The organism is Ardenticatena maritima (assembly GCF_001306175.1).
GTDB lineage: Bacteria > Chloroflexota > Anaerolineae > Ardenticatenales > Ardenticatenaceae > Ardenticatena > Ardenticatena maritima.
The window spans coordinates 115343-173013 of record NZ_LGKN01000006.1; the positions used below are offsets into that span (position 1 = coordinate 115343).

45 protein-coding genes and 1 tRNA gene (2 of these 46 running past the window's edge) are annotated in these 57671 nt (G+C 58.4%); 8 read left to right on the forward strand and 38 right to left on the reverse strand.

From position 1 onward, the window contains the following. The 9 genes from SE16_RS11395 to SE16_RS11435 all read right to left on the reverse strand — a co-directional run. A protein-coding gene (locus SE16_RS11395; protein WP_152918108.1) for a hypothetical protein crosses the window boundary here: on the reverse strand, nt 1-796 show its beginning. Its footprint begins 2624 nt before the window's first position; the window shows 796 of its 3420 coding nt (coding positions 1-796); it begins with the start codon at nt 794-796; its stop codon lies off the left edge, out of view. A gap of 910 nt (nt 797-1706) precedes the next feature. Continuing rightward, nucleotides 1707-5813 carry an adenylate/guanylate cyclase domain-containing protein gene (locus tag SE16_RS11400; protein ID WP_060687619.1) on the reverse strand — a complete coding sequence of 1369 codons (4107 nt, stop codon included), beginning with the start codon at nt 5811-5813 and terminating at the stop codon, nt 1707-1709. 282 nt (nt 5814-6095) lie between these two features. Then, complete coding sequence (locus SE16_RS11405; RefSeq protein WP_054492813.1) at nt 6096-7184, reverse strand: outer membrane protein assembly factor BamB family protein; 1089 nt, start codon at nt 7182-7184, stop codon at nt 6096-6098. Nucleotides 7185-7244: 60 nt separating this feature from the next. Next, on the reverse strand, nt 7245-8384 hold the full coding sequence (locus SE16_RS11410) for a TolB family protein (protein ID WP_152918082.1): 1140 nt from the start codon (nt 8382-8384) through the stop codon (nt 7245-7247). Beyond that, the gene (locus SE16_RS11415; protein WP_054492811.1) at nt 8381-9067 is read right to left on the reverse strand and encodes a M23 family metallopeptidase; all 687 of its coding nucleotides are present in this window, start codon (nt 9065-9067) and stop codon (nt 8381-8383) included. The genes SE16_RS11410 and SE16_RS11415 overlap by 4 nt, the downstream gene beginning before the upstream one ends. Continuing rightward, nucleotides 9064-9825, reverse strand: a complete 762-nt coding sequence (locus SE16_RS11420; RefSeq protein WP_054492810.1) for an alpha/beta fold hydrolase — start codon at nt 9823-9825, stop codon at nt 9064-9066. Before SE16_RS11420 ends, SE16_RS11415 begins: the two co-directional genes overlap by 4 nt. Nucleotides 9826-9964: 139 nt before the next feature. Beyond that, on the reverse strand, nt 9965-12358 hold the full coding sequence (locus SE16_RS11425) for a penicillin acylase family protein (RefSeq protein WP_054492809.1): 2394 nt from the start codon (nt 12356-12358) through the stop codon (nt 9965-9967). Nucleotides 12359-12589: 231 nt separating this feature from the next. After that, nucleotides 12590-15802, reverse strand: coding sequence for a two-component regulator propeller domain-containing protein (locus SE16_RS11430; protein WP_054492808.1), 3213 nt, complete (start codon nt 15800-15802; stop codon nt 12590-12592). Nucleotides 15803-15905: 103 nt separating this feature from the next. After that, nucleotides 15906-18788, reverse strand: a complete 2883-nt coding sequence (locus tag SE16_RS11435; RefSeq protein ID WP_060687622.1) for a VWA domain-containing protein — start codon at nt 18786-18788, stop codon at nt 15906-15908. A 262-nt stretch (nt 18789-19050) separates the two neighbouring features. Here SE16_RS11435 and SE16_RS11440 point away from each other — a divergent pair, with 262 nt between their 5' ends. Then, entirely contained in the window at nt 19051-20352 is a 1302-nt protein-coding gene (locus tag SE16_RS11440; protein ID WP_054492841.1) for a S8 family peptidase, read from the forward strand. A gap of 79 nt (nt 20353-20431) precedes the next feature. On the opposite strand, the gene SE16_RS11445 is transcribed toward SE16_RS11440, so the two are convergent. The 28 genes from SE16_RS11445 to recF all read right to left on the reverse strand — a co-directional run bounded on the left by SE16_RS11445 (nt 20432) and on the right by recF (nt 52920). Beyond that, nucleotides 20432-20908: an Lrp/AsnC family transcriptional regulator gene (locus SE16_RS11445; protein WP_054492840.1), complete on the reverse strand. Its 477-nt coding sequence runs from the start codon at nt 20906-20908 to the stop codon at nt 20432-20434. Between the two features lie 228 nt (nt 20909-21136). Next, a complete protein-coding gene (locus tag SE16_RS11450) occupies nt 21137-22228 on the reverse strand; it encodes a hypothetical protein (protein WP_054492317.1) in 1092 nt (363 codons plus the stop codon). Nucleotides 22229-22249: 21 nt separating this feature from the next. Beyond that, nucleotides 22250-23692, reverse strand: a complete 1443-nt coding sequence (locus tag SE16_RS11455) for an aspartate kinase (RefSeq protein WP_054492315.1) — start codon at nt 23690-23692, stop codon at nt 22250-22252. Between the two features lie 21 nt (nt 23693-23713). Further along, nucleotides 23714-24766, reverse strand: a complete 1053-nt coding sequence (thrC, locus tag SE16_RS11460; RefSeq protein ID WP_054492314.1) for a threonine synthase — start codon at nt 24764-24766, stop codon at nt 23714-23716. Nucleotides 24767-24862: 96 nt separating this feature from the next. Continuing rightward, nucleotides 24863-25357, reverse strand: a complete 495-nt coding sequence (locus SE16_RS11465) for a tetratricopeptide repeat protein (RefSeq protein ID WP_054492313.1) — start codon at nt 25355-25357, stop codon at nt 24863-24865. A gap of 20 nt (nt 25358-25377) precedes the next feature. After that, on the reverse strand, nt 25378-26292 hold the full coding sequence (locus SE16_RS11470) for an AEC family transporter (RefSeq protein ID WP_054492312.1): 915 nt from the start codon (nt 26290-26292) through the stop codon (nt 25378-25380). Between the two features lie 85 nt (nt 26293-26377). Further along, nucleotides 26378-27496, reverse strand: a complete 1119-nt coding sequence (locus tag SE16_RS11475) for a HEAT repeat domain-containing protein (RefSeq protein WP_054492311.1) — start codon at nt 27494-27496, stop codon at nt 26378-26380. 91 nt (nt 27497-27587) lie between these two features. Next, nucleotides 27588-29087: an ABC transporter substrate-binding protein gene (locus tag SE16_RS11480; protein WP_054492310.1), complete on the reverse strand. Its 1500-nt coding sequence runs from the start codon at nt 29085-29087 to the stop codon at nt 27588-27590. A gap of 1 nt (nt 29088) precedes the next feature. Next, a complete protein-coding gene (locus SE16_RS11485) occupies nt 29089-29646 on the reverse strand; it encodes a hypothetical protein (protein ID WP_054492309.1) in 558 nt (185 codons plus the stop codon). A 97-nt stretch (nt 29647-29743) separates the two neighbouring features. After that, nucleotides 29744-30751, reverse strand: a complete 1008-nt coding sequence (locus SE16_RS11490) for an ABC transporter ATP-binding protein (protein WP_054492308.1) — start codon at nt 30749-30751, stop codon at nt 29744-29746. Nucleotides 30752-30765: 14 nt separating this feature from the next. Then, a complete protein-coding gene (locus tag SE16_RS11495) occupies nt 30766-31827 on the reverse strand; it encodes an ABC transporter ATP-binding protein (protein WP_200907200.1) in 1062 nt (353 codons plus the stop codon). A gap of 25 nt (nt 31828-31852) precedes the next feature. Then, nucleotides 31853-32749: an oligopeptide ABC transporter permease gene (gene opp4C, locus SE16_RS11500; RefSeq protein WP_054492307.1), complete on the reverse strand. Its 897-nt coding sequence runs from the start codon at nt 32747-32749 to the stop codon at nt 31853-31855. 27 nt (nt 32750-32776) lie between these two features. Further along, entirely contained in the window at nt 32777-33826 is a 1050-nt protein-coding gene (locus SE16_RS11505; protein WP_054492306.1) for an ABC transporter permease, read from the reverse strand. A 212-nt stretch (nt 33827-34038) separates the two neighbouring features. Continuing rightward, nucleotides 34039-35985 (reverse strand): peptide ABC transporter substrate-binding protein, encoded by a 1947-nt coding sequence (locus SE16_RS11510; protein WP_054492305.1) that lies wholly within the window; start codon nt 35983-35985, stop codon nt 34039-34041. Nucleotides 35986-36180: 195 nt separating this feature from the next. Next, nucleotides 36181-37014, reverse strand: a complete 834-nt coding sequence (locus SE16_RS11515) for a TolB family protein (RefSeq protein WP_160316947.1) — start codon at nt 37012-37014, stop codon at nt 36181-36183. A gap of 129 nt (nt 37015-37143) precedes the next feature. Further along, the gene (locus SE16_RS11520) at nt 37144-38172 is read right to left on the reverse strand and encodes an ABC transporter permease (protein WP_054492303.1); all 1029 of its coding nucleotides are present in this window, start codon (nt 38170-38172) and stop codon (nt 37144-37146) included. A gap of 35 nt (nt 38173-38207) precedes the next feature. Beyond that, the gene (locus SE16_RS11525) at nt 38208-39182 is read right to left on the reverse strand and encodes an ABC transporter permease (protein ID WP_054492302.1); all 975 of its coding nucleotides are present in this window, start codon (nt 39180-39182) and stop codon (nt 38208-38210) included. 75 nt (nt 39183-39257) lie between these two features. After that, nucleotides 39258-41144, reverse strand: coding sequence for a peptide ABC transporter substrate-binding protein (locus tag SE16_RS11530; RefSeq protein ID WP_060687624.1), 1887 nt, complete (start codon nt 41142-41144; stop codon nt 39258-39260). Between the two features lie 198 nt (nt 41145-41342). Beyond that, nucleotides 41343-42320, reverse strand: coding sequence for an ABC transporter ATP-binding protein (locus SE16_RS11535; protein WP_054492300.1), 978 nt, complete (start codon nt 42318-42320; stop codon nt 41343-41345). Continuing rightward, the gene (locus SE16_RS11540; RefSeq protein WP_054492299.1) at nt 42317-43339 is read right to left on the reverse strand and encodes an ABC transporter ATP-binding protein; all 1023 of its coding nucleotides are present in this window, start codon (nt 43337-43339) and stop codon (nt 42317-42319) included. Before SE16_RS11540 ends, SE16_RS11535 begins: the two co-directional genes overlap by 4 nt. A 113-nt stretch (nt 43340-43452) precedes the next feature. Next, entirely contained in the window at nt 43453-44433 is a 981-nt protein-coding gene (locus tag SE16_RS11545) for an ABC transporter permease (protein ID WP_054492298.1), read from the reverse strand. 51 nt (nt 44434-44484) lie between these two features. Continuing rightward, nucleotides 44485-45417: an ABC transporter permease gene (locus tag SE16_RS11550; RefSeq protein ID WP_054492297.1), complete on the reverse strand. Its 933-nt coding sequence runs from the start codon at nt 45415-45417 to the stop codon at nt 44485-44487. Between the two features lie 15 nt (nt 45418-45432). Beyond that, a complete protein-coding gene (locus SE16_RS11555; RefSeq protein WP_054492296.1) occupies nt 45433-47136 on the reverse strand; it encodes a peptide ABC transporter substrate-binding protein in 1704 nt (567 codons plus the stop codon). Between the two features lie 93 nt (nt 47137-47229). Then, nucleotides 47230-48099, reverse strand: coding sequence for a transglutaminase family protein (locus SE16_RS11560; RefSeq protein WP_054492295.1), 870 nt, complete (start codon nt 48097-48099; stop codon nt 47230-47232). 114 nt (nt 48100-48213) lie between these two features. Continuing rightward, on the reverse strand, nt 48214-50022 hold the full coding sequence (locus tag SE16_RS11565) for an ABC transporter ATP-binding protein (protein ID WP_054492294.1): 1809 nt from the start codon (nt 50020-50022) through the stop codon (nt 48214-48216). A gap of 1 nt (nt 50023) precedes the next feature. Then, a complete protein-coding gene (locus SE16_RS11570; protein WP_054492293.1) occupies nt 50024-50863 on the reverse strand; it encodes a hypothetical protein in 840 nt (279 codons plus the stop codon). Nucleotides 50864-50903: 40 nt separating this feature from the next. Then, nucleotides 50904-51689, reverse strand: coding sequence for a glucose 1-dehydrogenase (locus SE16_RS11575; protein ID WP_060687626.1), 786 nt, complete (start codon nt 51687-51689; stop codon nt 50904-50906). 25 nt (nt 51690-51714) lie between these two features. Beyond that, the gene (recF, locus tag SE16_RS11580) at nt 51715-52920 is read right to left on the reverse strand and encodes a DNA replication/repair protein RecF (protein WP_054492292.1); all 1206 of its coding nucleotides are present in this window, start codon (nt 52918-52920) and stop codon (nt 51715-51717) included. Nucleotides 52921-53078: 158 nt separating this feature from the next. Between recF and SE16_RS11585 the strand changes: the two genes are divergently transcribed. The 7 genes from SE16_RS11585 (at nt 53079) to SE16_RS11615 (ending at nt 57493) form a co-directional block, all read left to right on the forward strand. Continuing rightward, nucleotides 53079-53486 carry a DUF3054 domain-containing protein gene (locus SE16_RS11585; protein WP_054492291.1) on the forward strand — a complete coding sequence of 136 codons (408 nt, stop codon included), beginning with the start codon at nt 53079-53081 and terminating at the stop codon, nt 53484-53486. Between the two features lie 25 nt (nt 53487-53511). Continuing rightward, nucleotides 53512-54168, forward strand: coding sequence for a translin family protein (locus SE16_RS11590; RefSeq protein ID WP_054492290.1), 657 nt, complete (start codon nt 53512-53514; stop codon nt 54166-54168). Between the two features lie 17 nt (nt 54169-54185). Continuing rightward, entirely contained in the window at nt 54186-55925 is a 1740-nt protein-coding gene (locus tag SE16_RS11595) for a DUF6909 family protein (protein ID WP_054492289.1), read from the forward strand. Continuing rightward, nucleotides 55922-56146, forward strand: a complete 225-nt coding sequence (locus SE16_RS11600; RefSeq protein ID WP_054492288.1) for a hypothetical protein — start codon at nt 55922-55924, stop codon at nt 56144-56146. The genes SE16_RS11595 and SE16_RS11600 overlap by 4 nt, the downstream gene beginning before the upstream one ends. A 2-nt stretch (nt 56147-56148) precedes the next feature. Beyond that, nucleotides 56149-56652, forward strand: coding sequence for a CRISPR-associated protein Cas4 (locus tag SE16_RS11605; protein ID WP_054492287.1), 504 nt, complete (start codon nt 56149-56151; stop codon nt 56650-56652). A gap of 64 nt (nt 56653-56716) precedes the next feature. Then, nucleotides 56717-56802, forward strand: a tRNA-Leu gene (locus SE16_RS11610). A gap of 220 nt (nt 56803-57022) precedes the next feature. After that, nucleotides 57023-57493 (forward strand): maleylpyruvate isomerase N-terminal domain-containing protein, encoded by a 471-nt coding sequence (locus SE16_RS11615; RefSeq protein ID WP_054492286.1) that lies wholly within the window; start codon nt 57023-57025, stop codon nt 57491-57493. Between the two features lie 2 nt (nt 57494-57495). On the opposite strand, the gene galK is transcribed toward SE16_RS11615, so the two are convergent. Continuing rightward, on the reverse strand, nt 57496-57671 hold the final stretch of the coding sequence (gene galK / locus SE16_RS11620; protein ID WP_201782271.1) for a galactokinase. It continues 976 nt past the right edge of the window; only the last 176 of its 1152 coding nucleotides appear in the window; the start codon falls outside the window, past its right edge — the gene reads right to left on this strand; its stop codon occupies nt 57496-57498.

The following is a 57671-nucleotide window of genomic DNA, read 5'->3' on the forward strand; positions in this document are numbered from 1 at the left end:
CGTTTGGCTCATACGGGTCAACAAATCCCCCTTGTTGGTTCACAAAAGTAGTGTTGACAATCGCATACAACCCGCCATTACTACCACTCCCTACAATATGCAGCGCCCCGCGAAACGGCGGCGGAACATCCTTTGCGTGGATAACCAATTGCTGATTGGGGAAAATGGTCCGCTGAAACGAGCCGTAAAACGAACCATCTTCATTGTATAACGAAAACGTGAGCGTATCTGTGAATATCGAGTAGAGGTAGAGGAACGATTCCTGCTCAGACGTTTGATCAAAGTAGGGTATTTCGAGCGCCGGCACACCAGCAATGCCCGCCGTCCCATTATAGGCGGCACGCGATTGCCCATCATCATTCACTACCGTACTCATGAGCGCCGGCACTGTCGTCGTTGTCGGCGAAAATAGATTGAACCAGGCCGTACCTTGCCATGCATCGGGCAAAAAGGCGACATTTGAGAGGTCTTCTTCAATCAGCCCAGTCCCACTGAAATCATAGAATTGTGAGCCGGCGGGGTTTCCATTCATTTCCGAATAATCTACGGTCAGCGTCAACGGAAACGTCAGGCCGCTGCGCTGATACGAATACGGGTAAAGAATATCTTGCGGAATGCGATATGTCGTCCAGATGGAGTCAAGCGGTTCACCCCCCGTACCTTTTGAAAGCCACCCCAAAAATGCGCCTTGATACACATCATATGCCCCTATGCTGGAAACAGCGAAGGCGTCACCTGTTTCGGGCACATTGAGCACAACCCCTACAGGCGCTACATAGGCTGTCAAATCATCCATCAGCGCCATCCACCCTTGAAAACCTGAGGGGATGCCTGGAATCATGCACAAATCGAAAATATCGTTTCCCAACGGGGGCATGGCATACGTATCAGTGTAGACAGGCGCACCTGTACCATCAAACAATACCAATTGACCACTTATAAAAAGTGTTGTCGGATTTTGTATGTGAACCTGTGAGCATACATCCGTGGTTTTGTACAAACCGGGAAAGAGTGAGGTTTGCCCAGTGGGGAAGGGTGGGGTATACGCCACGGCGCCATCAATATTGCTCCCTGACTTTGAGACAATATGCACGACAACGCTTGCAGGTCCCACATTTTCTTCAAACAAGAGCCGACCACTGCCAATAAAAGGCTGCACGCCCAATGCGGCTGGACTCCATTGAAGACGTGCATTTGCGGGAATCATCAAAGGAACCGTTACAGAGAGCGGGCCTTGATGTTCAACAATCTGCAATGTTGCCGTCAACGCAACCGAAAAAGGATTGTAAACGGAAACTTTCGACTCCAATGAGCCTGAGTAGATCAGCAAAGGCAATGGTGTGTCCAAAGAAAACCACGGCGGTGTTTCATATGCTGCGGCAGCGATTGGCGTAGATTGGGCGCTCTTCGTTTCCAGCGGCGTTTTGAGCGCCGAAGGTGTAAAAGATGTCGAAGAAGAAGCTTGCACAACGGAAACACGTTGGATGACCAACACACTCAGGGTGGCCAAAACGAGGATGAAACCCACATAGAACGCAAACGTGAGAGCCAGCAACCGGCGCGAGGGGAACATAAGAAGCCTCCTTTTGAGATACAGAAAAAATGAAAAGTGTCAAGAGCCTGTCTATCCTTTCGTATCCCGGCACCTCCGCGAAAATCACTTTTACCCTTTCTGCGCCATGCGGAAACCATTCACCACCTTCACCCTACTCCCAATCCTCATCTTGCAACTGCGCCAGCTCATGCATGGCGCCTATCTGCTCAAATAAGGCGCGTGCACGCTCACGGTATTGATACGCCTCATCAAATGCCTGGCGGGCGATTGCCAGCCGACTGAGTACGACATAGGTTTGCGCCAATTCGTAAGGCGATTCCACATCCTGTAAAGCGTCCAACGCACGCTCCAAACAGCGTGCAGCATCTTTCAACCGCGAAGCATGCAAGGCAATCTGCCCCAAAATGCGTAAAGCAATTCCCTCTTCGAGTTGCATTTTTTGCCGGCGTGCCATCTCCAGCGAGACCTCAGCGGCCGCCTGCGCCTCGGTCAAGTGCCCTATACCAAGCCAGCATTCCGCTTTGTGCCGCATAACCTCCACTAACCAATCTTCCACCCCCAATTCATGCAGCAACGCCTCACTGGCGTTCAAATGCTGCATAGCTGCGTGCCACTGCTGTTTCTTCATCGCAACGACCGCCAAATTGTTATGCAGGACAGCCTGACCAAATGCCGAGCCTAATTCTTCCCAAATCTGCATACTTTGCTCATACGCTTCTTGCGCACGCTCAAAATCCCCCTGGTAGAGATACACTTCACCTAAATTATTTGCCATTACGCCAACGCCATATACATCACCAATTCGTTTTTTGAGCTCCATCCCCTTGTTATAAAAAAGCGCCGCATCATCTAAACGCCCCCAATCAAAATACACGTTTCCTAAAGTAATATGGGCTTGAGATAACCCTTGAATATCTTCCAATTCCTCATACATTTTGGCGCTTTGATGCGCCAAGTCGGCGGCTTCTTCCAGTTTTCCAAAACGCCGTGCAATTTCCGCCATGAGGAAGAGCAAGTGTGCGCGGGTACGTTTGGAAGAGTCGGTATCCAGGTGTGCCAGTTCCGCTAATCCACGGCGGCACCATGCAAGCGCTTTATCGTTCGCGCCCAGACGATGATAAATGCCCGCCCCAAGACGATAGAGACGCGCCGCCTGCAAATGCGCTTCAGGCGCTTCCTGCAACTCGGCCAATCCCTGCTCGACAAGGGCAAGCGCTTTCTCAAACTCGCTCTGTTTCTCCATCACTTCGGCCATATGCAAGAAGAGGTCGGCACGGCGTGGGGCATGTTCCGACGGTGCAAAGGCGTGCGGCAATACGCTTTCGGCCTGCCGATAGGCGGCCATGGCCTCATCGTATTCGCCAATCAGGCTGAGCGACGCCCCCAAGTGCGCCAGGGCATCAAACTGCAACGCGAACATCTCGGAAGGCGAGGGGGACAACCTGGCAATGGCTTTCAACGCCCGGCGAAACATGGCCACTGCGGTCTCATTCGCGTATTCCCGTTGCGCCATTGCCCCGGCTTGAAAGGCATAAACCGCTGCTTTTTCCCACACTTCCCCTTCGTAGAAGTGGTACGCCAGCATCGCGGCCACGGCTGCTGTGAAGTCGTGGCTGCTGGTACGTTCGAGGTAGTCGGCAATTTGGCGGTGAAGCACACGACGCCGCGAGAAGGAGAGGCTCTGGTGCGCCACTTCCTGCGTCAATGTGTGGGCAAATGTGTATGTCGGTACGGTGCTAAACGATTCGCTCAACAATAAACCCCGTTCAACAAGGCGCGCCAAACTCTGGTGAACATGCTCGTGGGGATAAATAGCGGTCAACAAATCAAGCGAGAAGGTTTGCCCAATACAGGCCGCTGTCTGCAAGACACGCCGTTCTTGCTCTGGCAGGCGATCAATGCGACTTTGAAGCAAGTTGTGAATGGTGTCCGGAACTTGCTCATCAAAAGGTGACTCAAAGATGAGATGCTCCGCCTCGTGGCGTACCATGGCGTTTTCTTGCAAAGTGCGCGCCAACTCCTGAGCAAAGAGCGGATTGCCTTGTGATTTCTGGAAGACAAATGTGCGCAACTCTTCGGGAATATCCAGCGTGTGCAAAAGATTGGCAATCAACTGCGCGATATCCTCAACGGTCAGCGGTTCAAGGCGAATGTGGGTTCCCCACGGTTGCCATTGCTGCCCGAATGCGTCTCTTGGGCGATGGACAGCGCACAGCAAAATGGGTTGGCTGGAGATACGTGGCAAGATGGTGTTGAGCAAATCAAGCGAGGCGTCATCCGCCCATTGCGCATCTTCAATAAAAATTGCCAGCCCAGGAAGCGGGATATTCGCTTCGAGGAGCCGCCACACGACTTCAAAAAGGCGCTGGCGTCGCAATTGCGGGGGCAATGCAGCGGTAAACGAGGTATCCGGGATGGGAATGCCCAGCATTTCGCCGACCAACGGCGCCCACTCCTCGGCGTCAATTTCGGCCAGCGCCGCACGCACATGGGCTTCGGTATTTTCGTTGGGGAGATCGAGCAAGGTGCGCAAAATATCCACCCAGGGCATATACGGCACTTCGCGGCTGTATGAGAGACAAATGGTGAGGATGGTCACCAGGCCGCGCTGTCCCATCCGCCGCACAACTTCCCCCACCAAGCGCGATTTGCCCACCCCCGCCTCGCCTTCAACATGAATGAAGCGGCCATGCCCGCTGAGCACCGCATCTATGGCTTCATCGAACAGGCGCAATTCTTTCTTGCGGTTGACGAGAGGGTATTCCCACCGCCATTCCATCCCGCCACTTTTGGGCTCCACCGCGCGATAGAGCATCAATGGCGCACGTTTTCCTTTGACGCGGCGGGCTTCCAGCGGCCAAATCACGATATTCTGGCGCACTTGCTGCATGGTTGCCTCTGTCAGCACGACCGTGCCCGGCTCGGCAACACTCATCACCCGATATGCTGTGTTGACTTCGTCGCCCATGACGGTGTACTCACGGCGTTGCATGCCACCCACATTGCCGGCAAACACAAAACCGGTATTCAAACCGATGCCATGCGCCATCTCATCAGGCCACCCTTGCCGCAATGCCTGCTCTCGCACGGCGCTGAGCATGTTCAGCGCCGCCAGGGTTGCCCGCTGTGCATCGTCTTCATGAGCGCGTGGCGCGCCAAATGTTGCCATGATCTGCAAGCCGGTGGGGCTGACACTGAGTTTGTTGACAATTCCCTCATAGCGACGAATACAATCGCTCATGCATGTGAAATAGCCGTTCAGAATCTCCGACACGTGTTCAGGTGTATAGTGGTCCAGTGCCTTGCTGATGGCGGCGATGGCCGGCATTTCAGCAAACACGATCGTCGCCCAGCGTACTTCATCCAACACATCGGGCGTTTCCGGCGAAAGACGCAAACGCTCCAACAGGCCAAACGGCAAAAATGGTGTGAGCAGGTGCAGACGATGCGCCAGCCAGGCGATATCATCTTCCAGGGAGGCGTTTGGAGGGGTATAGGTCAATTGCGGCCACACGACACCAGCATACTCCGGCAGCGGCGATTCAGGAATATGGAGATACGCGAATGATGGCGCTTCGGGATGGGGTGTCAGACGTAAACGCGAAGATACGCTTTCCGCTGTATAAGCGTCAACGACAATTTCACCCGCGTTTGCGAATGATTCAGCCCGCCCCATACGCTGTAACGCGGGTCCCAGAATGGCGAGTTCGCGTTTCCTTTCATCCCCCAGAATATCGAGAAAGAGGGTTCCACTGCCAATACCAATGGACATGAAAAGCGGAAACGTCTCGCCTTCAACATCAACGGCCATTGGGGAATGGCGTAACTGTTGCTGCACACGCAAAGCGGTCAAACAAGCACGCCAGGCATGGTCAACGCCCTCAAAAAAGATGAGCGACGCATCACCGCCAAATTTCAGCACAGAGCCACCGTAGCGTGCTGAGATGAGCGCAATGCGATCGAAGTAGGCGTTGACGGCTTGGGTAATCACTTCCGCCCCTTCGCGCGCCAATTCCGACTGACGCAAGCGCTCCGAAAGGCGCGTGAAGCCGGACACATCAGCAAAAAGAACGCTCCCCTCGCACAGTGTGGCGCGCGGCAAACGCCCTTCTTGCACAACCGGCATACGCACCCATTGCGGCACATACGTGCTCACGGTGCGGAGAAGAGTTTGCAAACGCGCACGCACGGCAGGAAGTGCAATGCTCGCGGGCTCGTCTCCCAAAAACGGCGATACGTCCACATAATGCGTATGCATCCTACCCCCTTATAGGCGAAAAAGAGCCCCCCCACGTCAAAAATACAACACAAAAAGAGAGTGCTCAATTGGACTTTTGTACCTTATAAAACGCTAGGTATTGGGGACTTTTGAGGAAAAAGGGGTTTGTAATCTTAAAAAGAGGGGATAACAGAAGATTAATATCAAAAGGCATATCAGCTGGCAAGAAAAAAATGATCTGACATGACAATAAAGGTATTTAAAAAATCAGCTTCTCACTTCGGCAAAGTGAGAGGCTGATGCTTTGCTACACGCCGCTTTTCAGGGACGTACCGCATAGACACGCCGGTCGAAACTCCCGAAGTAGAGCACATCCCGCGCAACAATCGGCGATGACCAGATCTCGCCATAGGTGCGAAAGCGCCAGCGTTCCTCCCCTGTATGCGCATCCACTCCGTACATGACCCCATCCCAATCGCCGAAATAGACCACGCCGTCAGCAATGGCGGGCGAAGTGAAAATAGTATCCGACGCCTGAAAGCGCCACCGCTCATCTCCGGTAGCGGTATCCAGGGCGTAGAGTAGGCCGCTTTCATCACCGATGTACAGCAGGCCGTCTTGAATCGCGGGAGAGGAAGCGACTTCGCCAGCGGTTTGCACACGCCAACGCTCCACACCGCTTTGCGCATCAAGCGCATAGACATACGTATCGGCGCTTCCAAAGAAGACCATGCCATCCGCTACGGCTGGCGAACCTATCACTTCACCTTGCACATTGAATTCCCACACCAATTCGCCGTTTTCAATGTCCAGTGCATAGAGCCGCCGCCAGGAATCGCCAATGTAGAGCACGCCATCGGCAACGACGGGTGATGACCAGATTTCACCGCCGGCGGCAAACGACCAGCGCAATGTGCCGGTTTCCAGATCAAGCGCGTGGACTTTGCGATCCTGACCGCCGTAATAGAGCGTTGTCCCGACAAGCGCCGGTGAAGAGACAATGCCGCCGCCCGAACGAAACTCGAAGCGCTTTTCGCCTGTGCGGGTATCCAGCCCATAGATGCGGTTGTCCAACCCGCCAACATAAACGGTATGCCCTTTCACCACCGGCGAAGAGACCACACTCCCCTGCGTTTCAAAGCGCCAGCGTTCGCGCCCATCGGCCAACTCGATGGCGTACAGATGATTGTCTGTACTGCCCACAAAAAGCGCACCATCCGCGATGACCGGGGATGACAAAATGCGCCCATCGGTTTTGAACTCCCACGTCCCTTGGGGTTGGTCGGCGGGCACGGAAAAAACGCCCGTATGCGCAGCATTCCCCCGAAACATAGCCATCTCGGGCGCACGCGCGGCACACGCCGTCAACAGAAGCACCCCCACCACGCCCACCCAGCGCAAACTGTTCATGCGCGCTCCTCTCTCTGTTTTCATGTGGCAGTCCTTAGACAGCCCCCAAATGCGGGTTTCTTACCTGCCCGGTAGCGGCAACCAGTACAGGCTCAAATCAGTTGCGGAGACATACACCATCCCGGAACGGTCGGGCGCAAAGGCAAAGTTGTTTTGCGCCACCTTGAAGGGCGTTTGCGCCGGGTCAGTGAGGGCTTCATCAGCCCCCGTGGAAATGGTATAGCGACGTATCTGGTGCGATTCAGCCGCCGCCTGGAATGGCAAATACAGAATATGGTCGCCGTCTTCCCACGCATACGCGCCAAACCAGGGCAATTTTTGCGGTTCGCCGCCATCCAGCGGCAACAACCACATGCCATTTCGTTCGCGCACCTGGTCTTGTGCGACAAAAAAGAGCAGAAAACCCCCATCAGGCGCAAGACGCTCGGAACGCATCCGCGCCGCGCGGAACAGTTCCACGCGCGTCTCTGTGGCGGCATTGTAGCGCTCCAAGACGCGCACAGTCTCATCATCCTCAGCGGTGCGTTCCAGCAGCCACGTGCCATCCGGCAGAAGCGCCACCACACCGCCCCCTTGCAGGCGCAACACCTCGCGCGCTTCGCTGCCATCAAGCCGCGCCTGCCAGACACGAGTGATACGCTGGTCGAAGGGGATACTGCTGTCGGAATCGCGCACACTCCACAAGATATGTTCGCCGTCGGGCAGCAGGCTCACCGAGCGCCCTTCTGTGGGGGGGCGATACTGCATACCATCGCGGCGGTCTTCAATCACCACCTGCTCGCCTTCCCAAAACACAAAATAGCGCCCATCGCCCATGTAATAGCCGATGCGTGTTTCGATGCGTTCCGGTGCCCCTCCGGTGAGCGGTACGGCATAATAGCCTGTGGGGGCTTCCGGCGACGGCTTGTCAAGGAACGCCACACGCCCATCATCGAGAAAGAAGGGCGCCCAGCAACAACCGGGGGCGTTGGTGAGTTGGCGCGGCTGTGGCACCGGGGTGGGCGTGGGAGACGGCGACGCCGTGGGCGTGGGCGCGGGCGTTGGGGTGAACGTGGCGCGCGCCACAATTTCGGCAGGCGTCATCGTCGCGCTGGGCAGGTCGGCATCAGCAGACGTGGGCGCTGTGGGTGTCGGGCGTGCAGTACACGCCAGCATGAACGCCAGCGCAAGCAAAGGGACGAGCAAAGCAAATCGTTTCATCGGCGGAACCCCCGCGGCCATGATTCGGCATAATCGTTGAGGAGTGGACCGCCAAAGCGCACATCGGGTTGGTCGTCAATGCGTTGCCAACGCCGCGGGTCGGTCAAATCACGCGCAAATTGATGGCCGCCCGTGCCGTAGAGCAGCAGGCTATCCCAATCGGCGTCAATGAGCGGCACAGGGTTGTAGGCTTCTGTGTGGGCGTTGTTGCGAATTTCAAGGTGCAAGTGTGGAGCGGAATGGCACGTGCCAAACGAATCACCGCTGAGCGCCACCACTTCGCCGGCGCGTACCCGTTGCCCCACGGCGAGCGCAGGCTTTTCGAGCAAGTGCCCATAAAATGAGGAGTACCCGTTGGCATGGTCAATCATCAGGTTGTGGGGTGCAGCGCCATGCGGACCATCCACCTCGCTGACCACACCGTCGCCAATCGCCACAACGAGCGTACCACACGGCGCGAGAAAGTCTATGCCAAAGTGTACCCCTTGACCGGCGCGGTAGGTGCTGGTGCGCTGGAAAAAGGCGCCGATGGTGTTGCCGTACATTTGCCCAACAAGCCACGTTTCGGGACCGGGGGGCAGGTTGAACGGCAGGCGGAAGGGCGGCGTCGCGGATTGGGCGTGTGCGGGACGCCACACGAGCGCCAGGCTGAACCAGACCGCCACCAAGAGCCACTTTTTCATGCAGAAACCTCCGCCGGATAATGATGTTTCAAGAAGCGCACAACCTCCAGGTCGAAGCAGTCGCGCCGCCAGGTGTTGGCGGCTGTGACGTGAGTGGCGTTTGGCAGCACCCAGAGCGCCGCGGTCGGGATGGTGCGGTACATGGCGAGGGCGGCGTCAAGCGGCACCAACGGGTCGCGATCGCCCACGATGATGAGCGTCGGCGCGGTAATGCGGCGCAGGTCGTCCAGTGTGTGGCGGTGGTCAGTGGTCTCGGGGTTGAAAAGGTCGGCGACACGTTGAATAACCTGTCGCCAGGCGTCCGGGCCGCCTTGGGGCGTGTGAATCTGGCTGAGCCATTTGTCCAATCCCACCTGTCGCCACCGTTCGGGGTTGGCGATGTCGAGCGTGTGCCGATAGAGCGCGGGGTCTTTGGTGTAGTGAACGCGGTACAAAATGAGCCGCGAGACACGCTCCGGGGCGTCAAGGATGAGCCGCAAGGCAACAGCGCCGCCCATCGAAGAGCCGAGGACATGCGCTTCAGCAATGTCCAGGTCGTCCAGCAGGGTGCGTACAGCACGCGCCATTGCCCCGATGGAGAGCGGTTCATTTTCCGGCAAGGGGCTACGCCCATGCCCGGGCAAATCCGGCGCGATGACGCGAAAATGCTTGGCAAATGCGGGAATGTGGCGCCGCCATTCTTCACTGCTCATGCCGCCACTGTGCAATAGCAGCAGCGCAGGACCTTCTCCCTCTTCAATGAAGTAAAGCGTTGTCATTGCCTTCCTCCTGTGTGAGATGGGGCATAGTGTAGTCAAGCCGCGTCAGGCAACAATCGGCACGCCGCCAAAATGGACGAAAACGCCCACCAGCATGCGCCGGTGGGCGTGGTTCCGCTCTCGCTGATGGGCTGGCTGGTTATTGCTGCGGACGCAACTCCAAACGCTGGGTAGCCGCCGCTTCAACCGCTTCGCGGGTCCACGGGAGCGGTGCGTACTCCATTGTCAGCCACATTGGCGCAAAATCACCATAATGCGGATGGAAGACATGCCCGCTTTGCCCCACGGTAATCACCACACGCGACGCGTCCCAATTGCCCACGTCAAAGAGTTCGCGATAGCCCGGACCACCACGCACAGCAAACGAGTTGCCAAACACAAAGGAGTTGGCATTGGGCGTCTGATTGTCGCCGGGGGTGGGACCGGCTTCAACATTGAAGAAGCGATTGAGGGGTGAAATGTCGCCAAACACGTTGTGCTTGAAGGTGGTGGTGTGCAAACGCCCCCATGTCCACTCGTGGACCAGGTCGCCTTGTTGACGCCCCCACCATTCCACAGTGGCGGCAAGCGCGCGCGCCATGATGTCGTCGCGCGTTTCTTGTTCGGGGGTCGTCTGGTCGTCCCACCATGCATTGTCGGCGGGCTGTTGCAAGAGCCATTCCATGAATTGGTAATGGCGATGTGTTTGAGCGAGATAGTCGTCGCGCAACGCTTCGGGCAAGTCATCGGCGACGGTGGCTTCAATCAGTTTCCAGTACGCCACTTCAAAAATGCCCGCCGCCGCCGAATCGGCGTCCAGGCGGTAATCCCACTCGCGCAAGGCGTCTTGGGCGCGCTGGGCGATGATGTCATCCGTCTGGACAGCCAGCAAGTGCGGCACAATCTGCTGTGCGGGAATGCTGACGATATCAGCCTGGATCGCCGCCATATCGTCCAACGAGAGGCGCTCTTTGGCGGTCAACCCCTCTTCGATACGGCGGGCACGGTTCGGTGTAGACCAAAACGTGCTGATGTAGTAGGGGTATGAATCGGGTACGGGTTTGTGGTTGGCGGTTGCCACGTACCCGCGCGCCGGGTTGAAAGTGTGGGGCAGTTCATCAAAGGGGATAAAGTCCACCCATTCGTACTCATCCGTCCAGCCCGGCACAGGCGTATCCCCCACCCCGTTCGCACGAATGGGGACTTTGCCTGCGCCGTAGTAGCCAATGTTGCCGTCCACGTCGGCATAGACGAAGTTTTGCATGGGCGCATCCCAGTTTTGCAACGCGGCGCGGAATTCGTCCCAGTTTTGGGCTGTGTTGACGGGGTACATGGCATCAATCAGCGTGTTGGGCTGGGCGGTGGCCAGCCACTGCATGGCAACCGGTTGCTCCAGGTCAAGCACATCGTTGACCAGTGGTCCATGGCGCGACAGTTTGACGTCTACCACAACCGGTTCGGCGCGCCCTTTCACACGGATTTCTTCATGCACGATCTCAAAGGGCACGTATTCACCGTTGACTTCGTATTCGTTGGGATTGTCGGGGTTGAGCCGCTCGATGTAAAGGTCCATCACGTCGGCGGCAAGGTTGGTCATGCCCCAGGCGATACGCTCGTTATGCCCGATGACCACACCGGGAATGCCCGGCAACGTCGCGCCGGTGGAGTTGTAAGTCGGCGCATGCAGCGCCATCAAGTACCAGATGGCGGGCGTACCAAACGCCAGGTGCGGGTCGTTCGCCAGCAAGGGGCGTCCCGTTTCGCTGCGTGAGGGCGCGACCACCCAGTTGTTGCTCCCCCACCCTTGGGCGACGCCATCCAGCAGAAGCCCGGCTTTGGCAAGCGCACGCTCCACCGCCTCGAAATCGGGCGTGCCAAGGGACAGGTCTTCTTCACGCAGAATGGTGAGCGCGCCGGGCGTGTAGCCGGGGAAGAGTTCGGCGGCACGCTCAGATCCCAAGGCGTCGAGCAGTTGGGCATACAACAGTTCCGAGCGGAAGGAATTGGTGAGGTCCCACTGCATCATCTTCGCCCACGCCAGCGTATCCACAGGCGACCAGGGTTCAGGCTCAACGCCGAGAATGCGGTATTCCAGCGGGTAGCGGCCGCGGTGCGTCGCAATGTAGGCGTTGACGCCGTCGGCGTAGGCCTGCAAGATGGCTTTCGTGGCGTCGCTGGCGTTTTCATAATCTTGCTGCGCCGCGCGATTGGTGCCCACAGTACGCAAAAACATATCAGTTTCCAGCGTGGCTTCTCCCAAAATCTCGCTCAGCCGCCCCAGTCCCACACGGCGCTGGAAATCCATCTGCCACAAGCGATCTTGGGCATGAACATAGCCTTGCGCAAAGAAGAGGTCATGCTCGTTTTCGGCGTAGATGTAGGGGATGCCGTGCGCGTCGCGCAAAACCGTCACGGGGGCTTGCAACCCTTCCAGCGTGAGTGTGCCCTCTGTTTGGGGCCAGGGGCGGCGGATGAACCAGACCCCGCCAACGACGACCACCATCAGCAGAACGAGGAGCGCCCCTACAAACCAACGCAGTGCCCGGCGTGCCATAGCCTCTCTCCTGTGGGTTGATGAGTTGCGGGTTGCGCGCATTGTACGCTGAACGAGTGAATTTGAAAAAAGAATGCACAACAGGCGGCTCTCTCGCAGGCGGCTGGTTGTGTACATGGGGAGAGCGCTTGCAACAGAGAACAAAACGGCGCATCCATGCATGGCGATGCACCGCATAGCGGTTATTTCAACATTCAAAAGCGTGAGACACCACAAGGTATCCCCACGCGCTCAGGCTGAAAGCGACGCCATCAGCACCCGATTGCGGCCACTTTCTTTTGCTTCATAGAGCACGTCGTCAGCTTGCTTGAGCAATGTATCGTGGTCTTGGCCATGGACGGGGTAAATTGAAACACCAATAGAAGCTGTGAGCTGAATGCGCTGGTCATTGTATCGAAAATCCAGCGCTTCGAGGGCTTGTCGAAGAGCCTCAGCACGCTGCATGGCTTCTTCCTCACACACACCAAACAGAACGAGCAAGAACTCTTCACCGCCATAGCGGCATGCCAGATCACCGGAGCGAATACTCTCGCGGAAGAGCGTAGCCGCATGAACAAGGGCGGCATCGCCGGCGGCATGCCCGTATGTATCGTTGATACGCTTGAAGTGGTCAAGGTCTATCAATACAAAAGCGATACACGCATTTTCACGCTGGGCACGACTGAACGCACCTGGTAAAAACTCATCCAAATACCGCCGATTGTGAAGCCCTGTGAGCGGATCCCGAATTGCCTGCTCGCGCACTTTCTGCTGCAAAGCTGTAATCTCGTCCAATTGAATTTGCAAATGGGCGTTGGCGTCCTCTAACTCCTTTTGCGCCTCGCGAAGTTCAGCAGTACGTGCACGCACCCGCTGTTCCAATTCGATATTCCTTTTGCGCATCGTGTGATATCGCCACTGAATGCCGCCAACCAGCATCCCGCTTGCCAGCAAAATGGAAAGCGTACGGAACCACCATGTCGCCCACCAGGGCGGTAAAATCTCAATTTCCAAGCGTGCAGGTTCGGGATTCCATACACCATCATGATTGGCGGCACGCACAAGGAACGTGTATGTGCCCGGAGGAATATTGGTATATGTCGCTTGATGATGAGACGTGGGCGGAGACCAATCTTTGTCAAAGCCTTCCAGTTTATATTGATATTGGTTATGCGTGGATATTTGATAACTTAATGCCGCAAAATGAATTGTAAACACTGATTGGTCGTGCGAAAGCGTTATCTTCTCAGTGTATTCAATGGGCTGCGACAAAATCGCACTGCCAACCTCTACAGGTTTGTTGAACAACTCAAAACCGGTAAAGACAACAGGTGGTTTATATGGGTTGGGCGTCAGACTGTCGGGATAAAAATACACAAGACCATTTGGGCCGCCAAAAAACAGTTCACCGCTCGGAGCGCGATACGTGCTGGCAATATTGAATTGGTCGCCGGGTAATCCGTAGTCCGAATCAAAATTCATAAACGTCTCGGTCTCCACAAGAAAACGGCTCAAACCTCGACCAGTACTCACCCACAATTCCCCAGATTCACCACGCTCAATGCCCATGATCATGCTGGTTGGTAAACCGTCTTCCACGGTATAGTTTCGCCATGTCCCCGTGCGTATATCAAGCCTGCTAAGCCCAGCAGCAGTCGCCGCCCATACGATTTGCTGCTCTTCATCTATGTACACATCATGCACGGTATTGCTCAAGATGCTATTGGGGTCATCGGGATTGTGCCGATAGTGCGTAAATGTTTCCGTTTGCGGGTCGAACACATCCAAGCCGCCTCGCGCTGTGGCAATCCACAGTTGTCCACGCGAATCTCGCTCAATTTCGTAGATTGTGTCCTCACTCAATGAAGTAGGGTCTTGAGGGTCATGCTGATACATCGTGACGACTTGCTCGCGTTGGGGGTCAAAGAGCAGCAAGCCAAACCCCAGCGTACCAACCCACAGACGGCCATTTTCGGCGTCTTCCAGTGCCGTCAGGTATTTTGTCGGAATGCCCGTCTGGTCATTCGGGTCATCCGTGGGGTAATGGCGAAAACCATTCAACAGAGGGTCCCAAAGATTCAGCCCACCACCCGAGGTTGTTACCCACAGTCGGCCATGGGAATCACGATGAATAGAAAAGACATTATTATGCGCCAAACTCAACGGGTCGTTAGAGTCCTTCTGAAAAACTTGTATATCTCTCGCTTTACGATCAATCCGATGCAACCCACCCCCAAACGTGCCAACCCATACAATACCATCTGGTTCTGCCAATATGCCAAATACGTTACTTGCTGAGAGTGAAAGCGGTTCATTCGGGATAACACGATACACCCCAAAGCGCTGAAGCATCGGCGCGAGGATATTCACACCCCCATACCGGCTGGTAATCCAGAGCGCTCCAGAACGGTCTTCGGTCATCCAGAAGACATCATTATGGCTCAGACTAAATGGGTCGGTGGGGTTGTGCTGATACCGTGTAAATGTCCCTGTTTCCGGTGAAAAGAGGTGCAGACCGCCGGTCTCCGTCAACACCCACAATCGCCCGGCGCTATCTTCAAATACATTCCATATGTTATCACTGCTGAGCCCATGTGGGTCCGACGGGTTGGCGCGATAGGCGATAAACGTCCCCTTTTCGCGATCCATCAGATTCAAGCCGCCGCCGCGGGTGCCAACCCAAAAATTACCGCGGCTATCTTCCAACATAGCCCAGACGTTACTCTCGCTGATACTCGTAGGATCTGCGGGGTCGTGCGCAAACGTCGTGAAGTCATCAGAAGCGGGATTATACCGCTGTAATCCATTGCGAGTTGCCACCCAAATTGTACCGGCACGATCTTGATATATGCGCCACACGACGGCGGCCGCCGGCCCACGGGGGTTATCAGGATCGTAGGGGTAATTGTGGAAAAGCCCCGAATCAGGATCGAAGCGGCTTATACCGGCGCGTGTGCCGACCCAAATATTGCCTTCCTGGTCTTCCATGAGCGCCCATACATTGTTATCAATCAGGCTATAGGGGTCGTTCGGGTCATGCTGATAGACTGAAAACACGCCGGTACGCGGATCATATACATTCAAGCCGCCTGTATCAGTTCCAATCCAAATCAAGCCATCGCGGCTTTGGATAATGGCAAAGGAGTTATTCGCGCTTATGCTGTTCTTGCCGGGAATATGCTGGAAGATTTTGAAAGAGATTCCATCGTAGCGTGCGACACCGCCTTCCGTAGCGAACCACATGAAGCCGTCTCGGTCTTGCATAACACTGAGAACAGTGGCACTTGGCAAACCATCCTCGACCGTCAAATGATCAAAACGAAGCTGCGCCCCCGGCACAATGCCTTGCGAGACGCCACGTGCAAAAACCAAATTTTTGCCATACAAAAACAGACCAAGTCCCAACAAAAAGAGGACAACAAGGCTCGCCGCACGGAAGAGACTTGACTTTCGCCGTATTCGCATTGGAGCACACCTACCACATGAGTTTTGGGAGTAGTTTTATATTTATAAGAAAAATATTACAAATTACATTAAATGTTACGATTATTTGAAAGCCAAGCACTCTTTACCGCGCGCCACGCCGTCGCTTTTTCGCCTGCTTGAGGCGCGCAATGGCATCCATATCCTCTTCCGCCGACGGTGCAGGCGGTGCAGTTTTCGTGGTATGAGAAGATGGCGCAGAGGGCGGAGACGTCGGTGGGGAAGGCGGCGGAGCATAGGGGCGCCGTGCCCGCGTCTTCGCCTCAAAAAGGTGCTGTCGCTCAGTTGAACGCTCAGCCGCAAGCGCCGGCTCCACACGCCACTGCTGGATACGTTCTTGCCACCATGCACGCCACGCCGTCAGTCCTTCACGGCGCACGTCCAGGCGGCGCACAGCAATATCCGGCACCAACAAGAGCGCCGACAGAACCAGCAAGAACGGCCAAAGGTCGCGCACACGCACCGCACGCTGACCGGGAGCCGCCCACACCTGCTCAGCCTCAACCGGCAGACGCCCCCCTGTTTCGAGCGCCAGCGTGCGCAAGGTGGTTTCATCTTGCACGGTCAGCTGGTACTCCGGCGAATAGGGGATGACAAACCCCGCCTGGCTTTGTTCAAGCGGCGTCCCGTCTTCATCCGTGCGGATGATGGTCGCCAGATAGGCGCCCGGCTGGTCAAGTTCGAGGAATGTTTCAAACGTATCCGGCGCCACGGGGGGAATCACCATGTCGCGCACAGCGCCGTCAGGCGCAACCAGCCGCAAGCGCGTTTCTCCCGGCTGCGCCGCCAGTTCACGCTCAGCCACCACGCTGATACGCACACCACTCCCCTCAGGCAGAATGCTTGCCTGCAACGCGGTTGATTGCGGCGGCGGGAACGTCCACGCCACAATCTGGCGCATCAACGCCGCGCCTTCTTCATCCTGAATGAGCGCCTGCGCCCAGCGCCCGGTAAAGTCGCTTGTCCAGGCGGCGGCGCGCCCCAAACCATAGCGCCAATGCGCCAGCAGGGGGTCGCCTTGCGGCGTCAACAAGGGCGCAACAGCCGCCGGCTTGCGAGTTGTGCCATTGTAGCCCAGCAACACCGGCCATTGCAGGCGCAAGCCACGCAACACAGGCGAAGGCGACGCCACAACAGGGCGGAACGGTTCCTCAACGATATACCGCCCATAGACACGAATGGTCTCTTTGAGGAAAATTTGCGGAATATCGCCAACATTGGGCGCAGGATAGAAACGCCCCCCACCTTGGGCGGCCAGTTGCGACAATTCTTCAACCGCCGAACCATTGCCGGCGGCGACCACGCTCAACGTAATGCCTTCTTCACGCAAGGCGGCAGCCAGCGCCTGATAGTCCCCCGCACGGCTCCAACCATCCGTCACCAGGATGATATGGCGCACCTTGGCGGGAACGCCCGCCAGTTCTGTTTCGGCGGCTTTCAAACCGGCAAAAATGTTCGTACTCCCTTCGGCGATGAGCGTGCCAATTTGCTCTTCCAATGCCGCACGTCCAGGGAACCGTTGCGGCTCCAACACCCAGCGGGCTTCGCTGTCAAACGCCACAACGCCAATGTAATCGAAATCGCCCAGGGCGGCGGCCGCCTGCAACACAGCGGCTTTGGCGATATCCACCTTGGGAATCCCCGCCAACGCCCGCTGACGCATCGCGTTGGTATCGTTGGGGTCTTCACAATGGCATTGCCCCATGGAACCGCTCTTGTCCACCGCCAGCACCAGCGCAATGTTCGGTTCTTGCTCGCGGGCGCGCACACGCATCTCAACCGGCAACGCCGCTTCCACGGGTGTATCGCTCCACAAGCCCGCGCCAAAACTTTGCGGCCCGCCAATCATGACCAACCCGCCCCCGGTATCACGCACGAACGTCGCCAACGCTTCTTGCGCCGCCGTGGAAACGTCGGGAGCGGGCACATTCACCAGCACCACGCTCTGGTAGCCCGCCAACGTCGTCGCCGAGGTTGGCAACGCCGACGGGGGAATCTGGTCAACCAGCATGTTGGCGGCTTGAAGCGCGGCGACCAACGGCGCGGCCTCTTCCGTCGAACGTGCAACCACCAACACACGCGGCGGACCTTCGACAATCGTAAAGGCTTCGGCGCGGTTGTTCTGCGGGAAGGTATCGCTGTTTTGGGGTTCCAGCACGGCTTGCAAGCGCAAAAAGCCTGTTTGCGAAGCCGGCACCTCAAAGGTCAGCGTCGTTTCCCCCGGCGTCAGTGTCACCTCGCGCGTGGCCCACACCTGGTTCTCGCGCAGCAAGTGGACGCGCACAGCGCCGTTGGTATTGCTCGCCAGAACAACGCGCACATCAAGCCGCTCGCCTTCGCGCGCTGTGGCGGGAACATCCAGGCGCTTCAACGCCACTTCGGGCCCCTGAATGCCCCCTTGAAGCGCTACCACATCAATGGGAATGGCGTAAGCCTGCACGATGGGCAGCAAGGCGCGCCAATCACCCTCGTTGGCTTGCCCATCGCTGAGGAGCACAAAGCGCTTCTGATACTCCGCGGGGAAGAGCGTCAATCCCACTTGCAGCGCCTCGGCAATATCGGTGCGCGTGCGCACGGGAATACTCTCAATGCCCGGTACATCCTGCAACGCGCCAACGGTACGCTCAACCAGCGCATTTTTCCCAAAGACCACGATACCGGCGACATCATGCTCACCCCGCGCCTGCAAAGCCCGCCGCACAAATGTCACCGCCGCTTCCTGCTGAGCGGGGGGCACGCTATCCGAAAGGTCAATGAGAAAGACCACCGCGGTATCGTCCACCGGCAAGCGCACGTGCAAGCCGGCGAGCGCCAGCACCAAAGCGCTCATCAACAGACCACGCAACGCCATGGCGGCCAGTTTGCGCCCCCGTTGTGCAGGGCGGGGCGCACGCCACGCCAGCCAGAGCAACGGCGGCACCAGCACCAAAAGCCAAAGCATGTTGGGGTGGGTTACGGCCAAGCGCATAGGCGATACCTTGTGTGTGGTTGGTTCTTGCGGCTATGATGGCACGAACGCGCGGGGGTGACAAGCAGGTTCATCTATGAAGCCCCTTTCAAGCGAGTAATTCAACACCCCTTATTTGCAAACCTTGCTCAAATCTCATATACTGCCCCCACTTCTGCGAGCCCAAATCTCAACAAAAGGGGGGTGGTGAATCTTCGTATTTCTATGCATTCCTGCTCACATTTTTGCATGCAAATGAAGACCTCTCAAAGGAGCGAGCCTTATGCACGTGCGCCATTCATTCGTGTTCACCTTCGTTGCGCTCTTCATCGCCGCCACTTTTGCACTTTTCAACATCCCCGCTTCGCATTCCGTCGTCGCAGAAAAAAGTGATATCGTCCCTGGGCAGTACATCGTCGTGCTGAATGATTCTGTTTCGGCTTCCGCCCTGCCCGCTGTGGCCAACGAAATGGCCTTGCGCCATGGGCTGGCTGTTGGGCGTTCCTATACCCACGCCATGCGCGGCTTTGTTGCCACAGTCCCGGCCGGGCGCCTGGCCGCCCTGCAAGCCGACCCCCGCGTGCGGGTTGTTGCCCCCGACCGCTACGTCAGTTTCAACCCGAAACCCTGCCGCAACAACTGCGGTGGCGATGGCGGCGGCAGTGGCCCGCAAGAAATCCCGACCGGCATTGACCGCATTGACGCCGAACTGAGCGCCACCGCCAACATTGACGGCGTGGACGACCGCGTGGACGTTGACGTCGCCGTCATTGACACCGGTATCTCGTCGCACCCCGACCTGAATGTGGTGGGCGGATACAACTGCTCCAAAGGCAAACCCTCGAATTACAGCGACGGCAACGGGCACGGCACCCACGTCGCCGGTACGATTGCCGCGCTGGATAACGATTTTGGCGTCGTAGGGGTTGCCCCTGGGGCGCGCCTCTGGGCGGTACGTGTCCTCAACAACGCCGGTTCGGGCACGTTGTCCGACGTGATTTGCGGCATTGACTGGGTGACCGCCAATGCCGACATCATCGAAGTCGCCAACATGAGCCTGGGCGGGAGCGGCAGTGACGATGGGCTTTCCTGCGCCGAAACCAGCGACCCCGAAAAGATTGCACTCTGCAACGCCACCGCCGCGGGTGTGACGTTCGCTGTGGCAGCCGGTAATGAAAGCGACGATACCGCCAACCACACACCAGGGGCGTATGACATGGTCATCACTGTCTCGGCGCTGGCCGACTTTGACGGCAAGCCGGGCGGGCTGGGGTCGCCCACCTGCCGTACAGACGAAGACGACACCTTTGCGAATTTCAGCAACTACGGTGCGGACGTGGACATCATCGCGCCGGGCGTCTGCATCAAGTCCACGTGGAACGACGGTGGGTACAACACCATTAGCGGCACGTCCATGGCGACGCCTCACGTCGCAGGTGCCGCCGCCCTCTACAAAGCCACGCATCCCAGCGCCTCACCCGACCAGGTGAAGAACGCTTTGTTGAGCAGTGGCACGACGGACTGGGACAACAGCGACGATCCCGACGGTATCAAAGAACCGTTGTTGAACGTCGGCGGCTATTGAGCCACACGCACCACCCCTTTGGGCTTGCAGAAAGAAAACGCCCGCTCGGATGAGCGGGCGTTCTCTTATGCGCGTCAGCCTACGCAAGCGGCAGATTGGTGGTGAATTTGATTTCATCCGTCGCCAGACTGGTGGCTACACGAGCGAGCGGGGCGACCTTCGCCAATTTCGTATGGACAAACGTCTGCACATCCGCAGGCGACGGTAACACCACGCGTATCATGTACTCATACTCCCCCGTCAGCGCCACAAACTCCTGCACTTCGGGCATGGCCGCAACCGCTTCACGGAATGCGGTTAACGTTTCGGCATCGGCGGACGCCAGCGAGACGAAGAGATAGGCGACCGTTTCATACCCCAACGCTTCGCGGTTGAGCACGGTTGTATGCCCGGCAATCACCCCCTCTTTGTACAAGCGCCGCACACGCGACAAAATCGCCGGCGAAGACATGCCCATCTCGCGCGCCAGTTGCGCCCACGGCACGCGCCCATCTTCTTGCGCGCTCCGAAGAATTTGCACATCTTTTTCGTCAAGGCGAACTTGTTTTTTAGGCATAATGCGTTTCCCCCATATTTTTTATTTTTGAAGCTGTTTCCCCCAAAAAAAGAAGTTTTGTAAAAGAAGGAAAACCGCCCGCCATTCTATCCGTTTTTTTGGATAAATCAAATAATGCAAAAGTAACTTTTGGGTATAAAAACCGACAACATGTTTTCCAAAAGGGGCTTTCAGGCAACGGCGCGGCACGCTTTCTACACGCACCGCGCCGTCGTTCCAGCACGTGGGTTAGCGGCAAACCTGCGCCAATTGGAACATATCCCCCAGTACCCCCGCCGCTGTGACATCAACGCCTGCGCCTGCCCCTTGCACCACCAGGGGGCGCGCCGCATAGCGAGCGGTGGTGAAACTTATCAAGTTGTCGGTACCGCGCAAAGCCCCCAGCGGGCTTTCACGCGGCACGGCTTGCACCCCCACCGACACGCCCGCCTCGGAGACATCCGCCACATAGCGCAACACGTTGCCTTCCGCCGCCGCCGACGCCACACGGGCTTGCATCTCGGCATCCACCTCATCCAGCCGCGCCCAAAATTCATCCCGCGAGAGTGCGGCAAAGTCGGGTGGGTAGAGCGGCTCAACCGTCAAGGTATCCATGCTCAACGGAAGCCCCAAGGTGCGCGCCAGAATGAGCGCTTTGCGCGCCACATCCATGCCGCTCAGGTCGTCGCGTGGGTCGGGTTCGGTGTAGCCCAGGCGGTGCGCCTCGCGCACAGCCGCCGAAAACGATTGCCCCGCTTCCAGCGCCGACATGACAAAGCCAAGAGTCCCGCTCAGCGCTCCCTGCACCTGCTTCACGCTGTCGCCGGTATCCAGCAAAGTGCGCAATGTGGAAATCACCGGCAAACCCGCGCCCACCGTCGATTCATAGCGCAGTGGTCCCGCATGCAACAGGTCCCACAGGCGCAAATCGCCGGTAAGCGGCTTCTTGTTCGCCAGCACAATGCCATAGCCCAGGTCGCGCGCCCGCTGGAACGCCGGCGCAACGGTTTCGGCTTCGGCGGCGGTCACATCCACCACAATCGCACCCGGCCAGCCGGCGACATCCACAAGCGCCGCCAAATCCCCCTGCCAGTAGCCTTCGGGGTGCTCCGCCAGTCGCTTCCCGGCCGCTTTCCATTCGACAAGGTCTTCCAACAACGCCCGTGCCAGCCCTTCGTCTTCGTGGCGGGTCGCCACCACCGCGCCGTCGCTATCAGCCAGGGCGGTGTACACGAATTGAAAGCCATAGCGCGCCTGTTGCTCAGCGGTCGCCAAAACCTGGCGAATGAGCGCGCGCCCCACACCGCCAACACCAAATTGGATAATTGGAATGTAGCGCATCGGTGCTTCTCCGTTCAGCATCTATTCAGGCACAACCAGCGTCGGCTCCTCCTGGCGAGGTGGTTCACCCAGCGAGAAGGCATCATGAATGGCACGCACGGCATCGTTCGCATCGGCGGCTTCAACCACCAGCGACAAATTGTATTCGGAACTGCCCTGGGCGATACTCACCACGTTGATTTCTTTTTCACCCAGCGCCCCAAACACACGCGAGGCAATGCCCGGTGTGCGCCGCATACCGCCACCCACCACCGCCACAATCACCACATCATCCTGCACCCACACGCGGTCAATCGCGCCAATGTGCAACTCGTGCGCAAACTCCTGTTCCAACGCCTGCACTACGCGGCGGCTGGCATCCGACGGGACGACAAAGCAAATGGACTGTTCGGATGAACTTTGCGAAATCATGAGCACACTGACATCCGAACGCGCCGCCGCGCCAAACACACGCGCCGCCACGCCGGGCACGCCCAGCATCCCGCGCCCTTCCACTGTGACCAGCGCCAGGTTGCGAATCGCCGTCACAGCCTTGACGGCGCGCCCATTGACGGTGTCATCAGGCACGATGAGCGTGCCGGGGTGGGTGGGGTTGAAGGTGTTGAGAATGCGCACGGGAATGCGCTTTTCAACCGCCGGGCGCACTGTTTTGGGGTGCAGAACACGCGCGCCAAAGTAGGCCATTTCGGCGGCTTCGGTGTAGCCAATGCGGCTGAGCGTGCGCGCGTTGGGCACAATGCGCGGGTCGGCTGTCAACACGCCGTCAACATCCGTCCAAATCCAAATCTCGTCGGCGTCCAGTGCGTGCCCCAAAATGGCCGCCGTGTAGTCCGAACCGCCGCGCCCCAGCGTGGTAATCACGCCGTCGCGCGTTGCCGCCAAAAAGCCCGTCACCACAGGAAGCGTGCGCTGTTCGAGCAAGGGCAACAAGCGCGCCCGTGTGCGTTCGCCCGTTTCATCCAGCAAGGGGTTCGCCGAACCAAAGCACTCATCAGTGACAATCAGTTCGCTGGCGATAACGGCTTCCGAAGGGACATCCAGCGTTTGCAAATACGAAGCCACCAGGCGCGCCGAAAACCGCTCGCCCAGCGAGGAAATGAGGTCCATGGCGCGCGGCGTCACTTCGCCCAGAATGGCGATGGCTTCGCACAGGTGCATGAACATGGACAATTCCTGCTTGATTGCCGCCAAATCGGGGCCTGTGGTGCGCCCCAGCAACACGCCGGCGGCTTCCGCATGACGTTCCCAAATGGTTGTACTCGCGGAACGCGCCGCCGCATCGTCGCCCTGCGCCGCGGCTTTGGCGGCATTGATGAGCATATCGGTCACACCGCGCATCGCGCTCACCACAGCCACGACTTCATGTCCGTCGGTATAGGCTTTCTGCAAAATCTCGCCCACCTGGCGAATCGCGTCTGCATTGCCCACCGACGTTCCGCCAAACTTCATCACCAGCCGACTCATGGAGCACCTCCTTTGTTTCGATTATTGCCACCCTAACGCCCGCACAGCATCGTCAAGCGTTGCTTCAATCGGGATGACCGCGCCACTGTTGGCGATGGCGGTATCGGGGTCTTTGAGACCATGCCCTGTCAGCACGCACACAATGCGCTCTTGCCCCGTCAACCACCCTTCATCGAGCGCGCGCCGCAAGCCGGCCACACTCGCCGCGCTGGCGGGTTCGCAAAAGATACCTTCATACGCCGCCAGCAGACGCTGCGCCGCCAAAATCTCCTCGTCGGTCACGGCTTCAATGCGCCCGCCGCTTTCATCGCGGGCTTGCACCGCCCGCCGCCACGACGCCGGATTGCCAATGCGAATCGCGGTGGCGACTGTTTCAGGCTGTTCAACCACTTTTCCGTGCACAATCGGCGCGGCGCCCGCCGCCTGAAACCCAAACATGCGCGGCAACTGTGTCGCGCGCTGGGCTTCGTGATACCGTTTGAACCCCTCCCAGTAGGCGGTAATGTTGCCCGCATTGCCCACCGGCAAACAGACCACATCGGGCGCGTCGCCCAACACATCCACAATTTCGTAAGCGGCGGTGGTTTGCCCTTCAATGCGATAGGGGTTGATGGAATTGACCAGCGCCACGTCGTACTGCTCATGCAATGCGCGCACCAGGCGCAAGGCGTCATCGAACGAACCGTTGACGGCGAGCACTTTCGCGCCGTAAATGAGCGCCTGCGCCAGTTTGCCCAGCGCAATTTTGCCGCCAGGCACCACCACAATGGCGTCCAGCCCGGTGCGTGCGGCATACGCGGCGGCGGCGGCGCTGGTGTTGCCCGTGCTCGCGCAGATGACGGCGCGCGCGCCGTTTTCCAGGGCGTTGGCCACTGCCATGACCATGCCGCGGTCTTTGAATGAGCCTGTGGGGTTCGCGCCTTCAAATTTGAAATAGAGGTGCGGCACGCCCCACGCCTCCGAGAGCCGCTCGGCGCGAATCAGCGGTGTATCGCCTTCGTTGAGCGTAATGAGCGGCGTGCGTTCGGTAATGGGCAAAAAATCACGATACCGCGCGAGCACTCCTGATTTCATGGTGGTGTTGGCCTCCTTTGGACGTTGCGTCTTGGCATCAAAAAAGGCTCCCACAGAAGCGGGAGCCTCGTTGCTCAAATCCAGATGTGACTGTGGTCAATCCTCACCGCGCATTGCGGTGCGAGTGCGTTCCAGCATGGTCTGGGCGTCGGTATCCTCTGGATTGACGCGCAAGGCTTCGTTGAAATAGTGTTCGGCTTTGGCGTAGTCACCCCGATGGTGATGCACCAACCCCAGCATGTAGTGCACGTTGGGCGCTTGCGGATTGGCGTCCAGAGCGCGCAACCAGGCTTCGATAGCCCCTTCCTGTTGTTCAGGCGTGCTGATGTCCAGCGGTCCCAAACGCGCCGCCGCCAGGTTGATCCAGGCGTTGGCGTTGTCGGGCGCCAGTTCAGCGGCGCGTTCCAGCAACGGCAACGCTTTTTTGTGCATTCCCGCCAGAATGTACGCGCCCCCCAGGTTCAAGAGGATGTCCACGTCATCGGGGTCGGCGGCGTGCGCGGCTTCCAGCGCCTCGATGGCACGCTTGAACTGCCGCTCGTGCAAAGCGCGAATACCTTCTTTGAACAACGTTTCGGCTTCCGGTTTCATGGTGATGGCGCTTTCTTCCTTTACATTGCTAGAAGCCAGTTTAGCAGAAGTGCAAGCGTGAGCAAACTTGCCACGGTGGTGACCAACACTGCCAGCGTGGCAAACATGGGGTCGGAATCGAATTCAATCGCGAGAATGGTTGTGTTGACGGCGACGGGCATGGCGCTTTCCAGCACGAACACCGCCACCGCCAGCGGCGACAATCCAAAGGCGGGCACGAGGAGAGCAGCCAGCGCAGGCGCGCCGATGAGCCGCAAGCCGCTCGCGACTCCCAACGCGGGCAGGTATTGCGTTTGAAGCGGTGCGCGCATGGCGTTCAACAGTTGAATGCCCAAAATCACGAGCATGACGGGCACAGCGGCTTGCCCCAAAAGGTGCGCTGCCCGCCCGATGGGTGTGGGCAACGCTACGCGCAAGGTGCTGAGCAACAGCCCAACCAGCGCGGCGTACACAACGGGCACACGCACCACGCGGTGCATCGCTGCGCGCATGTTGGCACGCCCACGCGCCGAAAGGTAGACCGCCAGCGTTGAGGTGATGATGGCGCTCACCGTCATGTACACAGAGGCATACGCCAGCCCCTCTTCGCCGAAGGCAAAGAGGGTGACGGGGAGACCGTAGTTGCCCGAATTGGGGATGAGCACAGCAACGATGAAAGCCGCTGCGGTATGGGGCGGCAAGCGCAAGAGGCGCGCGCCGAGGGCGGCGATTGCCCACAACATGAGCGTCAGGACACAGAGCGCCAGCGCGATGAGAAAAAAGGTGCGCCCGCCGATGGTGGAACGCACCAGGGCGTCAAACACCAGGGCGGGCGAAAGGATGTAAAACGAGAGCCGTGAGACGGTTTGGATATCAAGGTTGAGACGTGCTTGCATGAACGCGGCAAACAACGCCACGAGAAAAACCGGCAGCACGATGTTGAGCAAGGTGGCCATGGCACTGTTTGGATTTGGCTATTTGACATTCGGCAATGCGCGACAACAGGCTTCGCATGCGGAGTAACTCGCGTTCAGGCGTTTTTTATATCCAGTCCTCGTCGTCTTCTTCCTCGTCCTCGTCTTCTTCATCCCACAATTCTTCTTCATACGCATCGTCGTAGGCTTCATCGTAGGCTTCATCGTAGGCTTCGTTGTCAAAGTCCTCGTCTTCGTCCTCGGGTCCCCATTCAACGTAACTTTCGGGGTCGTCCTCAAAGGTGAAGAAGTCGAGCATGTCGGCCACCTCCATGGTATTGAAGCGTGCCATTTCAATGGCGTCTTCGATGTATTCAGCCAGTTCTTCGTCGGTGGTGCGGTTCAACAGATTTTCCAGCGCCTTGATGGCGCGTTCGGTGCCGATTTCGCCCAGCGCCCAAATCGCTACGTCGCGCACTTGGGGGTCAACATCCGCCAGCAGGTCAATGAGCGCCGGGACTGCGTCCTGGTCGCCCAAGTGCCCTGCGGCACGCGCCGCTTCGTAGCGAATTTCAGCGCTCGGATTGTTGAGTTCGCGGCGCACAATGGGCTCCCACTCCTCATCGCCCGCACGCCCCATGGCGAAAATGGCGCTCACGCGCATATCGTGTTCGGGCGAGGCGTAGGCCTGACGAATGGCGGCGCGCACCGCATCGTTGCTGAAAGCGGCGGCGCTTTCCAGCGCACGGCGGCGCACTTCCAACGGTTCGCTTGTATCGTGAAAGATGCGCAAAAGCGTTTCCAGCACTTCTTCAAAGTTGGCGAGTTCAAAATCAGTCCAGACATGCTCTAAAAGCGGTCGCGCCAACCCGACAGCGGCGCGCGCACGCACACGCGGGTCTTCGTCGGTGTCGCGCAAAAAGGCCAGCAAGCGGCGCGCGAGGCGCAACAGGCTGGCGGTGTTCGTTTCCCACAGCCCATCTACCGCCTGCATGCGCACTTCCGGGTCGGGGTCGTCCAGCAGGACGAAGAAAAGCGGCGTGAAGTCGGTCGCCGTGTCCACTTCGGCAAGGTCGAGAAAAGCCGCCGCGGCTTGCCGCCGACGTTCGACGGGCAAGGCAAACCAGGTGTCGCGGAAGGCTTGTTCGTCAAAGCGGTAAGCATCGCCCAAAGCCGCCAACTTGGGCGTGGAAAGCGGTTCATCCGATTGAAGGTGCTGCAAAGCAGCCGAAAATTGCTTGTCCATATGGGTCTCCCTTCCGACATTCTCCCTTGAAGGTGTAGCAAAATTGTACGCAGTTTGCATGAGGTGTCATGTCGAATGCTGAAGCGCCGTCTCAACACAAGCCGGCGCGACAGAGAGAGGCGTTCAACCAGGCGCGCGTCGGGTTGGTGCGCAGGGTTTCAGAGATGAAGATACGCTCAGGCAAGCGGAAGAGCGTGCCAAAGGGCATATCGCGCCAGATGTGCGCCCACATTTGGGTGTAGAGCCGGTTGCGTTCGGCGTCGTTGCACATTGCCACGGTTGCCGCTTCAGCCGCCAGCGCCTGGACGTCGGGGTTGTTGTAGCGTGTCAGGTTGAGGTCGGCGGCCAGCATGTCATCGGTCGGCGGCATGACCAGCGGCGCAATGTCGGCATCGTTCGGCATGACAAACGGCACCAGCGCCAACTGCCAGTCTGGGCTGTGCAAACGGTCTTCGGTGGCGAGGGGCGTCTGGTAGAGCAGTTCGACGGCTATCCCCACTTGCGCCCAGGCGGCTTGCATGCGCGGCGCGAGGCGTTCCCAACGCGCATCTGTGGCGCTGAGCGGCACCACCATCTGCACGCGCAGGGGGTCGCCGTCGGCGTTTTCGCGCACACCGTCACCGTCGCGGTCACGCCAACCGGCTTCGTCAAGGCGCGCGGCGGCGGTTTGCGCGTCATACGCTGGGGCGGTGCCATCCACCACGCCCGGCGGCGCGAGCGCATCCACCAGGTGTGGCTCGCTTTCGTAGGCGTCGCGGTAGAGTGCGGCGCGGTCGAGCGCCTGCCAAAACGCCAGCCGCACAGCGGCGTCATCAAAGGGGCGCGATTGGGTATTGAAAAGCAGCATCGCGATGAGAAAGCCGGGCACATCTTCCGCGGCGGCGCGCAAGGCGGGCGGCGGCGGTTGTCCGTAAAGCCACGCATCCCCCAGCAGCAGGTCAAGGTCGCCGTTCAGCCAGGCGGTGGTGGGCGTGTCAAGCAAGGTGAGATGAAGATCAGGCGTGTTGGGCTGGCGCGCTTGCAAGCGCCAGGTGGCGGCGTCGAGGGGGTCAAGCGTGAAATCGCCGCTCGTGCGGCTCGGCGGCCACGGGTCCGCCACGATAGGCCATTGCAGGAGCGTGCTCACAGCGGCGCATTGGGGCGGCTGCGCCCATTCCACCACCACATCAGTGCCATCCGCGCGTAGGGCTTGCACAAGCGCCCCGTAGGGGTGTTGGTTGCGCCAACCAGCCAGCGCATCATGCCAGAGCGTGAAATCGCCGCGAGTGGGCGTGAGGCGCAACGTGCGGTCATCTTCCCACGCCCAGGTGGCGCTTTCAGGCGCCAACGTGCCATCATCGGCGCGGCGGGCGGCGGTTGTCGCCAGCCACGCGCGCAAAAGGGCATCGGGCGCGCTGGGCGCGGTGGAGAAGAAGGACGGCGATTGCGTGATACCGACACGCCCCAGCGTCAAAGGCGACTGGGGGAGAGGCGTCACTGTGGGCGCAGGCTGGGTCGCAGAGGCCACCCGCGTGGCTGTGGGGCTGGGCGCGGGGGCGGCACGGCACCCCAGCAACACAAGCACCAGGCAAAGCCAAAATGTCCGGCGCATCTTACGAATCCACCTGGATACCCATGGCGCGCAAAAGCGTGCGAATGCGCTCCGTTCTAGTGGGGTCGAGGACCAGCGCGCCGGCGGTGTAGCCCTTCTCTGTGCCTAAAAACGCCTTGTTGACATGCCGCCCCGTGATGGGAAGGAGAATGCGCGTGGGGGCGGCGACCCGAAACCGCATGTGGAGTTCAAGCGGTTTGGGATACCAGACTTCCACGCTGACAAAGCGCTCATAGGCGTCTTGCTGAGAGATTTCGCTAAGCCCGGTGGTTTCCTCAAAGCCGATTGTTGTCCGCAAAGCATCGGCGATAGCCTGCGCCAACGGTTCATACATGTCGTCGCCAGGCCGAATTTCATGGCGAGTGCCTGCTTCATACACGATGATGCGCTCAGGGGGCACATCAACTTCCGGCGGCAAAAACCATGCCGGATCACCGAGCATCAGCGCCGTCACACTGTATCCAATCGCCACCAACGCCAACAAAGTGACAACCAATCCCGAAAACACGTTCGGTTTGATCCGACCATCGTCATAGCGTTTTGCACGTTTCCAAGCCATACAGGGTTCCTCTATTCGACAGCATGAGATGCGCAAGAAAAAGCCCCACCATGCGGCGGGGACTTTTCTTGTAAAGTGTTGGTGTATAGTAGTCAGACTAGACGAGGTGGCAAGCCACAAAATGCCCGGGAGCAACTTCGCGGAATTCAGGTTCCACCTCACCACACATATTCACCGCGATTGGGCAACGTGTATGGAAACGGCACCCAGGCGGCGGGTTGAGCGGGCTGGGCACATCGCCCTGGAGAATGATGCGCTCGCGCGAAAGTTTGGGGTCGGGAATGGGAATGGCCGACATGAGCGCCTGCGTGTAAGGGTGCAGTGGGTTCTTGAAGAGTTCGTCGCGGTCGGCCAATTCCACCATCTTGCCCAAGTACATGACAGCAATGCGGTCGGAAATGTGTTCCACCACGCTGAGGTTGTGCGCGATAAAGAGGTAGGTCAGCCCATACTCTTGCTGCAAATCTTTCAGCAAGTTGAGCACCTGCGCCTGAATGGAGACGTCCAGCGCCGACACCGGTTCGTCACACACAATGAAACGTGGGCGCAACGCCAGGGCGCGCGCAATCCCAATGCGTTGGCGCTGCCCACCGGAAAACTCGTGGGGGTAGCGTTTGCGGTATTCGGGGCGCAATCCCACGGCTTCCAGCACTTCAGCCACAATGGCATCGCGTTCGGCTTTGTCTTTGACCCCGTGGATAATCAACCCTTCGGCAATCTGGTCGCCAATCACGACGCGCGGGTCGAGCGACGAGTAGGGGTCCTGAAAGACAATTTGCATTTCACGGCGCATACGCTTCATTTCAGGACCGCTCAATGTGCTCAAATCGCGCCCGTCAAAATAAACATGCCCAGACGTAGGTTCTACCAGGCGCAAAATCGTGCGCCCCACGGTCGTTTTGCCGCACCCGGATTCGCCCACCATGCCAAGGGTTTCGCCTTCCTTGATGGTGAAACTCACGCCGTCAACGGCTTTCACCCAGGCTTGAATACGTTGCAAGATACCGCCGCGCACCGGGAAGTATTTACGCAAATCCTGCACGACCAGCAGGTCGCCATTTGACGGTGATGTTTGCTCGAGCACTGTCTCGCTTTGCACTGTCATTTCCTTCTTTCTCCTTAGGCTAGTGTCGGCTCAGACGCCGCCTGACGGGCCTGGGATTCCAGTTTTTCAAGGTCCGGTGCGTACAGGAAGCAACGCACGAGATGGTTTTCATCAATCTGGTAAAGCGGAACATCGCGCTGGGTGCACACTTTCAAATTATTTTCAACCCGCGCGACGCAGCGGTTCGCAAAGCGACACCCCGGCGGCAAATCAATCAGAATGGGGACGGACCCCGGAATCGTGTCCAGTTTGTCGCGCAGTTTCCCCAATACAGGCACCGAATTGAGCAAGCCGCGCGTGTAAGGATGTTTCGGCTCCTCAAACAGCGTCTCCACGTCGGTATATTCCACAATTTGGCCAGCGTACATCACAGCGACGGTATCAGCCATTTCGGCCACAACACCAAGGTCGTGTGTAATCAGCAATGTGGTCATGCCGACACGCTCGCGCAAGTCCCGAATCAGGTCCAGAATTTGCGCCTGAATGGTCACATCGAGCGCGGTTGTCGGTTCGTCAGCGATGAGCAGGTCGGGTTCGCTGGCCAGCGCCATGGCGATCATCACACGTTGCGCCATGCCGCCGGACAGCTCATGTGGGTAGGCTTCATAGCGGCGTTCCGGTGCGGGAATCCCCACCATGCGTAGCAGTTCGATAACCCGCTCACGGCGCTGTTGCTCGTTCAAATTCGTATGCACTTCGAGCACTTCGGCGATTTGGTCGCCGACTTTGAAAACTGGGTTGAGATAGGACAGCGGTTGTTGGAAAATCATGGAGATGCGGTTCCCGCGAATGCGGCGCATCTCATATTCGGGGAGTTCGAGTAAATTTTGCCCATCGAAAATAATTTCCCCTTCCACGATGCGGCCAGGGTAATCAATCAGGCGCATGATCGAAAGTGAGGTCACACTCTTCCCGCAACCTGATTCCCCTACAAGACAGAGTGTTTCCCCACGCCCAATCTGGAACGAGACGCCATCCACGGCGGTGACAACACCTTCCTCTGTGTAGAAGTAGGTGCGCAAGTTGCGTACATCCAAAAGGGGGTTGTCGGTTGAGATCCGATATCGCTTTGCCAACGTTCGACTCCTCTCGTCAGGTCTCTCAGACTTTCAAGCGCGGGTCCAGCGCATCGCGCAAGCCATCACCAATGAAGTTGAAGCTCAACGATGTCATGAAGATGAAGAAGCCGGGGAAAAACGCCCTCCAGGGTGCCGTCCACATGTCAGACTGCACGTTTTGGAGCATCTGCCCCCAGGTGGGAGTCGGCGGCTGAATGCCAAAGCCCAAGAATGAGAGCGCGGCTTCGGTAATAATCACCCCACCCACTTCCAAGGTCGCCGCGACGATAATCGGGGCAAAACTGTTGGGTAAGAGGTGCATAAAAATGATCCGCGGTGTACTCGCCCCCAAGGCACGCTCCGCTTCGATAAACTCCTGCTCTTTCAGGGAGAGCACCATCCCGCGGACCAGACGAGAGGTTCCCATCCAGCCAAATGCAACGAGCACGATGATGATGAGCCAGATATTGCCCCCCTTGCCAAAAATTTTGCTGATCACAAGCAAGATAGGCAGGGTAGGAAGCGTCAACATGAAGTCTACAAGGCGCATCAAAATGGAATCCACCAAGCCCCCATAGTAGCCGGAAACAGCCCCCACGATGGTGCCAATCGTGATTGAGCAGAGGGTTACGGTAAATCCAACAAAGAGCGAGATGCGACCGGCATAGAGCAAGCGCGCCAGCATGTCCCGGCCGAGATCATCGGTCCCCAACCAATGCCCTTCCGTCAATGGCGGTAGATCGCTCTTTCCTCTTTCGATGCGCGTGGGGTCGTACGGCGTAATCAGCGGCGCAAAAACCGCCAACAAGACAAAGACAGTAATCACGAACAAGCCAAAGACAGCCAAACGGTGGCGCAAGAATTGGCGCAGGATAACGCGCCACTGACTCTCTTCTTCAACTGTCAGAAGTTGCTGAGCATCAAGTTCTGCAACTGCCACGGGATCACTCCTTGAACCTGAATTGTTTTACGAGTAACGGATACGCGGGTCAACAAAGGTGTACAAAATATCCGCCAACAAATTGGCAACGATTACAAGAATGGCGCTAATGAAGAGATAAGCCATGACAACAGGCCAGTCGCTACGCTCCAACGCATTCACATATAAGCTGCCAATACCTTTCCAGTTGAAGACGGTTTCGGTGAGGACTGCACCGCCAAAAATGCCCGGAATTTGAAAAACGATGATCGTGACAATGGGAATCAAGGCATTGCGCAAAGCGTGTTTCAAAATGACGACACGTTCAGACAACCCCTTCGCGCGTGCGGTGCGCACATAATCGGAGCGCAACACTTCAAGCATCGAAGAACGCATGTAGCGGCTCCATCCCGCCATGTAGAGCAAGCTCAAAACCAGCGACGGCAAGAAAAGGTGCACCAGACGGTCGGTCAAGCTGCCCGGTTTCGCCCCCAACATATAGAGCAAGCTCCCTGGTTGCGGCGCACGCAGGCTCACCACGTCCCCCGTAGGAAAGTACGGCAAGCCCCATTCCTGGAACTTGAAAGCAAAGAGGATGATGAGCATCAAGCCAAACCAAAAGACCGGCATCGCAATGCCAAAGAAGGTGAATGTCGTCAGAAGATAGTCAAACTTGGAATATTGGTGGACGGCGCTGTAAATGCCGGCGGGGATGGCAAAAAGAAGCGAGATAATGGTTGCCGAGGTCATCAGCAAGATCGTATTCCCAAGACGGCTCTTCAACAAGAATGAAACATCCTGCCCCTGTGCGACTGCCCACGATTTGCCCCAATCCCCACGGATAGCCTTTTTCAGCCAATTGACATAGCGAATATGGATGGGAATCGGGTTTCCATTCTCATCACGCAAGCCGAGCAATTGCTCCATACGTGCGATATCTTGCTGTGTCACTTGACTCTTCTTATCACCAGCCCCGGCAAGACGCAATTGAGCAAATGGACCGCCCGGCACAGCATTCAGCAAAGCGAAGATGGCTGCCGACGAAAGCAGTAGCACAAAAATTGATTGAATAAGACGACGAAGAAGATATGTGGTCATTGTCCCCTCCTGCTTGCGCCGCCCACGCGACGGCAATTTTTACACAACACCAAGCAATGGTTCAACCAGATACGGGATACGCGTATCGTATTCACTTTACAAGATTTTCCAAACAAGTGTTTGTAAGGTAAACCAAATGATTCAACTGAACCGAATGTTTGTTTTCACAAGAAGGGGGCGACACGGGGCCGCCCCCCTTGCACTCAGCCAGCTTATTGCTGCGGCACGAGGTCCCACTCTTCAACGTTGTAGAGTTCGCTGTTTTCGGTCGGGTCCATGTTGAAGCCGACCACTTCGGGACGCGTCGCCGCGACCTTCAAGCGCTGGAACAGCGGGATGATCGGCAGCTGGTCTTCGCGCGTGAAGATTTCCTGCGCCTTCGCCCAGTTAGCCGCTTGTTCCTCGCGAATCAGCGTGCTCTGCGCGGCGCGGACAGCCAGGTCGTATTCGGGGTTGCAATAAGCGGTATTGTTCGAGCCAGCCCACCCGTTCGATTCATCGGGCACGTTGTCGCAGGTGTAGAGGTCACCCGGCGGTTCCACACCGGTCAGCCACGCAAACTCGGCGAGGTCGTACTTGCGCGAGAAGAGCGGGCCATCCGGCGGATCACCAAAGTAGACACCAGCAGGCAGGTATTCGAGTTCGATGTCGATACCGATGTCCTTCATGTTCTGCTGGAAGATCTGCGTGACCTGTTCGCGCATCTTGTTGCCCGAAGTCGTGTTGAGCACGAACTTGAGCGGCGTGCCATCGGGCACCTGGTAGGTTTCGGCTTCCTGCGTGCGCCAGTTCACCCATTCACAGGAGACACCGTTGGCTTCGCGGATGCCGTCGCCATCGTTATCCACCCAGCCGGCTTCTTCCAGAATCTGGGCGGCGCGTTCGGGATCGAACGGATAGGTGTGCACAGCGTCAGCCGCGTACATCGGGTGTTCTTCGGGCAGCCAGACGTTCAAGACCTTGCTGCGGCCGAAGAGGACTTCGTCCACCATCGTCTGGCGGTCGGTGGCAAGCACCATCGCCAGGCGCACCGGCGCACAGCGGCCCAACGCGGGGCGATCGTCGCCCGGATCCAGCTGGAAGTCAATGTGTTCCCAGACCGTCCCGGTGACGAAGTAGGGCTTCAACAGGCCTTCCTGTTCCGCGTTGATGAGGAACGGCGCCTGGTCCACACCCATACCGTCCTGGGTACCGACGTCACACTGACCAGCCAGCAACTGCGCCAGCAGCTGGTTCGTGTCGGGGATGAACTTGTAGATGAGGCGGTCCACCTTCGGCAGGCCTTCGCTGGCGCGCCAGTAGTTGGGGTTCTTCACCAGCGTGATGTGGTCGCCGGCCACCCATTCAGCACCTTCGGCACGCAGCGAGAAACCACCGAACGAGAGCGGCGAGCGCGCGAACTTTTCATCGTTGCGGATTTCATCAGGCGTCAAGCCTTCCAGTTCGTGGCGCGGCACGGGACCCCAGGCGTTCAGCCAGTAGGTCGAGTCCACCCAGCCGGGCACACCCGTCCAAACGGTGGTGTAGTCGTCGGTTGCTTCGTAGGAGGCCGTCACGTCATACGTGAAGCGGCTGGGCACACCACTGTCCGGGCGCTTACCCAATTCGTACGCCATGACCGAGTCATGCGCGGTGAGCGGCGTGCCGTCTTCCCACATGATGCCTTCCTTCCACTTGAAGGTGACGCGCATCGCCTGCATGGTGGTGGGTTCACCCGTGTAGGTCACCACCTTGCCCTGGTTGGGGTCATAGACCATCATCCCGTCCGTGACTTCAACGTCGATGAATTCAGCATCGCCGTCTTCCAGGCTGGGGCGCTTTTCAAGCAAGACGGGCTGATAGTCGTACGACAGCCCCGTGTAAACCGGATCGGTCAGGGCATGGAGCACCGCCGTCTTCACAAGCGCGCTTGTCCCACCGACCACGTCGTAGAGCAACGTGTCGGGTTCCTGCGCCATACAGACGACCAATTCTTTCGGCCCGGTTTCAACCGGCTCGGGGGTCGCCGTCACAACGACAACCTTTTCAACCGTCTGACCTTCGACGACTTCGGTGACGACGACGGTTTGGACCACAGTCTCACCGCCACCACCGCCACCGCATGCCGCCAGCGCTAAAAGCACAAAGACGGCAACAAACAACGCAAGTACTTTCCTCATGTTCTCCTCCTTCATTGAGAGACGTTTTGAGGTTGACACGACAGACAACAACGAACAACACTCTCAAATCGCTACGGCGTATCACCCCCTTTCGGGTAAGATCAAGAACAACCGCTCTCCTGTTCTCTCAGGAAAGCGGGACACGAGTGCCTATCGGCACGCCGCATCCAAAATCAAAAAGACCGGGAAGCGCGATCACTTTTGAACAACAACCCATCGCGGATGCAAATCATCGCCGGGGCTTTGTGTGATACGACGCACATCAGTTCCGTCGGCTTTCATGACATAGATCTCAACATCGCCATCCCGGTCAGAAATAAACGCGATGTGTGTACCATCCGGCGACCAAGCCGGGTCGCTATCGCCAAACGTGTTGTCTGTCAATTGGGTGAGTGTGTTGGTATCGAGGTCGAGGATGTAAATTTCCGTATCGTCGCCATCCATATCACTGGAAAAAGCCAAGCGGCGACCATCGGGTGACCAATCGGGGTTTGTGTCGCGGGCATCGTTATTGGTCATGTTGCGCACTGTTCCATGCGCATCACGGATGTAAATGTCGGCGTCGCCATCACGCACCGACATGAACGCCATTTGCGTCCCATCGGGCGACCATGTGACGTACATGTCAAGCCCTAACTCGTCCGTCAGGCGTTCAAGGCTGTTGGTTTGCGTATCCAGCAACCAGATTTTGGTGTTGCCGGGGACTTCGAGATAGCCGCCATTCATAGGCTTGCGATAGGTCCGATTTGATGAGAACGCCAGGCGCACACCATCCGGCGCCCACTCAGGAACAGCACTGAACGAACCATCCGGGCTGGTCGTCAACCGTTCAACGTCGGTACCATCCACATTCATCACATAAATCTCAGCTGAACCATCCCGCTCTGACGTAAACGCAATTTTGGAAAAATCAGGCGAAACACTTGGCGTTCCATCATATGCGGGATGGTTCGTGAGATTGTGAACGAGCTGACCATCCAGATCGGTCATGTACACTTCGGCGTTGCCATCCCGAGAAGACTCGAACACGAGGCGCCAGGTAGTGGGGTCATTCAAAGGTGGCTCGGCTTGCGACGCACGACATCCGAGTATTCCCCCCATCAAAAGACCGGCGCCAACCAACCCCCATACACCTTTCAATAATCGCCACATACTGGCTTATTCACCACGCAATCGCGGGTCAAAGGCGTCGCGAATACCGTCGCCCAACATGTTGAACGCCAAAGTCGTCAATGTCAGTGCAATCCCCGGCACCATCACTTCCCACGGGGCTGTACGCAACGCCTGATACGTCTCGGAAATCATCAACCCCCATGAAGGCGTCGGCGGGTTGACCCCTAAACCAATGAACGAGAGGAAGGCTTCCAGACTGATGTAGCCCGGAATAGCCAGCGTTTCCGCCACGATACACGGACCAAGAATATTCGGAAGCAAGTGCTTGAAAATAATACGGCGGTCGGTCGCCCCTATCGCGCGTGCAGCTTCCACAAACTCCTTCTTTTTGTACGCAAGCGTCTGCCCACGTGCAATACGCGCCATACCCAACCAGTTAATCGCACCAATAGCGATGAAGATGAAGAACATGCCCCCCATCGCTTTGTCAATGTCCAGGAAAAACTGCCAGATACCAGCAGCATCACCACGGCGCGCCTGGGCTTTGAAGAACACCTGCATCAAAATCACAAAGATAAGGAATGGGAAGCCATACAAAAAGTCCACAATACGCATCATCAGGTTGTCAACACGCGAACTCGAATAGCCCGAAATCAGGCCATAGACCAGCCCGATTCCCAGACTCACAAACGAAGCCACAATTGCTACCGTCAACGAGATACGCGTACCATAAAGGACACGACTCAACAAATCACGCCCCAAGTAGTCCGTCCCCAAAAGGAAGAGCTGTCCATCCTCGGTGCGCGTCAGCGGTGGCTTATCCGTGTAGAGAAAGTTTGCAGTGCCGTAATGGTAAGGCGCCAGCAAAGGCTTGGTTTCACCATCCGTGAAGAAGGTAAAAAGCGCGTTGTCTACAAACAGGGCGATAAATACCAAGATGAAAATGAAGATACCGCTGATAACCGCCACGCGGTTCTTCAACAACTGGCGAAACGCATCTTGCAATGGGCTTCGTCCACGGCGCTTTGCCGCTTCCGCCATCCAATCTTTTTGTGTCGTTGCCTGCACAGTCATGGACAATCAACCTCCCAAAACCGCACCAATGCGGCTCAATCGTAGCGAATACGCGGGTCCAGCCACGCATACGCGATATCAACAAACAGGTTCGCCAAAACAAGCAAGACGGAATAGAGCAAGGCTGTCCCCATCACAACAGGGTAATCGCGGTTCGTCACGCTCTGAACAAAGTGGCGACCCAACCCTGGAATCCCGAAAATCTGCTCTACCACAAACGTCCCCGTCACCACACCGGCAAATAGCGGCCCCAAAATGGTTACCACGGGAATCAGCGAGTTCTTCAGCGCATGCACTGCAATCACCGTACGCTCCGGCAACCCCTTGGCACGCGCTGTGCGGATATAGTCTTCACGAATGACCTGCAAGAGACTCGCACGCGTCAAACGCGCAATGGAAGCCGACAATCCTGTTCCCAACGTTACCGTCGGCAAAACGGCATGGCTCCAAAAGTCGCTTGTCATAGGGGGAATAAAGCCAAAATACAGGTCGGTATAATCCACCCCCCATTGAGCGGCGGGGAACCACCCCAATTTGACCGCAAATATCCAGATGAGGAATGGTCCAAGCACAATGTTGGGAATCGAAACCCCCAAAATGGCCACAAAAGAACTCAAATAATCCAGCCAACCGTTATGATTGAGCGCAGCGATAATTCCCGCCGGAATCCCAATCCAAAGCCCCAAAGCCAACGACAAAATCCCTAACTGAAAAGAAATCGGAAAGGTTTGTTTCAAAATATCATTCACTGTCAAGTTACGATAGCGAAACGAAGGTCCCAAATCGCCGCGCATCAAGTCAAGCATGTAATCGGCAAATTGCTCATAAATAGGAGCATCCAGATTGTATTTGCGCTTCAAGTTTTCACGCACGCTCTCAGGCAATGAGCGGTCACCGGCAAAGTCAAAAGGACCACCCGGCAATGCACGTGAAAGCCCAAACGTAGTTCCAGCAATCAAAAATAGAACCGGAATATTCCACAATAGTCGCCGAATGATATATTTGGTCATTGAATGCTCATCTCCTTCCCTAAGGATTGCGTCTGGTGGGGTGGGACATGTCCCACCCCACCAGAAAGAGGCATCTTACTTGCCCATGGCCGCGTTGCGCGCGTCAACGTCCAGTTTCCACATCCAGAGGTACATGCGGCCGGGTTCACCCCAGACGCGGTCCAGCCACGGCTTGGCCACCGCGACGCGGGTGTAGTAGTAAATCGGCGCCATCGCAGCGATTTCATCCACGAGCAGCTGCTCGGCGCGCTTGTAGAGCGCCAGCTGTTCTTCAGGCGACGCCGTCTGAGCGGCCTTGGTGGTTTCAGCGAATTCACGCACCAGGTCGCCCACTTGCGGATCGTCGTACGACATCATCGGGCGGTTCGAGCCTTCTTCTGGGTGGAAGACTTCATGCACCCAGTTGTTGGCGTGCGGGTAGTCCGCGCACCAGCCCAGGCGGTAGACGTTGGGCTTGTCTTCCAGCGGGCTATCCTTTTCGATCGTCTTCAGGTAGACGCGCCATTCCTGCGTTTCGATCGTCACCGTCGCCTGCGGGAAGGCTTGCTGCCACATCGCCTGGATCGCCTGAGCAATCTTGGCGTGGCCTTCGCTCACGTTGTGCATGAGCAGGATATCCAAGCCCGACCCATCCGGGTAACCGGCTTCCTCAAGCAGCTTCTTGGCTTCTTCGACAGCCTTGGCGTAGCCCCAGCCACCCATGTCTTCGGGCAACGCCCAGGGCGCCACTTCGGGGTCGCCAGCGGGCGAGCCGTAGTTGAGCGGGTTGGTGAAGGCGTTCGCCGGAATCTGACCACCCTTCAAGACCGCTTCCACCAACGTCTTGCGGTCAATGGCCATCGAAAGCGCACGGCGCACGCGCACGTCATCCGTGGGCGCTTTCTTGGTGATGAAGCCATAGTAGTAGGTGCAGTTGACCGGGTTATTCACCAGCTCTTTGCTGAGCACCGGATCGGTCTTCACGCGATCCATCTGCTCGAGCGGCACACCGGCCGTATCCAATTCGTTGCTTTCGTAGAGCGCGAATTCCGTCGAAGCTTCTTCGATCATCACGCCGTGCAGGCGTTCGATGTTCCCAGCCTTGTCAGCAAATTCTTCCCAGCCATACCAGTGCGGGTTGCGCACCAGGTCGAGGTGGTCGCCGTGGACCCATTCGTCAATGACGTACGGGCCGTTAGTGACGATGAAACCGGGTTCGACCCAGCGGTCACCCTTTTCTTCGATCACCCACTGCGGCACCGGGAAGGTCACCGGCATGCTGGCGATTTGCGGGAAGAAACCAGCGCCATAGTTCAGCTCAAATTCGACCGTGAAATCGTCCACAGCGCGGACGCCCACGGCGTCGTAGAGTTCCTGGAAGTTTTCGGCATCCGGATCAGCCGTGTTGAGTTCTTCACACCCCTTGATGATGTAGAGGATGTAGGAATAGTCCGAACCCGTGCGCGGGTCGCAGGTGCGCTTCACACCATAGACCACGTCGTGGGCCGTCACCTTGCGCGGGTTGCCTTCGTCGTCGGTCACGACTTCGGTTTCACCACCCGGCACGTGGCGGACCCAGACGGCGTTATCGCGCATCTTGAAGGTCCAGACGGTGTTGTCTTCGTTCGCGTTCCATTCAAGCGCCAATTCCGGAATCGCTTCAGCCGTTTCGGGGTCCAGGTCGGTCAGACCCAGGAAGATTTCTTCAATCACGGCGTGCGAGGTCGTATCGGTCGAAAGCGCCGGGTCAGCCGTCGGCGGTTCCGTACCCCAGTTGATGTTCACCGTCACCGGTTCAGGACCCGAGGGTTCCGGCGTTGCCGTCACGACGACGACCTTTTCAACCGTTTCACCTTCGACAACTTGCGTCACAACCTTGGTGACTTCTTTCACGACTTCGCTTGTTTCACTGGTTTGCCCACCACAGGCAGCCAACACGAGCAGGCTTGCCAGTGCTGCGACGAGAAGTGCTACCCTTCTCATACGCTCTCCTCCTTGCTTTTTCATTCTCAAAATTCAACGACGGCTACACCTGTGAGCACCTTGCGGCACTCGACTCCCAATCGCTGCGGCGTATCACCCCCTTTACAGGAATTTTCAACCAGCCCATGCCGGGCATGGTTTCCACATATCAGATACACACCAGCGTGCCACTCGGTTCAAAATCGGGCGAAAAAGGGCTCAGTGGACGAGGTGACACGCAACGTAGTGCCCACCGCCGGCGTCTTTGAACTCCGGCTCCACTTCCTTGCAAATATCAATCACAACAGGACATCGCGTGTGGAAGCGGCACCCATTTGGTGGATTCACCGGGCTGGGCACATCGCCTGTCAGAATAATACGCTTGCGTTTGGCTTCAATTTCCGGGTCGGGAATAGGGACCGCCGACAACAGCGCCTGGGTGTACGGATGCAACGGGTTTTCATACAGTTCGTTGCGGTCGGCGAGTTCCACGATTTTCCCCAGATACATCACCGCGACACGGTCGGAGATATGGCGCACCACACTCAGGTCGTGTGCGATGAAGAGATAGGTCAATCCAAACTGCGCCTGCAAGTCTTCCAGCAAGTTGATAACCTGCGCCTGAATGGAGACGTCCAACGCCGAAATCGGCTCGTCGCAGACGATGAAATCAGGATTGACGGCAAGCGCGCGCGCAATCCCAATGCGTTGGCGCTGCCCACCGGAGAATTCGTGCGGGTAGCGCGTGACGAAGTAGGGGTTCAAGCCGACGACTTCAAGCAGTTCCGCCACACGGTCGAGTTTGGCTTTCCCCTTGGCGATGCCGTGTACTTCAAGCGGCTCGCCGACAATATCGCCCACCGTCATGCGGGGGTTGAGCGAAGCATAGGGGTCCTGGAAAATCATCTGCATACGCCGCCGCATACGGCGCAATTCTTCCCCTTTGAGTTCGGTCAGGTCAACACCATCGAAGTAAACATGCCCCGCCGTCGGGCGATAGAGTTGCAAAATGGCGCGCCCGGTGGTGCTTTTACCACACCCGGATTCACCTACCAACCCCAGTGTTTCACCACGGCGCACTGTAAACGAGATGTTATCTACCGCTTTGACATCCCCCACATGGCGTTGGATGACAATCCCCTCGGTAATCGGAAAGTACATTTTCAAGCCTTGCACATCCAGCAAAACATCGCTCATCGAGATCCCTCCGTGTTGGATGCGTGCCACTGCCGCATAATTTCTCCCCCTTCGGGCTTGACCCAGCAAGCAACATAATGCTCCTTACTGACTTCTTCCAGCGGGGGGTCAACTTCCCAGCACTTGTCAACCACAAAGCGACACCGAGGGGCAAAGGGACATCCTGTGGGATAGTCAATCAAATCTGGCGGCAACCCGTCAATGGCTTGCAAACGTTCGCGCTGTTTTTCGTCCAGGCGCGGGATACTTTGCAACAAACCAATGGTGTAGGGATGGCGAGGGTTCTTGTAGAGTTCGTACACCGGCGATGATTCCACAATCTGCCCGGCGTACATCACGATAATGCGGTCGGCCAGACCAGCCAACAGCGCCAGGTCGTGCGTAATCCAGACGACTGACATGCCGATTTCTTCACGCAGGCGCTTCACCAATTCGACAATTTGCGCCTGAATGGTGACGTCCAGGGCGGTGGTGGGTTCGTCGGCAATCAGCAAGCGTGGATGACAGGCCAACCCCATGGCAATCATCACACGCTGGCGCATGCCACCAGAGAATTGGTGTGGGTAGTTGTCAATGCGCTCTTCAGCCGCCGGAATCCCCACCATTTTGAGCAATTCAATGGCGCGTTCGCGCGCCTGCTTGTGGTTCATCCCCAGGTGCAGTTCGAGCACTTCGGTAATCTGGCGCTCGATCGTCAAAACGGGGTTCAGCGAGGTCATGGGGTCCTGGAAGATCATGGCGATGCGGTTCCCCCGCACTTCGCGCATTTCTTCCTTGTCGATTTTGAGCAGGTCGCGCCCCTCGAACCAAACCTCGCCGTTGGTGATTTCGCCAGGCGGCTGCGGAATGAGGCGCATGATTGAGAGCATGGTCACACTCTTTCCGGAGCCGGACTCTCCCACGACGCCAAGGGTTTCGCCTTCATTCACGTAGAAGGAGACACCATTGACGGCGTGGACCGTTCCATCCTGCGTGTGGAAGCGAGTTTCGAGGTTTTTGACTTCGAGTATTCGTTCCATACTTTCTCCTTTGAAAGGCACTCAGTCACCTGGCGGCTCGAATTCCAGTTCACCAGTGTATTGAAACTGTGAAAAAGGGCAATTTGCCAGATTGCCTGTCGCACCTTGCGGATTTATGTGATTCGATCTTGTGGATTGAGGGCTTCGTTCAATCCGTCACCAATAAAGTTGAACGCAAAGGTCAGGGCGGCAACCGCCAGCCCAGGCGCCCACAACAGCCAGGGGGCGGCGGGTGAACGCCACGACGCAAATTCGTTGAAAATCATCGCCCCCCACGACGGTGTTGGCGGCGAGATCCCAATCCCCAAAAAACTGAGCGAGGCTTCCGCTACCACAGCGCCCCCCATGCTCATGCTCAGCGCAACAATCACCGGCGGCAAGGCGTTCGGGAAAATGTGCCGCCACATGATACGCCACGATGAAACGCCAGTGGCACGCGCGGCTTCGACGAATTGTTGTTCGCGCAGACTGAGCACTTGCCCACGCACCAATCGCGCCAACCCAGGCCAGCCCACAAAACTGAGCGCGATGATGACGACGAAAAACTCCACATATCCCGCGCGCACCCACGGCTTCAGCGTCTCGAATTGTGAGAGCCACGCCGCCAGCCGCGGCTGCAACGTCGCCGCCAGGAGCAGCGCAAAGAGCAAGCCGGGGAAGGCAAACAAGACGTCGCTCACACGCATGACGAGTTCATCAACCCAGCCGCCAAAGTAGCCCGCCAACAAGCCAAAAAAGAGCCCCAATGTCACGCCGACAATGGTGGCGGTGGGGGCGACGATAAGCGCCGTGCGTGCCGCCCAAATCATGCGGCTGAATTGGTCGCGCCCCAGCGCGTCGGTGCCCAGCGGGTGCGCCAGTGAAGGCGGTTGGTTCGCAGCGTCATAGTTGGTTTCGGCATACCCATACGGGGCAATCCAGGGGGCGAAAAGCCCCACACACACCCACGTGAGTACAATCGCCAATCCCACAACCGCCATACGATTGCGGGCGTACCGCCGCGCAAATTCCACAAAGCGCTGCCACCGTACACGCCACATGCTCACGTGGACATGCGGCGTGTTTTTGGTGCTCACATGTTCTTGCGTTGCCATTGGCATCATCCACTATACACGCACACGGCTCATCTGGTTCATTTGGGCTGTTTATTGGTAGCGAATGCGCGGGTCAACAAACGCATACAAGATGTCCACTATCAGGTTCGCTACGGCATATCCCACAGCAATCAAAAGGACAAGCGCCATGATAACAGGATAATCGCGTGAGAAGAAGGCCTGGAACGCCAACCGCCCCACGCCGGGAATGCCGAAAATGGTTTCGGTGATAAACGACCCCACAACGAGGCTTCCCAGCATGAGACCCAGAATCGTCAGCAAAGGAATCAGGGCGTTGCGGAGCGCGTGCACGAAGAAAATACGCCGTTCGTGCAAGCCTTTGGCGTAGGCGGTGCGGATGTACTCTTGCGATAAGACTTCAATCAGGTTGGCGCGTGTCTGGCGAGCAAAGACCGCAATGGGGCCGGCGCTCATCACCAGCACGGGCAAAATGATATTGCGGCTGAAAATACCGTTCCAGCCGCCGGGCGGCAACACCCGCCACTTGTAGGCAAAGAGCCAAAGCAGAATGGGCGCTATCAAGAAGGTGGGGAATGAGATGGCGATGACCACGCCCGTCATGGAGAGGTAATCCAGCCAGGTGTTGCGTTTGAGCGCCGCCAACACCCCCAGCGGCACACCGACCACCACACTCACCAGCAACACTACGGCGTTGAGTTGCAACGTAATGCTTAGGCTTCGTTTCAGCAAATCGCTGACCGGACGCCCGCGCGACATGGTGATACTTTCGCCAAAATCACCATGCAATGCCCGCCACACGTAGTCGGCGAATTGCACGGGAAGCGGGCGGTCGAGCCCCAGTTCATGCCGCAGGCGCTCGACCGCCTCGGGGTTGCTGTGCTGTCCCAGCAAGAGTTGCACGGGATCGCCCGGTCCATAGTAGCCGAGCACAAATGTGAGAAAGGCGACAATCAGCAACAGGATGGGCAACCAGAGCAATCGCCGTACAAGGTAAGCCGTCATGGCGCCAGTTCCGCGTTAGCGTTCGATACGCACGTATTTCAAGCGCGGCACAATGGTGGGCGGGAAACGCAACCCCTGCACCCACGGTTTCACAAGCCAATACTCTTTGCCGTACGACAAGGGAATCAGCGGCGCATCGCGCAAGATGAGTTCTTCGGCTTGCTGGTACAACTGCAAGCGGCGCGTTTCGTCACGCTCCACGGCGGCTTCTTTCAACAATTCATCCACCTGCGGGTTGCAGTAGCCAAAGTGGTTGTCCAGGCTGTCGCAGGCGAACAAAATTTCCAGGAAGTTCTGCGGGTCGGGGTAGTCGGCAATCCACCCCAGGTTGAACATTTGGTATGGGTTGGGGTCGCGTTGCAGGTCAAAAAGGAAGGTAGCCCATTCGGTCTGTTCGATAGCAACCTCAACGCCCAAATTTTCCTTCCACATGTCCACCATGGCTTCAACCGAGCGCGGTACCGCCCCGCCGGCGCCGGAAATGTGCAAGGTGATGTCGGGCAAGTTTTCGGCGCTCCCGTAGGACGATTCCGCCAATGCCTGCCGCGCGGCGTCGGGGTCATAGTCATAGGCGCGCACGTCGGGGTTGTAGCCGGGCATGCCAGGCGGCAAAATGCTGTGCGCCGGCTCGACAATGCCTTCCAGCACCACGTTGGCAAGGGTGTCCACATTCACGGCTTGGGCGAACGCCTGGCGCACCTTGGGGTCGTCGAACGGTGGTTGCTGGTTGTTCAACCCCACATACCCCAACGAGAGCGTGTTGAAGGTCACAAGTTCCTTGTTGAGCGGGTCGGCGGGGTCCTGCACACGGGCGATGTCCGCCAGCCCCACAGGCACGGCGTCCAGTTCGTCGGTTTCGTACATGGTCATGGCGGAACCGCCTGAGAGCAGGTAGATGACGCTCACAGCCGGTTTGGGGTCGCCATAGTAGCGCGGGTTGGGGTCCAGCACGAGCCGCTCACCAAAGGTGTATTCCTTCAAAACGAAGGGACCGGTGCCGTTCGGGTTGTCGGTTGCCCACGTGCGCCCCCCTTTTTCCACCGTCTCACGGTCCACAACGAAGGCGGTGGGATAGGTGAGTTTGGCAAGGAAGTAGACCTTGGGCGAGTCAATGGTTATTTCCAGCGTGTAGTCATCCACCACACGCACACCGCGCACCTCATCCGCCTGCCCGCGCAATTTTTCGCGGCATCCAACGATGTCGCCCAGGTAGGTGTCCGCCACGGGTGATTGGGTGCGAGGGTCGCACGAGCGTTCCAGGCTGTACTTGAAATCATTGGCGGTGACCGGGCGACCGTTGGCGAAGGTCACGTCATCGCGCAGGTGGAAGGTGTAGACCGTGCCATCGTCGGAGATGTCCCAGGACTTGGCAATGTCGGGTTCGACGGCAAGCGTATCGGGGTTGATCGTCACCAAGCCGCTGAACAATTCGACGATGTACTCGGCGGACGTGGCGTCGCTGGTGAGGGCGGGGTCAAGCGTGGGCGGTTCGCCCCCCGGCAAGCGCAACACACCGCCGCCACCGGTCGAACCGCTTGTTTCGCCCGTTTCGGGTTGTGTGGTGGGCTCCTGGACAGACAACGTCCCCTCGTCCACCACATCGCTCCGCTGCCACAAGAAGAAAGCCCCACCCACCAGCGCAACGCAGAGGAAAAGCGTTATGACAACGCCACCTAAGGCGAGGACAATGGCGAGTGTGCGGTTTGAATCGTTGTTCATGTCTCACTCCTTGCCGTCTGGCATTGGTTGAACAGGTTGGTTCCAGCAGGGTGTTGCACGTGCGCGAAACTATACCGACAGGCGCATAGGGCGTCAAAGGTCTTCACGGTGGGCGTTGGACGCCAGAATGTGCAGGTAGCGCTCGGCGTCGGCGCGCAATTCGGCTTGATGAATGCGCTCGTACATGGCAATCAGGTTGCGCAACATGCGCGCCAGCATCGCGAGGTCGTCCACTTCCTGAATGGCTTGCACGTGGGCGGGCATGCCTTGCGCCGCCATCCAACGGCGCAGGGCGTCGCTATCCATCACACGCCCCTGGCGGAAGGGGTCAATGAAAATCTCATACTCAGGCGGTCCGTAGCGCACGACAAAGTGTCCCGGCAAAGCAATCGGCGCCAGCGGGGCGTTCAAGCGCCGCGCCACGCCCAAATAGACCACGCAAAGCGTGATGGGCAAGCCGCGCCGTCGGGCAAGGGTTTCGTGCAAAAAGGCATTGCGCGGGTGGTAATACTCGTCGGTGTCGCCACGAAACCCATGTTGCGACGCCAGCCAATCGGCAAGCAAGTACGCGCCCGTGAGCATGGCGCTTTGCGAAACGGGAGAGGGCACGTGCCCCACCAACGGCTCGGCGAGCGCATCCAGTTGTTCTTTCAGGTGCAAGGGGTCTATCTCGGGGTCTGCCCAGCGGCTGATGAGGATAGCCCCATCTTCAACATTGGGGGCTCGCGCCAGGCGCGCCCATTCCGCATCCAGCGCGTGCGCCCAAATGCGGCGGTAGAGGTAGGCGGCAAGGTCGGGGGCTTCATCGGCGAGTTCTTCCAAGAGAGGCAACACATCCCGACCGGCGGCAATGAGTTCGGCTTGGGCGCGGCGTGCAATGGATTCGGTCGGATCACGCGCGAGAGCGAGCAGAGCACGCAAATCGTTTTCGTTCAGCGGACGGTGTTCGTGTAGGGGGTGCATACGCCTGTGCCTGCCACATTGACGGTTTGGCTTTCGCGGTCTGAGTGTACCGAGCCTCATCAGGTTTGACAAAAAAGCCCCAAGGGTGGTGTTTCGCGTGCGTCCACATGGGCGCTAATTACGCCCAAACGAATCCCGCGGGTCGTGTTTGGGAGTGTCGCCACGCGATAAGGCGGCGTATTCTTCCTGGGCGCGCAGTTGCAAATCGTACATGTGGGCGTAAAGCCCTTGCTTTGCCAGCAATTCCGCATGTGTGCCTTGCTCTACCAGCCGCCCTTCGTCAAACACGAGGATGAAGTCGGCGTGCTGAACCGCCAGCAGGCGCTGGGCGATGATGAACGTCGTGCGCCCTTCCATCAAGCGGTTGAGCGCCTGACGAATGGCGTGCTCCGTTTCGGTATCCACCGCCGACAATGAATCATCCAAAATCAGAATGCGGGGGTCTTGCAAGAGCGCGCGGGCAATGGCAATACGTTGGCGCTGCCCACCGGAGAGCGTGACGCCGCGCTCGCCCAGCACCGTCTCATAGCCGTGAGGGAGTTCCATGATGAAATCATGCGCGGCGGCGGCTTTGGCGGCGGCGATAATCTCTTCTTCGCTCGCATCGGGGCGACCAAACGCAATGTTTTCGCGCACGGTGGTGCTAAACAAGAATGAATCCTGGAGCACCATGCCGATATGGCGGCGCAGGCTGGCGAGTTTGAGTTGCCGCACATCATAGCCGTCAACCAGCACACGCCCCGCGCTCACATCGTAGAAGCGGGGTATCAGCGACACGACGGTGCTCTTGCCCGAACCGGTGGGACCGACCACGCCAACCACACGCCCAGGCGGCACACGAAACGAGACATCGTGCAACACCGGCACACCATCGTGGTACGCGAATGAGACATGCTCGAACACCACTTCGCCCCGCATGGTCGAAAGTTCGCGGGCGTCGGGGGCGTCTTCGATGGTGGGCGCAGTGTCCAGCACTTCAAAAATGCGTTCCGCGCTGGCGGTCGCATCGGCGGCACGCGCCACCAAAAACCCCAGTTGGCGCACGGGCGCATTGAGTTGCGAGAGGTAGGAGATGAACGCAAAAAGCGTCCCGACGGTCATGGTGCCCGCCAGCACCTGACGCCCCCCAAACAAGAGCACCAGCCCAATGCTCAGCGCGATGAGGAAACTCATGAACGAAAAATTGTTCGCCCATGTGTTCACCAGCGCCACCCGCTGGCGGTAAAACTGCTCGTTTTGTTCGCGGAATTTTTGCAGTTCGTACGGTTCACGCGCAAACGCCTTGACAACACGAATCCCCGTCAGGCTTTCCTGCATCACGCTGCTGATACGCCCCAGCCGCTCCTGTACCGCGTGGGACATGCCCCGCAGCCGCGCCCCCAGGCGCACGGTGATACCGACCAGCACGGGCAACGGCGCAAGCGCGACCAACGCCAGCGTGGCGTTCGCCCGCACCAGCACCACCACGATACCAATCAGCAAGATGGCGACGTTGATGAGTTGCAATAGCCCTGTGCCGGTAAAGCGCTGGGTTTGTTCCACATCCCCCGTCAGGCGGCTCATCAAGTCGCCCGTTTGGGCGCGGTCGAAAAAGTCAAACGAGAGCCGTTGCAAATGTTCGTAGAGGCGTCGGCGCAGGTCATACGCAACGCGGAAAGAGAGCCATTGCCCATAAAACATCATGGCATAGCCCGCCGCGGAACGCACAACCGCAATCCCCAAAATGAACAACGCCGACATCAGCAGCACGCGCGTTTCGCCCGCCAGCAAACCGCGGTCAATGACGTCGCGCACAATCCAGGGTACAAGCAGGTTCAGCGCCGTCACGGTCAGCATCGCCCCATACGCCAGCGCCAACTGGCGCGGATAGGCGAAAATCGCCTGCAACAAACGGCGCAGTGTGCCCACCGATATCCTTACCATGCTACAACTCCAAGCCCAGGCGTTCCCGCCACTCGCGCACACGCGCCCGCCGTTCGGCGCGCACCGCCAGCGCATGCTGGGCGGGACGTATCACGCTTGTTTCGAGCGTGTTCAACAAGTCGGTCAGTTTGCCCAGCAACTGCTCCACAGGCGCCATCACGCCATCAACAAACGGGTCGAGTAAACGCACTTCAACCTCACCCGTGGCGGTACGTGGGAAGAACGTCGCCCGCACCGGTTGCAGCAAGGCGGTGTTGATGGCGGTAATGCTTTCGGGCACATGCGCCAGCAGGTTCGTCATTTCATCGAACACGAGGGTGGCGCGCTCGCCCATGCCGAAGGGGAGATAACCCAACACACGGCGCAAAAAGTCGGCGGTGCGCTGGGCAAGCCCGCCCGTGCGCTCATCAGCAGCGGCAAGCGCCGCTTCCAGACGCTGAACGCCCTCAGCCAGGGTATTCACCGCCTGTTCGGCAGCCGCCAAGCCGGTATCGAGGAGCACCAGCCCTTCATCCAACTGTTTGAGCGCGTCGCCCGCTTGTTGCAAACCGCCCTGGACACGCTGCACCATGTCGCGCACGGTTTCGAGCGGCGTCGCCAGCGTGGACAACCCGCGCGCCAGTGTCTCATCCAGCCCGACTTCTTCCAGCGCTTCGTAGGCGGCGACCAGTTCGCGCCACTCGTCCAGCGCGGCATTGTGCGCCGCCTGCATCTCGGCGCGCACTTCCGCTTCGCGGCGCTCGGCGCTCTCCGCCCAGGCGACACCGCCGCCCACGCTCGCGCCGACCAGCGCCCCAAAGCCCCCCAGCAAAACATCCCGCCGACTCAGATTGTTGCTCATGGCGTCTTCTCCTTTCAGCGCCACGCCACTACGCGCGAGGCTATGAGCCCAGCGGCCACCCCAGCATCAAACCGCCGTCCACCACCAGCACGGAGCCCGTCGTGTAGTCGGAATACGGCGAGGCAAGGTAGAGCGCCGCGCCAATCAGGTCTTCGACTTCGCCAAACCGCCCGGCGGGGGTGAGTTTGAGGATGGGTTCGGCAAATTGGGGTGTTGCCCAAATGAGTTGGCTGAAGCGAGTACGGATGAAGCCCGGCGCAATCGCGTTGACCTGGATATTGTCGCTCCCCAGTTCCATCGCCAGGTTCTGGGTGAGCATGATGACGGCGGCTTTGCTGACGCTGTAAATGCCCATGCCGGGCGCGGGTTTCAAGCCGGCAATGCTGGCCATGTTGATGATTTTGCCGCCCCCAACTTTGCGCATTTCAGGCACAACGGCGCGCGCCATGCGTGCATAGCCCAGCACGTTGACATCCATGATTTTTTGCCATACGGCGTCGTCTGCATCCAAAATGGGACCAAAATGGGGGTTGGTGGCGGCGTTGTTCACCAGAATGTCAATGCGCCCGTAGGTGTCAACGGTGCGGCTGATGAGGTTGGCGACGGCGTCGGCATCGCCCACGTGGGTGGCAATGGGCAACGCTTCGCCCCCCTCCGCCCGAATCTCCTCCGCGACGACGTCCAGCCCGCTTTGCTTGCGGCTGGCGAGTACCACCGCCGCCCCCGCCTGCGCGTAGGCTTTGGCGATTGCCGCCCCAATGCCACGGCTGGCGCCCGTGATAATCGCCACTTTGCCGCTCAGGTCGAAGGTTGGTTTGTCGGTCATGGGAGCCTCCTGTTGGTGTGGTTGGTTAGCCTTCAATGAACCGCCCTTGTTCAACGCGAATCAACCGCGCGTTGGCGCGGACATCAGGCGCTAACTGATTGGGGTCGGTTGTGGTCATGAAGATTTGCGTATCGTCCAGCAACAAATGGCTGAGCAACCGCCGCCGCTCATGGTCGAGTTCGCTCATCACATCATCCAGCAACAAAATGGGGGATTCGCCTTTTTTGTTGCGCAGGAGCGCCACTTCAGCCAGTTTGAGCGCCAGGGCGGCGGTGCGCTGTTGCCCCCGTGAACCGAAGTCGGTCATGTCCACGCCGTTGACGAGAAAGCGCACGTCATCGCGGTGGGGACCTACCAGCGTCATGCCGCGTTCGAGTTCCTGGGCGCGCACAGCAGCCAGTTCCTCGCGGAAAAGCGTCTCCACTTCATCGAGCGAGAGCAGCGAGCCTTGCACGCCCCACATTTCGGGCGCAAAGCCCAGCGACAACTGATGCGCATTGCGCGGTCCCAATTCCAGGCGCGGCACGTATTGCATGTGCAGGCGTTCGCGCCCTCCTGTCAGGTCGGCGTGCATGCGAGCGGCAATTTCATCCAATTGGGCGATGATTTGCTGGCGGCGCACAATCAAGTACGCCCCATGACGCACCAACTGGTCGTCCCACAGCGCCACCACCTCCGGGTCGCCCCCCCGTTCCTGTACCATGCGCAAGGTCGCGTTGCGTTGTTGCAGCACTTCGGTGTACTTCGCCAGGTCGCGGCAATACTCGCGGTCAATCTGGCAGATGGTCATGTTGAGGTAGCGGCGGCGCACCGCAGGGCTACTGGCAATCAGGCTGATATCTTGCGGCAGAAACAGCACGGTGGCGATTTCGCCAATGTAGTCGAGAATGGTCAGGCGCTTTTCGTCCCAAAAGATGGTTTTCTGGGTGCGCTGCTGTTCCACATCGGACACATTCACAATCATGCGGGCGCGGTGCGTTCCATCGCGGCGCTGGACAACCGCTTCAAGCGAGGCGAACGGCAACCCCTCTTCGGCGGCGTCGAAATGCACCAACTGCGCATCACGCCGTGCATGCACCGAGCGCGCCGTACTGAGAAAGGCGATGGATTCCAGGAAATTGGTTTTGCCTTGCGCGTTCTGCCCATAGAGCACAATCAAACCGCGGTCGAAACGAGTTTCGAGGCGGGCATAGTTGCGAAAATTGGTCAGGCGGTATTCGGTCAGGTACATGGGTCTCGTTCTGCGTTGGTGGTCTGGCGGCCGTTGTAGCCCGTGCCGCAGCGTGGTATTATAGCGCAGCAGAGGCGCAAAGAGAAGCCTTTTTGCTCTCTCACAAACCGATAAAAACCGCACGCAGACAACGAACAGAGAGAGGAGTACGAGCATTCATGGACACCACACCACCTGAATTCACACTCGAACACCGCTGGTCGGTGATGATGGGCGACGCCATCACGCTTCTGCTCTTCGCCGCGCTGGGGCGCGCCAGCCACGCCGAAGCCCTCACCATTCCCGACATCATTGACACCGCCTCGCCCTTCCTCGTGGGATGGTTCGTCATGGCGCCTTTCCTCGGCGCGTACCGCCCGATGGCGTTCGACACACCACGCCACACCATCCGCGCCACCTTCCTCGCCTGGGCGGGGGGCATTCCGTTGGGGCTGCTCTTGCGGGCGTGGCTCTTCAAACGCAACGTGCCCCTCTCATTTGCCATCGTCACACTTGCCACCACGCTGGTCATGCTCATGACGTGGCGCTTGCTCTTCTGGTGGCTCCGCAGCCGCCGCGCATCCTGAAGCCATCATCTGGAAGGAGACACCCATGCCAACACTCGACGAAATCGTTGCCGCGATTGACGCCCGACTGGAAGAAAAAGACGCCACGCGCGAACAGGTGCTCTCGCTGTCGCGCAAGGTGGTGCAACACGCTTCCAAAGCCATTCGCGCCACCCACCGCCGCGAATGGGACAACGCCGAACGCCTGCTCGACGAAACGGGGGCGCTTGTCGCCCAAATGAACGTCGCCGCCGCCCGCTTTCCCGACATTTTCTTTGCAGGCTACACCCAGGACGCCCAAAAAGAATATGGCGAAGCCCGCCTGACCTACGCCTTTGTGCGCGACTTGCCCATCCCCACCCCCGACGACCTGGGCATTGAAGACGCCGTCTATCTGAACGCTTTGGGCGAAGCCGCCAGCGAGTTGCGCCGCACCATCCTCGACCTCGTGCGGCAAGACGCATTTGATGAAGTGCATCGCTTGCTCGCCTGCATGGAAGACGTGTACAGCCTGCTCCAAACGGTGGATTACCCCCACGCCATCACCAACAACGTGCGGCGCACCAACGACATGTTGCGCGGCGTGCTCGACCGCACGCGAGGCGACGTGACCACCGCCTTCAAACAGTACGAACTACGCCACGCACTGGCGCATTTTGAAAAACTGGTACAATCATCCGTCTCAAAATCCCTAGATGAGTGAGACGGAGCGAGGAGAACATGGACCGCGAAATTCCGAGCCTGGGAAGCGAAGAAATCGAACTCTATATCCGCACCTACTTTTCCCTTTTGCGCAGTAGCGTGCCTGTGCGCGTCAAAGCGCTGGAAGAAACCCACGCCGGCATGCGTTCCAGCCTGCACGCGCTCGCCGAATCCCCCCTGCCCGACATCGGCGCATTCACCTACGCCTACCTGCGCCTGCCGCCCATCATCTCGCAAACGCGGCTGGTCATGCTTGGGCAATCCGAAGAAGTCTTTGCCCGCCGCGGCTACCACGACGTCCACCTCTGGACGCCGGTGGAAGCCCCCGCCCGCCGCCGCAAACTCTACTACAACGGCAACGGGTTGCTGGCGGCTTTTGTGGCGAGCGTTTCCGACATTGACGACATGGTGCCCACGCTGACCGCCTTCCAGATTGAATGGAACAAAATGCACCACCTCTTGAACACCGACAAGGGGCTGGTGGCACGCCTGCAAGACGTTGCCGAACACGGCGGCTGGACCGCCGATGATTCCGCCCGCGTGCAAGACGCCCTGCAACTTGAAGATGGTCCCTGGCGGCAGTTGCGGCGGCTCTTCGGCGCACAACTGCCCGCCAAACTCGCCGAAATTGCTTCGCGCGAGCAAGATTTGCAGGTGCTCCTGCTGGCAAGTTCACTCACTGACTACGAACGCGCCACACGGCGCTGGTGGGATACCATCGCCGAACACGCCCGCCGCGTCTTGCTGGGCAATCGCCCGGTGTACTTCGTTTCCAGCAACACCCACAGCATCCTGAACCTGCTGAGCGGCTACGCCCTGGCGCACGAGCAAGACATCCTCGACTTTTTACACCAAGCCAACCCTGAGGGGCTTGCCGACGCGCTCGACGCCGCCACCCTTGACGACCCCGACCACTACAACCTGCTCTACTACGCCCTGCGCTACTACCTGCAAGACAAAAAGCGCGCTACCGAACACCACCGCTGGTTGCACGAAAGCGGTTTTCTGCACATTGACAACCCGCTCTACCTGGACGTATCGGCGCAAATTTTTGAACTCAACCGCCTCATTCCCGACCGGTTCGACCCGCGCATCCAGATGAGCGACCTCGACCTGCTGCGCCGTTCCGACGCGCTCATCTTCAACGTGGATTACCCGCTCGGCATGGCGGCGTATCAAGTGCTCTCCGAAGTCGCGGCGCGCTTTGGGCACATCATGGGCGTTTACATCATGGGGAAAGCCGCCACGCTCAACGGGCGCGTCGGCGACGCCATCATCCCCGAAGTGGTGCACGATGAGCACTCGCGCAACACCTTCCTCTTGCGCAACTGTTTCAGCGCGCAAGACGTTGCCCCCTTCATGAAGCGAGGAAGTGTGCTCGACAACCAGAAAGCGCTCACCGTGCGCGGCACTTTCCTGCAAAACCGCGATTTTATGCACGTCTTCTACCGCGAAGGCTACACCGACCTGGAAATGGAAGCCGGTCCCTACCTGAGCGCGGTGTACGAAAACAACTACCCCAAACGCTACCCCGTGAACGAAATCGTCAAACTCTACAACGTGCGCTACGACGTGGGCATTCTGCACTACGCCTCGGATACGCCGTACAGCAAACGCCAGCAGTTGCTCTCCGAATCGTTGCGTTTTCGCGGGGTCGAACCCACCTACGCGGAATCCATCGCTATTTTGCGCCGTATCTTCACCCGCGAAATTGAACGCCAAAAGTACCATCACACAGCCACGTCCGAAGCGCCATGAAAGCACGCTACACACGCGCATCCGAATTGAACGAGTTTGCCTACTGCCGCCGCGCCTGGTATTTGCGCCATGTGCGCGGCTACACTTCCGCCAACCAAACAGAACTCGCCGAAGGTGAAAACGCTCACCGTCAGCATGGGCGTCGCCTTCATCTCGCGCTCTGGGCGTGGCGGCTGGGGCTTCTGCTCATGCTGGCGGGGCTTCTGCTCTGGTGGTGGTAGGCATGGCGGGCGTTCTGCTTCTGCTGGGGCTGCTTTTGCTACTGTGGGGCTTGCGGGTGCGCCACGCCAGCGGCGTGCCAACCGGGCGCATCGTCGCCGGCGACACCAGCGGCTGGCGCGCCCTCGAGACGCCGCTGGTCTCCCATCGCTATCGGCTCACCGGTCGCCCGGACTACCTCATCCAGCAAGGGCGCAGACTCATCCCCGTGGAAGTCAAACCCCGTCGGCGCGCCACCCGCCCCTACGAAGGCGACCTCTTGCAACTGTGGGCGTACTGCCTGCTTGTTGAAGAAACCACAGGCCACACACCGCCTTACGGCGTGCTGGTGTACGCCGAACGTCAATGGGAAATCCCATTCGACGCGGACGCCCGCCGACGCCTGTTGCACACCCTTGCCGAACTTGAAACGGCACGGCGCGGGGACGAACAAGCGCGCAGCCATACGCACGCCGCACGTTGCCGACGTTGCGGCTTCCGCACCCAATGCAGCGAAGCCCTTGCCTGAACAACGCGCGCAATCGCTTGACACATTCCACATCTTCGCTAGAATAGCCGACGCAATGAGCCAAGCCCGCGTGGCGGAATTGGTATACGCAGCAGGTTGAGGGCCTGTGCCCGAAAGGGCGTGGGGGTTCGAGTCCCTCCGCGGGCACCATCAGAAAAGCCACCATCAAAACGATGGTGGCTTTTTTCTTTCCTCGTCGGGGTGGCGTTCTGCATCACACAGAAGACCACCCCATGAGTGGGAACCCCGCCAAAGGCACCCACTGTTCAGAGTCATCCGCAACGTTTCTTCTTACGTGCCCACATTCAAGGTAAGATTGTGGGCGACGGCGTCTCAGAAAAACGAAACAAAATGCACACGAGGAGTCGCCATGCACGACATCACCACGCTTGTTCACGAATTTGAACAAATGGGCCAAGCCCTCAAAGCCATTCTCAACCAATTCGCGCCGGATGAAGAGATTTACCCCTCATGGACCCGTAAAGAGGTTCTGGCGCATTTTGCCGGCTGGTACGACGCCGCCGCAGCCGCACTCGACGCCCTGCTCAACGGTCGCCAGCCTGAGGTCGTCGCACCGCTGGGTCCCGATTATTACAACGCGCGCACAGTGGAAGAGCGCGCCGATTTGCCCTACGAGCATGTGGTGCGCGAATGGCAGATGAACCGCGGGCAGTTCCTGGAACAGGTGCGCCGTTTGCCCGAAAGCCTGCTCACGCAACAGACCGTTTTCCCGTGGGGTGAAACGGGCACGGTGTACGACCTCATCGCCGGGCAACTCCACCACGAGCGCTACCATTATGATGAATTCGTAGAGCGCTTGTCATCGCGCTCGCGGGCGTAATTTCACGTTGCGATTGCCGCGCCGTCTTCGGCATGGCACACATACACCTGGGGCGTGTGCGGCATGCGGGCGGTGTAGCACGCGAGCACCTGCTCGCAAAAAGCGTCCACATGCTCGGCGGCGACAAGCGCCACGGCACAGCCGCCAAAGCCGGCGCCCGTCATTCGCGCCCCGTAGC

What these genes read in the sequence shown, in the direction of transcription:
- SE16_RS11465 (WP_054492313.1), bottom strand. Translation starts at nt 25,357, where the DNA reads ATGAAACCGGAAGCCGAAACGTTGTTCAAAGAAGGTATTCGCGCTTTG.
- SE16_RS11405 (WP_054492813.1), bottom strand. Translation starts at nt 7,184, where the DNA reads ATGAACAGTTTGCGCTGGGTGGGCGTGGTGGGGGTGCTTCTGTTGACG.
- SE16_RS11555 (WP_054492296.1), bottom strand. Translation starts at nt 47,136, where the DNA reads ATGAACAACGATTCAAACCGCACACTCGCCATTGTCCTCGCCTTAGGT.
- SE16_RS11530 (WP_060687624.1), bottom strand. Translation starts at nt 41,144, where the DNA reads ATGAGAAGGGTAGCACTTCTCGTCGCAGCACTGGCAAGCCTGCTCGTG.
- recF (WP_054492292.1), bottom strand. Translation starts at nt 52,920, where the DNA reads ATGTACCTGACCGAATACCGCCTGACCAATTTTCGCAACTATGCCCGC.
- SE16_RS11450 (WP_054492317.1), bottom strand. Translation starts at nt 22,228, where the DNA reads ATGCGCTACATTCCAATTATCCAATTTGGTGTTGGCGGTGTGGGGCGC.
- SE16_RS11410 (WP_152918082.1), bottom strand. Translation starts at nt 8,384, where the DNA reads ATGAAACGATTTGCTTTGCTCGTCCCTTTGCTTGCGCTGGCGTTCATG.
- SE16_RS11585 (WP_054492291.1), top strand. Translation starts at nt 53,079, where the DNA reads ATGGACACCACACCACCTGAATTCACACTCGAACACCGCTGGTCGGTG.
- SE16_RS11415 (WP_054492811.1), bottom strand. Translation starts at nt 9,067, where the DNA reads ATGAAAAAGTGGCTCTTGGTGGCGGTCTGGTTCAGCCTGGCGCTCGTG.
- SE16_RS11525 (WP_054492302.1), bottom strand. Translation starts at nt 39,182, where the DNA reads ATGACCAAATATATCATTCGGCGACTATTGTGGAATATTCCGGTTCTA.
- SE16_RS11535 (WP_054492300.1), bottom strand. Translation starts at nt 42,320, where the DNA reads ATGAGCGATGTTTTGCTGGATGTGCAAGGCTTGAAAATGTACTTTCCG.
- SE16_RS11570 (WP_054492293.1), bottom strand. Translation starts at nt 50,863, where the DNA reads ATGAGCAACAATCTGAGTCGGCGGGATGTTTTGCTGGGGGGCTTTGGG.
- SE16_RS11505 (WP_054492306.1), bottom strand. Translation starts at nt 33,826, where the DNA reads ATGACCACATATCTTCTTCGTCGTCTTATTCAATCAATTTTTGTGCTA.
- SE16_RS11455 (WP_054492315.1), bottom strand. Translation starts at nt 23,692, where the DNA reads ATGAGTCGGCTGGTGATGAAGTTTGGCGGAACGTCGGTGGGCAATGCA.
- SE16_RS11420 (WP_054492810.1), bottom strand. Translation starts at nt 9,825, where the DNA reads ATGACAACGCTTTACTTCATTGAAGAGGGAGAAGGTCCTGCGCTGCTG.
- SE16_RS11520 (WP_054492303.1), bottom strand. Translation starts at nt 38,172, where the DNA reads ATGACTGTGCAGGCAACGACACAAAAAGATTGGATGGCGGAAGCGGCA.
- SE16_RS11470 (WP_054492312.1), bottom strand. Translation starts at nt 26,292, where the DNA reads ATGGCCACCTTGCTCAACATCGTGCTGCCGGTTTTTCTCGTGGCGTTG.
- SE16_RS11445 (WP_054492840.1), bottom strand. Translation starts at nt 20,908, where the DNA reads ATGCCTAAAAAACAAGTTCGCCTTGACGAAAAAGATGTGCAAATTCTT.
- SE16_RS11545 (WP_054492298.1), bottom strand. Translation starts at nt 44,433, where the DNA reads ATGGCAACGCAAGAACATGTGAGCACCAAAAACACGCCGCATGTCCAC.
- SE16_RS11485 (WP_054492309.1), bottom strand. Translation starts at nt 29,646, where the DNA reads ATGGCTTGGAAACGTGCAAAACGCTATGACGATGGTCGGATCAAACCG.
- SE16_RS11575 (WP_060687626.1), bottom strand. Translation starts at nt 51,689, where the DNA reads ATGACCGACAAACCAACCTTCGACCTGAGCGGCAAAGTGGCGATTATC.
- SE16_RS11400 (WP_060687619.1), bottom strand. Translation starts at nt 5,813, where the DNA reads ATGCATACGCATTATGTGGACGTATCGCCGTTTTTGGGAGACGAGCCC.
- SE16_RS11475 (WP_054492311.1), bottom strand. Translation starts at nt 27,496, where the DNA reads ATGGACAAGCAATTTTCGGCTGCTTTGCAGCACCTTCAATCGGATGAA.
- SE16_RS11615 (WP_054492286.1), top strand. Translation starts at nt 57,023, where the DNA reads ATGCACGACATCACCACGCTTGTTCACGAATTTGAACAAATGGGCCAA.
- SE16_RS11480 (WP_054492310.1), bottom strand. Translation starts at nt 29,087, where the DNA reads ATGCGCCGGACATTTTGGCTTTGCCTGGTGCTTGTGTTGCTGGGGTGC.
- SE16_RS11605 (WP_054492287.1), top strand. Translation starts at nt 56,149, where the DNA reads ATGGCGGGCGTTCTGCTTCTGCTGGGGCTGCTTTTGCTACTGTGGGGC.
- SE16_RS11565 (WP_054492294.1), bottom strand. Translation starts at nt 50,022, where the DNA reads ATGGTAAGGATATCGGTGGGCACACTGCGCCGTTTGTTGCAGGCGATT.
- SE16_RS11560 (WP_054492295.1), bottom strand. Translation starts at nt 48,099, where the DNA reads ATGCACCCCCTACACGAACACCGTCCGCTGAACGAAAACGATTTGCGT.
- SE16_RS11595 (WP_054492289.1), top strand. Translation starts at nt 54,186, where the DNA reads ATGGACCGCGAAATTCCGAGCCTGGGAAGCGAAGAAATCGAACTCTAT.
- SE16_RS11550 (WP_054492297.1), bottom strand. Translation starts at nt 45,417, where the DNA reads ATGACGGCTTACCTTGTACGGCGATTGCTCTGGTTGCCCATCCTGTTG.
- SE16_RS11510 (WP_054492305.1), bottom strand. Translation starts at nt 35,985, where the DNA reads ATGAGGAAAGTACTTGCGTTGTTTGTTGCCGTCTTTGTGCTTTTAGCG.
- SE16_RS11425 (WP_054492809.1), bottom strand. Translation starts at nt 12,358, where the DNA reads ATGGCACGCCGGGCACTGCGTTGGTTTGTAGGGGCGCTCCTCGTTCTG.
- SE16_RS11600 (WP_054492288.1), top strand. Translation starts at nt 55,922, where the DNA reads ATGAAAGCACGCTACACACGCGCATCCGAATTGAACGAGTTTGCCTAC.
- SE16_RS11430 (WP_054492808.1), bottom strand. Translation starts at nt 15,802, where the DNA reads ATGCGAATACGGCGAAAGTCAAGTCTCTTCCGTGCGGCGAGCCTTGTT.
- SE16_RS11590 (WP_054492290.1), top strand. Translation starts at nt 53,512, where the DNA reads ATGCCAACACTCGACGAAATCGTTGCCGCGATTGACGCCCGACTGGAA.
- SE16_RS11490 (WP_054492308.1), bottom strand. Translation starts at nt 30,751, where the DNA reads ATGACAGTGCAAAGCGAGACAGTGCTCGAGCAAACATCACCGTCAAAT.
- SE16_RS11440 (WP_054492841.1), top strand. Translation starts at nt 19,051, where the DNA reads ATGCACGTGCGCCATTCATTCGTGTTCACCTTCGTTGCGCTCTTCATC.
- SE16_RS11435 (WP_060687622.1), bottom strand. Translation starts at nt 18,788, where the DNA reads ATGCGCTTGGCCGTAACCCACCCCAACATGCTTTGGCTTTTGGTGCTG.
- SE16_RS11540 (WP_054492299.1), bottom strand. Translation starts at nt 43,339, where the DNA reads ATGGAACGAATACTCGAAGTCAAAAACCTCGAAACTCGCTTCCACACG.
- thrC (WP_054492314.1), bottom strand. Translation starts at nt 24,766, where the DNA reads ATGAAATCAGGAGTGCTCGCGCGGTATCGTGATTTTTTGCCCATTACC.